The organism is Seleniivibrio woodruffii (genome assembly GCF_004339245.1).
Lineage (GTDB): Bacteria > Chrysiogenota > Deferribacteres > Deferribacterales > Geovibrionaceae > Seleniivibrio > Seleniivibrio woodruffii.
Map to the genome: position 1 here is coordinate 1 of NZ_SMGG01000006.1, position 57,671 is coordinate 57,671.

At 48.0% G+C, this 57,671-nt stretch carries 46 protein-coding genes and 1 pseudogene (1 of these 47 running past the window's edge); 12 read left to right on the top strand and 35 right to left on the bottom strand.

The genetic code is table 11. The features are described from left to right. Nucleotides 1-353: 353 nt before the first annotated feature. A complete protein-coding gene (locus tag C8D98_RS11085) occupies nt 354-1,169 on the bottom strand; it encodes a helix-turn-helix domain-containing protein (RefSeq protein WP_165871295.1) in 816 nt (271 codons plus the stop codon). 320 nt (nt 1,170-1,489) lie between these two features. On the opposite strand from C8D98_RS11085, the gene C8D98_RS11090 reads away from it, so the two are divergent. From C8D98_RS11090 to C8D98_RS11110, 5 genes are all read left to right on the top strand, one after another. Further along, nucleotides 1,490-1,930, top strand: a complete 441-nt coding sequence (locus tag C8D98_RS11090; RefSeq protein ID WP_132874226.1) for a DUF2062 domain-containing protein — start codon at nt 1,490-1,492, stop codon at nt 1,928-1,930. Then, the gene (locus tag C8D98_RS11095; RefSeq protein ID WP_132874227.1) at nt 1,930-2,814 is read left to right on the top strand and encodes a P-loop NTPase; all 885 of its coding nucleotides are present in this window, start codon (nt 1,930-1,932) and stop codon (nt 2,812-2,814) included. Before C8D98_RS11090 ends, C8D98_RS11095 begins: the two co-directional genes overlap by 1 nt. 12 nt (nt 2,815-2,826) lie before the next feature. Continuing rightward, nucleotides 2,827-4,845: a chemotaxis protein CheW gene (locus C8D98_RS11100; protein ID WP_132874228.1), complete on the top strand. Its 2,019-nt coding sequence runs from the start codon at nt 2,827-2,829 to the stop codon at nt 4,843-4,845. 516 nt (nt 4,846-5,361) lie between these two features. Continuing rightward, nucleotides 5,362-7,263, top strand: a complete 1,902-nt coding sequence (locus C8D98_RS11105) for an AMP-dependent synthetase/ligase (protein WP_132874229.1) — start codon at nt 5,362-5,364, stop codon at nt 7,261-7,263. Beyond that, nucleotides 7,250-9,016, top strand: coding sequence for a YgiQ family radical SAM protein (locus C8D98_RS11110; protein ID WP_132874230.1), 1,767 nt, complete (start codon nt 7,250-7,252; stop codon nt 9,014-9,016). The genes C8D98_RS11105 and C8D98_RS11110 overlap by 14 nt, the downstream gene beginning before the upstream one ends. On the opposite strand, the gene mazF is transcribed toward C8D98_RS11110, so the two are convergent. The 5 genes from mazF to ilvA all read right to left on the bottom strand — a co-directional run bounded on the left by mazF (nt 8,997) and on the right by ilvA (nt 14,639). Further along, nucleotides 8,997-9,338 carry an endoribonuclease MazF gene (gene mazF / locus C8D98_RS11115; protein ID WP_132874231.1) on the bottom strand — a complete coding sequence of 114 codons (342 nt, stop codon included), beginning with the start codon at nt 9,336-9,338 and terminating at the stop codon, nt 8,997-8,999. The genes C8D98_RS11110 and mazF overlap by 20 nt on opposite strands. Further along, nucleotides 9,332-9,598: a hypothetical protein gene (locus C8D98_RS11120; RefSeq protein WP_132874232.1), complete on the bottom strand. Its 267-nt coding sequence runs from the start codon at nt 9,596-9,598 to the stop codon at nt 9,332-9,334. The genes mazF and C8D98_RS11120 overlap by 7 nt, the downstream gene beginning before the upstream one ends. A gap of 111 nt (nt 9,599-9,709) precedes the next feature. Then, nucleotides 9,710-12,433, bottom strand: a complete 2,724-nt coding sequence (locus tag C8D98_RS11125; protein WP_132874233.1) for a ChaN family lipoprotein — start codon at nt 12,431-12,433, stop codon at nt 9,710-9,712. 44 nt (nt 12,434-12,477) lie between these two features. Then, on the bottom strand, nt 12,478-13,446 hold the full coding sequence (locus C8D98_RS11130; protein WP_132874234.1) for a hypothetical protein: 969 nt from the start codon (nt 13,444-13,446) through the stop codon (nt 12,478-12,480). Next, nucleotides 13,443-14,639: a threonine ammonia-lyase gene (gene ilvA, locus C8D98_RS11135; RefSeq protein WP_132874235.1), complete on the bottom strand. Its 1,197-nt coding sequence runs from the start codon at nt 14,637-14,639 to the stop codon at nt 13,443-13,445. The genes C8D98_RS11130 and ilvA overlap by 4 nt, the downstream gene beginning before the upstream one ends. A 116-nt stretch (nt 14,640-14,755) precedes the next feature. Here ilvA and C8D98_RS11140 point away from each other — a divergent pair, with 116 nt between their 5' ends. Beyond that, entirely contained in the window at nt 14,756-15,547 is a 792-nt protein-coding gene (locus C8D98_RS11140; protein ID WP_132874236.1) for a mechanosensitive ion channel family protein, read from the top strand. Between the two features lie 204 nt (nt 15,548-15,751). Here the strand turns inward: C8D98_RS11140 and C8D98_RS11145 are convergent, their stop codons facing one another. From C8D98_RS11145 to C8D98_RS11175, 7 genes are all read right to left on the bottom strand, one after another. After that, the gene (locus tag C8D98_RS11145; protein ID WP_132874237.1) at nt 15,752-16,012 is read right to left on the bottom strand and encodes a Txe/YoeB family addiction module toxin; all 261 of its coding nucleotides are present in this window, start codon (nt 16,010-16,012) and stop codon (nt 15,752-15,754) included. Beyond that, nucleotides 16,005-16,259: a type II toxin-antitoxin system Phd/YefM family antitoxin gene (locus C8D98_RS11150; RefSeq protein ID WP_132874238.1), complete on the bottom strand. Its 255-nt coding sequence runs from the start codon at nt 16,257-16,259 to the stop codon at nt 16,005-16,007. Before C8D98_RS11150 ends, C8D98_RS11145 begins: the two co-directional genes overlap by 8 nt. 223 nt (nt 16,260-16,482) lie before the next feature. Beyond that, a complete protein-coding gene (ccsB, locus tag C8D98_RS11155) occupies nt 16,483-17,559 on the bottom strand; it encodes a c-type cytochrome biogenesis protein CcsB (protein WP_132874239.1) in 1,077 nt (358 codons plus the stop codon). Nucleotides 17,560-17,570: 11 nt separating this feature from the next. Then, complete coding sequence (gene resB / locus C8D98_RS11160; protein WP_165871296.1) at nt 17,571-18,926, bottom strand: cytochrome c biogenesis protein ResB; 1,356 nt, start codon at nt 18,924-18,926, stop codon at nt 17,571-17,573. Nucleotides 18,927-19,042: 116 nt separating this feature from the next. After that, nucleotides 19,043-20,704, bottom strand: a complete 1,662-nt coding sequence (locus tag C8D98_RS11165) for an ammonia-forming cytochrome c nitrite reductase subunit c552 (RefSeq protein WP_165871297.1) — start codon at nt 20,702-20,704, stop codon at nt 19,043-19,045. Nucleotides 20,705-21,011: 307 nt separating this feature from the next. Next, nucleotides 21,012-21,371 (bottom strand): hypothetical protein, encoded by a 360-nt coding sequence (locus C8D98_RS11170; RefSeq protein WP_132874242.1) that lies wholly within the window; start codon nt 21,369-21,371, stop codon nt 21,012-21,014. A 105-nt stretch (nt 21,372-21,476) separates the two neighbouring features. Beyond that, entirely contained in the window at nt 21,477-21,830 is a 354-nt protein-coding gene (locus tag C8D98_RS11175; protein ID WP_165871298.1) for a response regulator, read from the bottom strand. Between the two features lie 128 nt (nt 21,831-21,958). On the opposite strand from C8D98_RS11175, the gene C8D98_RS11180 reads away from it, so the two are divergent. The 3 genes from C8D98_RS11180 (at nt 21,959) to C8D98_RS11190 (ending at nt 27,399) form a co-directional block, all read left to right on the top strand. Then, nucleotides 21,959-23,731: a histidine kinase dimerization/phosphoacceptor domain -containing protein gene (locus C8D98_RS11180; protein WP_132874244.1), complete on the top strand. Its 1,773-nt coding sequence runs from the start codon at nt 21,959-21,961 to the stop codon at nt 23,729-23,731. A 69-nt stretch (nt 23,732-23,800) separates the two neighbouring features. Continuing rightward, nucleotides 23,801-25,615 (top strand): KUP/HAK/KT family potassium transporter, encoded by a 1,815-nt coding sequence (locus tag C8D98_RS11185; RefSeq protein WP_132874245.1) that lies wholly within the window; start codon nt 23,801-23,803, stop codon nt 25,613-25,615. A 137-nt stretch (nt 25,616-25,752) separates the two neighbouring features. Beyond that, complete coding sequence (locus C8D98_RS11190; RefSeq protein WP_132874246.1) at nt 25,753-27,399, top strand: methyl-accepting chemotaxis protein; 1,647 nt, start codon at nt 25,753-25,755, stop codon at nt 27,397-27,399. Between the two features lie 206 nt (nt 27,400-27,605). On the opposite strand, the gene C8D98_RS11195 is transcribed toward C8D98_RS11190, so the two are convergent. Then, nucleotides 27,606-28,811, bottom strand: a complete 1,206-nt coding sequence (locus C8D98_RS11195) for an aldo/keto reductase (RefSeq protein ID WP_132874247.1) — start codon at nt 28,809-28,811, stop codon at nt 27,606-27,608. Nucleotides 28,812-28,990: 179 nt separating this feature from the next. Here C8D98_RS11195 and C8D98_RS11200 point away from each other — a divergent pair, with 179 nt between their 5' ends. Next, nucleotides 28,991-30,184 (top strand): MFS transporter, encoded by a 1,194-nt coding sequence (locus C8D98_RS11200; RefSeq protein ID WP_132874248.1) that lies wholly within the window; start codon nt 28,991-28,993, stop codon nt 30,182-30,184. On the opposite strand, the gene C8D98_RS11205 is transcribed toward C8D98_RS11200, so the two are convergent. The 21 genes from C8D98_RS11205 to C8D98_RS11305 all read right to left on the bottom strand — a co-directional run bounded on the left by C8D98_RS11205 (nt 30,185) and on the right by C8D98_RS11305 (nt 56,905). After that, the gene (locus C8D98_RS11205) at nt 30,185-30,478 is read right to left on the bottom strand and encodes a DUF2325 domain-containing protein (RefSeq protein WP_132874249.1); all 294 of its coding nucleotides are present in this window, start codon (nt 30,476-30,478) and stop codon (nt 30,185-30,187) included. Between the two features lie 323 nt (nt 30,479-30,801). Further along, complete coding sequence (locus C8D98_RS11210) at nt 30,802-31,446, bottom strand: CBS and ACT domain-containing protein (RefSeq protein WP_132874250.1); 645 nt, start codon at nt 31,444-31,446, stop codon at nt 30,802-30,804. Between the two features lie 15 nt (nt 31,447-31,461). Next, on the bottom strand, nt 31,462-32,166 hold the full coding sequence (locus C8D98_RS11215; RefSeq protein WP_132874251.1) for an ABC transporter ATP-binding protein: 705 nt from the start codon (nt 32,164-32,166) through the stop codon (nt 31,462-31,464). A gap of 1 nt (nt 32,167) precedes the next feature. Next, complete coding sequence (locus C8D98_RS11220; protein ID WP_132874252.1) at nt 32,168-32,881, bottom strand: ABC transporter ATP-binding protein; 714 nt, start codon at nt 32,879-32,881, stop codon at nt 32,168-32,170. After that, nucleotides 32,878-33,819 (bottom strand): branched-chain amino acid ABC transporter permease, encoded by a 942-nt coding sequence (locus C8D98_RS11225; RefSeq protein ID WP_132874253.1) that lies wholly within the window; start codon nt 33,817-33,819, stop codon nt 32,878-32,880. Before C8D98_RS11225 ends, C8D98_RS11220 begins: the two co-directional genes overlap by 4 nt. Beyond that, nucleotides 33,816-34,739, bottom strand: coding sequence for a branched-chain amino acid ABC transporter permease (locus tag C8D98_RS11230; RefSeq protein ID WP_132874254.1), 924 nt, complete (start codon nt 34,737-34,739; stop codon nt 33,816-33,818). The genes C8D98_RS11225 and C8D98_RS11230 overlap by 4 nt, the downstream gene beginning before the upstream one ends. Nucleotides 34,740-34,809: 70 nt before the next feature. Continuing rightward, nucleotides 34,810-35,997: an ABC transporter substrate-binding protein gene (locus tag C8D98_RS11235; protein ID WP_207891274.1), complete on the bottom strand. Its 1,188-nt coding sequence runs from the start codon at nt 35,995-35,997 to the stop codon at nt 34,810-34,812. Between the two features lie 518 nt (nt 35,998-36,515). Then, complete coding sequence (locus C8D98_RS11240; protein WP_165871299.1) at nt 36,516-37,559, bottom strand: cytochrome c3 family protein; 1,044 nt, start codon at nt 37,557-37,559, stop codon at nt 36,516-36,518. A 2-nt stretch (nt 37,560-37,561) separates the two neighbouring features. Then, nucleotides 37,562-38,131, bottom strand: a complete 570-nt coding sequence (locus tag C8D98_RS11245; protein WP_132874256.1) for a cytochrome c3 family protein — start codon at nt 38,129-38,131, stop codon at nt 37,562-37,564. Between the two features lie 21 nt (nt 38,132-38,152). Further along, the gene (locus C8D98_RS11250; protein ID WP_132874257.1) at nt 38,153-39,397 is read right to left on the bottom strand and encodes a TonB-dependent receptor; all 1,245 of its coding nucleotides are present in this window, start codon (nt 39,395-39,397) and stop codon (nt 38,153-38,155) included. Nucleotides 39,398-39,415: 18 nt separating this feature from the next. Beyond that, entirely contained in the window at nt 39,416-41,569 is a 2,154-nt protein-coding gene (locus tag C8D98_RS11255; protein ID WP_132874258.1) for a cytochrome c3 family protein, read from the bottom strand. 16 nt (nt 41,570-41,585) lie between these two features. After that, nucleotides 41,586-42,482: a cytochrome c3 family protein gene (locus C8D98_RS11260; protein WP_165871300.1), complete on the bottom strand. Its 897-nt coding sequence runs from the start codon at nt 42,480-42,482 to the stop codon at nt 41,586-41,588. A gap of 31 nt (nt 42,483-42,513) precedes the next feature. Next, nucleotides 42,514-43,383: a tetratricopeptide repeat protein gene (locus C8D98_RS11265; protein WP_132874260.1), complete on the bottom strand. Its 870-nt coding sequence runs from the start codon at nt 43,381-43,383 to the stop codon at nt 42,514-42,516. Next, nucleotides 43,380-46,505, bottom strand: coding sequence for a cytochrome c3 family protein (locus C8D98_RS11270; RefSeq protein ID WP_132874261.1), 3,126 nt, complete (start codon nt 46,503-46,505; stop codon nt 43,380-43,382). Before C8D98_RS11270 ends, C8D98_RS11265 begins: the two co-directional genes overlap by 4 nt. Beyond that, nucleotides 46,502-47,389, bottom strand: a complete 888-nt coding sequence (locus C8D98_RS11275) for an NHL repeat-containing protein (RefSeq protein WP_132874262.1) — start codon at nt 47,387-47,389, stop codon at nt 46,502-46,504. Before C8D98_RS11275 ends, C8D98_RS11270 begins: the two co-directional genes overlap by 4 nt. Then, entirely contained in the window at nt 47,379-48,239 is an 861-nt protein-coding gene (locus tag C8D98_RS11280; RefSeq protein ID WP_132874263.1) for a cytochrome C, read from the bottom strand. Before C8D98_RS11280 ends, C8D98_RS11275 begins: the two co-directional genes overlap by 11 nt. Further along, nucleotides 48,239-49,141 (bottom strand): formate dehydrogenase subunit gamma, encoded by a 903-nt coding sequence (locus C8D98_RS11285; RefSeq protein ID WP_132874264.1) that lies wholly within the window; start codon nt 49,139-49,141, stop codon nt 48,239-48,241. Before C8D98_RS11285 ends, C8D98_RS11280 begins: the two co-directional genes overlap by 1 nt. 12 nt (nt 49,142-49,153) lie before the next feature. Continuing rightward, a complete protein-coding gene (locus C8D98_RS11290) occupies nt 49,154-50,203 on the bottom strand; it encodes a cytochrome c3 family protein (protein WP_132874265.1) in 1,050 nt (349 codons plus the stop codon). 406 nt (nt 50,204-50,609) lie between these two features. Beyond that, complete coding sequence (locus C8D98_RS11295) at nt 50,610-53,120, bottom strand: multiheme c-type cytochrome (protein WP_132874266.1); 2,511 nt, start codon at nt 53,118-53,120, stop codon at nt 50,610-50,612. 576 nt (nt 53,121-53,696) lie between these two features. Next, nucleotides 53,697-55,070 carry a sigma-54-dependent transcriptional regulator gene (locus C8D98_RS11300; protein ID WP_132874267.1) on the bottom strand — a complete coding sequence of 458 codons (1,374 nt, stop codon included), beginning with the start codon at nt 55,068-55,070 and terminating at the stop codon, nt 53,697-53,699. Beyond that, nucleotides 55,067-56,905, bottom strand: coding sequence for an ATP-binding protein (locus C8D98_RS11305; RefSeq protein WP_132874268.1), 1,839 nt, complete (start codon nt 56,903-56,905; stop codon nt 55,067-55,069). The genes C8D98_RS11300 and C8D98_RS11305 overlap by 4 nt, the downstream gene beginning before the upstream one ends. Before the next feature lie 221 nt (nt 56,906-57,126). Here C8D98_RS11305 and C8D98_RS11310 point away from each other — a divergent pair, with 221 nt between their 5' ends. After that, nucleotides 57,127-57,519, top strand: a complete 393-nt coding sequence (locus C8D98_RS11310; protein WP_132874269.1) for a response regulator — start codon at nt 57,127-57,129, stop codon at nt 57,517-57,519. Further along, nucleotides 57,509-57,671, top strand: a pseudogene (locus tag C8D98_RS14010) (methyl-accepting chemotaxis protein); its annotated part runs 698 nt beyond the window's last position; the annotation flags it as partial. The gene C8D98_RS11310 and the pseudogene C8D98_RS14010, both read left to right, overlap by 11 nt.

Here is a 57,671-nt window from a genome sequence, read left to right on the forward strand (position 1 = left end):
GAACCCGCAGGGTGAAGAATCTCTGCGTTTGAGACTCTTCGGCTATGCCTCAGAGTGACGTGGCTTACCTTGTGATAGTTGCCGAATAGAGTGACGGGAGTTAACGATTGAAACAACCCTAAACATCAGGCTATCCGAGCGTGGAAGACTGCCACGGGCTATGCCCTCGCAGTGACGTGAAATTGTTTTATATTTGGTTTTTAGATGCAAGCAGGACAAGGAAGGTTATCGATTCTGAAGGGGAGTGTACACATAAGTACATGACCCGAAGAATTGAGAAACTGACGCAGTAGTGCGCCGCAGATAAAAAGCAATAACAAAAAAAAGGCCCTGTCGTTTAACAGGGCCTTTGTCTAATACTTAACCGCATGCCAGTGGATTTTATAAACCCGGCTGTCAGCGGGGATTTCTGCGTCTTTTGAGTGGATAACGGGTTCGCCCGCTCCGACTTCCGGCGCAAAAAGCACTTTGTCAGCAGAAACAAACGCTCGCATATATTTGAGCGATGTTCCGTCGAAATAGAGAACAGGTTCCCTGTCCGCCAGTTCGTTCAGATTGATCTTTTCAACGTACAGAATATCTGATTCGTTGACTTTCGGAGCGAATCTTCCGTCATTAACGGCGATCCACACCGCACCTTTTTCCTTCTCACATCTGCCGTCTTCGACATCGTTAAGGTTAAATCTGATAACGGGTGCTTCAGGCTCATACAGAACCGCTTCTGACTCTGCTGCAACAGAGGTGGCGAGGTCCATCGAATATCCCTCTTCTTCCCCGATCAGATCCGAAACTTTGCAAGTAAGACATCCTGCGAGATTTTCGATTAAATCTCTCTCAAACTCACCATACCCGAGTTCAAGCCTTGAAAGAAGCTGAACATCAAGTTTCGCGACAGCAGCCAGATCGCCTTTGGAAAATCCTCTTTTTTCTCTCATTTTTTTGATATTTTCCCCGATCTCTTTGGTGTTTTTGATATTATCACCATAAGCGAAATAATCCAGCTTCACTTCCAGAAATCTGGCAACTCTGGAGAGTGTCTCAAGATCGGGTTCCCTGCTACCGCTTAGATAGTTTGAAAGTCTGGAAGGTGAAAGGCCGACAGCGCGACAAACGTCTATCTGCTTAATTCCCTTCCTTTTAATCAGTTTTCGAATCTTATCTCCCAACATAAACGAATCATACCTCATTAATTATAACCAGTAAATCAACTAATTGAACATAAGCCTGAAAAATGCACTATACGTGCATACATATGTGTCAAAATATCGTTACCGGCTTGGTTTTTTCGTGATACAGAAACTTTGCTGCCAGAAAAACCTAATTAATTACAAAGCCAATGTTTCTAAACGCTATAATATTACTTCAACTCAAAGTGACAATACTTTTTTTGTATATAACGATTCCGAACCGTAATAATTGTGATTTTGAACATTATTCTTTCCATAATATTATATGAAGACTTTTTAAGAATTTGATGATATGAAAGCGGATGCTCGAACGGATAAGACAAAAGTTAAAAAAGATTCTGCTGCTGGACTACTCTCCGAAAAGGATTGCAATGTCCTGTGCTCTTGGGGTTTTCATCGGGTTTTCACCCTATGTCGGCCTGCACACAGGCATGGCCATGGGAACATCATTCGTTTGCGGCCTGCCGCTTTATCCGCTTCTCATCGGAGCATACATAACAAATCCGTTCACCCTTGTGCCTGTGTATACCGTCTGCTACAAGTTCGGAGTTTTTGTGACAGGCAAGCATGCATCAATGATCCCGGACTTCGACAAGATGGACTACACGAACCTGATGCATACTGCAAAGACTTTTTTTATCCCTTTTTTTGTGGGGACACATCTGCTGGGGTTGATTCTTGGCGTAATAACGTATATCCTATCCTATTACCTAGTAACAAAATATAAGAGCAGAGTCAAATAATGGCTGAAATTATAGCGGTTGCCAGCGGAAAAGGCGGCGTTGGAAAAAGTTTTTTCTCGTCCAACCTCTCAATGTCCCTTAAGACCGCAGGGAACGAAACCCTGCTGGTTGATGCGGATCTGGGCGGAGCGAACCTGCACGACTTTGTAGGGCTTAAGGTGCCCGGAAAGGGACTTTACGAATTTCTGAAAGAGAAGATAGACATCGGCTCGGTTATAGCACAAAGCCCCGCCGGTGTTGATTTCGTGGGCGGTTCCAGCGATGTTCTGGGCATGGCTCACATAACGAACTTCGAAAAGCTCAAGGTTTTAAACAGAATCAAGAAACTCGACTATAAATACATAATCCTCGATCTCGGCGCCGGAACAAGTTTCAATATGATAGATTTCTTCAACTTTGCCGATAAGAAGATTATGATAATGAACTCCGAGCCCACCAGCCTGGAGAACTCATACGGTTTCCTCAAGGTTGCTCTCTACCGCAAGATAGAGCTGCATCTGCGCAAGGACACCAAATACAGCGACATATGCAACAAGCTGCGCAGCAAGAGCATGAACTATCCGAATATCAACACTATTCTCCATGCCCTGTCCGAGGTTGACCCCGCCGGAAGCGACGAAATTAAGCGGATGGTGGACGATTATAAGATAGGCACGGTGCTTAATCTGGTGCGCACAAGAAAAGAATTGAATGTTTTTTACGGTTTTGAGAATGTTACTAAAAAATATCTCGGCATAAATATTGAAAAATTAGGATTTATGCCCTATGATATTAGCGTCAGCGAAAGTATCAAGCTGATGCGTCCTTATTATATAAACAACATGAGAAGCGACGTGGCCAAGTGCATTGATGACATCAGAAGCCACATCCTAACTAAGCTTTGAGGGAGTGCCCACATGAGTAATCTTCAGCCTGTACGAGATCTGGAATACGGAGATGTGAACCACTCTGACGATCTGGAGGTTATCCAGCTGGTCGGCCTCAAGCTCGGCGAAGAGGAATATGCCATTGATGTTCTTAAGATTCAGGAGATAATCCGGACTGTGGACATCACCTCTGTTCCCCGCACCGACTCATTTGTCCTCGGGGTAATGAACCTCAGAGGCAAGGTTATCCCAGTTATAGACCTTCGTGTCCGTTTCTCTCTGGACAAGATGGATTTTGACAAGGAAACCAGAATCATCGTTGTTAAATTTGAAACGGAGAACATCGGCTTCGTTGTTGACGAAGTGACCGAAGTTATCCGCATTAATAAGAAAATGGTTGAACCCACCCCCCCTCTCGTAGGCTCTGTGGGGCAGGAATATATTTTAGGCATATGCAAGTACGCCGACAGACTCATAATCCTTCTGGATATCGACAGCGTTATTGCCGACGGCAAGACTGTTCTGGACAGCAACCTGAAAAAATCTCTCCTCGGTCAGCCTGCGCTGCCCTCTCAGGAGAGCAACTTCAACAAGGTTGCCGCAGCTGTTGAAAAAGAATTCGAATCAAAAGAAAACTATTCACCTGCCGCCATTGAAGCTGATGAGGATATCTTTGAAGAATCCGATGAAGAAGCTCCCGCAGGCGACCTTTCAATAGACGATCTCATAGCTCTTGAGCTTAATAAGCGTGAGCAGGAGACCGACGAACTGAACAAGAAGAAAGAGGAAGGAAAAAAAAAGCCTGAAATAGTTCAGGATTCAATGGATGACATCCTTAACGATGCCCTCAACCAGTCCGAGAACTCAATGCAGTCCACAACAGGACACGTTGAACAGGATGAGCTCGACTTTCTTATTCAGCAGGAACTGACAAAACGCGAAAAAGAGACCGAAGAGCTCAATAAAAAAAAAAATCTAGCTGACATGACAGGACAGGCCTGTGAAGTCAAGCCTGCCCAGGTTCCCAGCATAGAACTTTCTGAAGACGACATCGACAAGCTTATGGAGGCCGAACTGGCCGCTCAGGAGCTTGCAGAGAAAAAATCCTCAAAAATTTCCGTAAAAGATGAAATGATCGAAGAACCCGCCGCAGAGGAAATTTCCGCTGGAGACGGGCAGTTCGACATACCCGAAGACCTCGCCGCAGAGTTCGGTCTGGACGACATCTCTCTGCCCGAAGAAGCTCAGGAAGAGGAGTTCACCCTTCCCGAACCCATCGAACAGGAAATGGGCGACGAGATAATAGGAAAGGGCATTGCCGACAAGTTCACGGAAGACGAAGAGCTTGTGGACTCGGTGGACGATCTTCTGGAACAGCTGAAAGACATCCCATCAGAACCTGTGGCAGTTGACAGTGTGCAGGCCATGAAAACCGCCGCATCACCCTTCAACGAACAGGAGTCCTTTGAAAAACTGAAAACTCTCTCCAAAAAGATCATAGACGGCGAAAAAGTTGACCTCGGAATAAGCATAAAGCAGGAAGTTTCCGAGCTTCTCCGCCTTATTCTGGACACAAAAGGCCGTGTGGACGAGATCGAACCCACACTGATAACCTCCAGAGAACAGATCCCCACTCTTGTAAAATCCCTTGAAAATGTGACCGAATCCACAGAAGAGGCCACTCTGGGACTTATGGAGGCGGCGGACGGACTGACCGGCCACTATCAGGAGTTCCTTGACGAGATAGAGGATCTGGAAGACCTTATGTACAAAAAGGATCAGGCCGCAATCCTGAAAAAGCTGGAAGCCCTTGAAAACAGCGCCGCAATGGCCGACACAATGGGCATGAACATTCTGCACTCACTGGAATTTCAGGATATCACCGAGCAGAAACTTAGAAAAGTAATAAACGCTGTGCGTGAGATAGGCGGAAGGCTGGGCGCAATTCTCGGCTTCATAAAACTGAAGCAGGAGGTCGATCCCACTACAGTGGAAGATGCTTCTCAGGACGATATCGACAAGCTTCTTGCGGAGTTCGGACTGAACTGACAGCAAGTTTAATGTGTATATAAATTGATACTGCGGGGTGTTTTCCACATCCCGCAGTTTTTGTTTGTTTTGTTTATTTTGAACTTTAGTCGGTCTGTTTTATTCAGAGACAGTACGGGGCGGCTATTTGGTTTTGTAATAGCTTTCATAAAGCGTTCCACTTTGTTGAAAACCTGTGGAAAAAAATCCCGTCTTTATCAACATTATCAGACACCGCCTTTTGCGCATAAGCACAATACCTTATTTATAAACAACTTACCCCAAACGCTTGACAAGCAAGGCTTACACCTGTCAAGCATTTTTTTCTCCACAAAATTGTGGAGAATTTGTTCAAAGAAAAATAAACACCTTCGAAAACCGATTAAAAATAAGGGGTTTAACCGCTTTGTATAAAATTTGTGCAGACTTATTCTGATAAAAAAAAATTTATGTATCTTTTTTAATACACTTACATTAAAAATATTGCATAGTGATTTGGTTTGAACTAAAATACTGTTCTTAAATGAGACAAACTTAATGGCAAATACAGATACAAGATCAGTCTTCCGCATGTTTGTTGAAGCCTGCGGAAAGTACAAAAAAAACACTGCTTTTATCTACCGTGTGGGCGGTCAGGAGCTTTCTGTTACATACAAAAAACTCCTGGAGGACGTGTTTCTTCTCTCCCGCTGCTTCAAAAGTTACGGGGTTGAAAAGGGAAGCAAGGTTCTTTTCATTTCCGACAACCGCTACGGCTGGATAGTCACAGACATGGCTCTGGCATCTCTTGGTGCCATCAGCATTCCCAGAGGAAGCGATACCCCTCCCCACGAAATGAAATACATAACAGGTCACTCAGAAGCTGACTTTGCAATTTTTGAGACAGAGACCGTCTATGAAAATGCGCAGTCGGATCTTCTGGACGAATACTATAAAAGCATCTTCCTGATAGAAGGCGAAGACAAAGACCGCCCCGAAGGCAAGGTGCACACGTATAACGAAATGCTGGCCGACAGAACCTTCACCGAAGATGAGATGAAGGAGTTCTGCGAGTCCAACCCCACAGGAATAGACGAAACTTTCACCATAATCTATACATCAGGCACAACAGGCCATCCCAAAGGGGTCATCCTGTCCAACAGGAACGTCATATATAACCTTGACATGCTCCCCGGCCTTATAGCCCTTTCCGAAAAGGACAGCTGGCTCTCAATTCTGCCCACATGGCACATTTTTGAGCGTGCGGCCGAGCTTCTGGCAATCACAAACGGATGCTGCACAGTCTATTCATCGGTGAAGACCTTTGCTATGGATCTTGAGCAGTACAGACCCACCATCGTGGCCACAGTGCCCCGTGTGTGGGAATCGCTCTATTCAAAGGTTCAGGCGGCGCTGGAAAAGCAGTCCAAGTTCAAGCTGTTCATGTTCCAGTTTCTGTCCCGTGCATCGGCATCATTCAACAGACATTCCAGATATCTTCTGGGAGTCAACCCCGAATTCGAAAAGACACCTTTAAAACAAAGACTTAAAGAGATAGGCGTATCTATTGCCAAAGTAATACTTCTCCTGCCCCTCAAGATAATTGCCATGAACAAGTTCAAAGCTGTTCAGGCAAAATTCGGCGGAAGGCTCAGACTGGCTGTCAGCGGCGGCGGAAGCCTGCCCGGCTACCTTGAGGACTGGCTGGATGCCATCGGCCTTCGAATCGTGAACGCATACGGAATGACAGAGTGCGCCCCCGCCATCGCAGGAAGGGGTCTGGACTGTCAGGTTTTCGGAACGCTAGGACGCCCCGTTAAAGGCACAAAAGTCCGCATTGTTGACGAAAGCGGCAGAGAGGTTCCCAGAGGTCAGGAGGGCGAGATTCAGGTCAAGGGTCCGCAGGTTTTCAGCGGATACTACAACCAACCCGACGAGAACGAAAAATCCTTCACGCCGGACGGCTTTTTCAAAACAGGAGATCTGGGAAAACTCACTTTCACCGGAGAACTGAAGATTACCGGCCGCATCAAGGACATCATTGTCCTTGCCAACGGCGAAAACATAGACCCTTCGAGAATCGAATCCGCCATAACCATGCTCCCCTTTGTCAAGGACGCAGTTCTGGTGGGTCAGGATCAGAAGAGCCTTGCGGCTCTTATCATTCCCGATATGGAGAAGCTCAGGGACTACATGAACAACAAACTGGAACATATCCGCACCGACTTCGACATGAACTCGAAACCCGTTGTTGATCATGTTAAGAAGGAGATAAACAAACTCCTTTCCCACAAAAAAGGCTTTAAAAACCATGAAAAACTGCACAACCTCTCATTTCTTGAGCAGGAGTTCAAACAGGGCGAGGAACTGACCAACACCCTGAAAAAGCGCAGGCATTTCATTGAAAAGCGTTACAAAGAGCTTATCTCGGGACTTTTTAAATCAAATGACAACCAGTAAAAATTTTCTCCCCGTCACCGCAGAGGAGATCTCTGCGCTGGGATGGGACAGACCTGATATTATACTTGTGTCCGGAGACACCTATCTGGACAGCCCCTACAACGGAACGGCCATCATAGGCCGCCTGCTTCAGGACGAGGGCTACCGTGTGGCTATCATAGCACAGCCTGATATGAACACTGCGGACATCGCACGTCTGGGCGAACCGAAGCTCTTCTGGGGAGTTTCCGCCGGATGCGTCGACTCAATGGTGGCAAACTACACAGCCTCCAAGAAAAAGCGCAGAACAGACGATTTCACCCCCGGCGGCGAAAACGACAGACGCCCCGACAGAGCACTGCTGGCCTACACCAACCTGATACGCAGACACTTTAAAAATACAAAACCGATAGTTCTGGGCGGCATAGAGGCCAGTCTGCGCAGAGTCACCCATTACGACTTCTGGTCGGACGGACTGCGCAAACCGATACTGTTTGATGCAAAAGCGGACTATCTTGTCTACGGAATGGGCGAAAAGACCATTCTGGAGCTTGCCGAAGCTCTTAAAAACGGTTCGGACACAACAGGAATAAGGGGGCTGTGCTACTACGCCAAAGAGATCCCCGCAGGATATGCCGAGCTGCCCTCTCACGAGGAATGCACAGAAGACAAAGACGTTTTCACCAAAATGTTCCATACATTTTATCAGAATAACGATCCCATAACGGCCAAAGGGCTGGCGCAAAGGGTTGACACAAGATACCTGATACAGAACCCGCCTTCACAGACGCCCAGCCGCATCGAGATGAACAGATACTACGAACTGCCGTACACCTACAGAGTGCACCCGTTCTACGCCGCACAGGGGCCTGTGCGTGCTCTGGACACAATCCGCAACTCGGTGACCACCCACAGAGGATGCTACGGTGAGTGCAGTTTCTGCGCAATAGCCGTACATCAGGGAATAACGATAGCAGAACGGACTGAGGCCTCTGTCCTTAAAGAAGTCCAGCGGTTCATAGATGCAGAAGGGTTCAACGGCATCATAAACGATGTTGGCGGCCCCACGGCAAACATGTTCGGCATGGAATGCCGCAAGAAAAAAGATCACGGCAGATGTGCAAACAAGCGATGCCTCTATCCGCAGAAATGCCCCCAGATGCCTTCCGATCACAGAAAGCTGAACAGCCTTCTGAACAGCATCCGGAAAACTGAAGGGATAAAGCGTGTTTTTGTGGCATCAGGAATCAGATACGACATAATAATGGACGACAAGGCATTCGGCGGTCAATATCTTGACAACATGGTCAATTTCCATGTCAGCGGTCAGATGAAGATTGCGCCGGAACACATGAAGGACAACATCCTCGGACTGATGGGCAAACCCTCGGCGGACGTGCTGAAAAAGTTCGTGGAGGATTTTTATAAGCGGAACAAGGTCAGACAGCAGTTCCTCACCTATTATCTGATTGCGGCGCATCCCGGCTGCACTGTGCAGGATATGGAGGATCTGAAAAAATTCACCTCAAAGGAACTCAAGATAAACCCGGAGCAGGTGCAGATATTCACCCCCACACCGTCAACCTATTCGTCTTTAATGTATTACACTGAAAAAAACCCTTTCACAGGGGAAAGCATTTTTGTGGAAAAAGATCCCAACAGGCGCAAAATCCAGAAGGATATCATCGCTCCGCCGGAAGAGAAAAAACCTGTGAAAACAGTACCCTATCCCTTCGCTAAAAAGAAAAAGGGCTCTAATCGCCCAAAAGGATAACCGATATGTTTCTCAGGACTGCCTCAAGCTCCTTATCATCGGCTTTAGCTATGAATGAGGCATTTCTGACTTTCCAGTCAAGGCTTTTAACCTGATCCGACAGCACCACACCATTTATACCGTCATGATTTATTGAAACTTCGAAAACATATCCTTTCACTCTGCTGGTGACAGGACACATGAGAGCCAGACCTGTCTTTCGGTTATATTCTTCTCCGGAAACAACAATTGCCGGCCTATGCCCCTTCTGTTCGTGTCCGGACTGCGGGTTAAAATCAAGCCAGACGATATCACCCTTCGCAGGCACATACCCCTTTACCATTCTTCATTCCCCGTTTTTTCGCCTGTTGAAACTTCCGAATGCAGAGTATCATCCGTAATCTTAGACAGCATATTTTTAAGGATTGAATCAGCCTCCGACACTGTGAGTTCACCCAAAGGTATCTCTTTGAAAGGAATCAGAATTATGCGGTTCTCGCTATCCACCGTTACACGGACACTGCTGACTCCGTTCAGAAGCCTGCCAAGGGTGATGCGTCCTTTGCTATCGGGTTTGAGAGTCATCTCAAATTTTTCAGCCATTCCCATAGTAATCCTCCTGACTTTATAATACCCTCAACCCGCATATAATCAAGTGGGAAACGGCATGATTCCCACCTAAAAAGAAAAAGGGGCGTTAGCCGCCCCTCTTCGTTAAAACTTTATCTTCAGAGTCTCCTCTTTGTCTTTTCGCAGAACCACTAACTCGTACTCCCTGCCCTTTTCGGCGTACAGAAGTTCCAGCTTAAGGGTTTGCAGTCCACCAACAGTAACCCTGTTGAACGACACTATAATATCATCCTTCAGAACGCCCGCCGTCTGCGCCGCCGATTTGTCGCTGACATCGGCAACTTTCAGCTTTCCGTCCTTATCGTCTATACCAACGCCCAGCATGGGCGATGCATCGTAGTCAGTCTCCTGCGGATAGAGGATGTAGTCGGCCACTCCGGGCTTATTGTCCTCGTCCTGAACAACAGCAACATAGTTCATCAGGTTTCTGCGAAACAGCCGTTCGGGGATGGAAGTCCTGTTGCGAATATGCCCGTTGCCGGCAAGGAGAACAAAAAGTCTGTCGGGGTTAGCCGTCATATATTTATATGCGCTGTCCGCCATTGTCTCATCCCACACTATCTGAGCCTCGTAGAAATTCTCAAAATCCCTGCCCATGGGGTGCATATTGAATATTTTATAAAGTCCGTCACGGTATTCGCCGCCGGTATATTCAATCGTTTCAGGTATCTGTTTAAGCTCTTCATCAGTAAGGGACTTTATTCCGCCTGATGATATTTTTTTGGTTATCTCCTGCGGTGTGTTCAGCGCAACCAGAGGAATGCGGTTCTCCTTCGCATAGCGGAAGATCGGCGCATAAAGCCTGTAGTCATACTTCCAGCGGGTATAATATTCAGTTTTCTCAAGCATTTCCCGCTCGGTTATTTTGCCTGACAGATAGTCGTCAAGTACAGGCTGAAAAGGCTTCTGTATCATCTCAAGCCCAACGGCAATCTTTTTCCCCGCTTCGTTCAGCCTGCGGATAAACTCCAGCTGGTTCTCATGGTGGGCAAAATCCGTATGGGTCTCGCCGACATAGAACACTCTCGCATAAGGGTTTTCATCTATAATGGTTTTAATGCTGATCGCCGACTGCACACGCTCCCCCTGTCTGTCGTCATAAAGTCTGAACCGCTCTCCCTGCACCGACTGATCCATGACAGGCCTCAGCCTGCCGTTTTCGCTCACCACTGAGGAGTATTTTCCGTAGTGGGTCACTCTGGGGAAGTTAGCCGCCGCCGTTTCCGCATCGTCCGCATGGATTATGTATGACATCCTGTCGCTGTGAAGCGGATGGAGAGAGGACAACACGGCAAATTCGGGTTTTATGAAAGGAGCGTTAACCCCGTAATATTTCCTGAATGCGGCGTTGTCGGCATCAAGAAAAATAATTATTTTATCGTTATACTGATAAGGATTTACAGTATCATTATAAACCTCGGCATTATCTATCATCTTTAAAACGCTTGCGTATTTTGTTTTATTTTTATCACTGACAAAAACAGCCTTGGGATATTTGCTCCACATTGCATAGAGAGCCGGATAAAGCTCTGTTCTCTCAAGGATTCGGGCTGTTTTATAGTTGGGATCTATCACCAGTTCAACGGGTCTATCTTTGGTTTTGATGCTGAAATTCACTTCTTTCGCATCGATATATTTCGTAAAAACCGTGTCTGATTTTTCTGTTTTAACAATTACTTCCAGAGGATAGTTAAGGTTTTCATACTTGTTTTTCAAAATGAACGATGTTTCATAACCATCATTGACAGCTTTGAAAGATACGTCCTTTGCATCAAAGTCCGCAATGGCGGTTTCGTTAAGCCAGCCGTCAAAATATTTGTCCAGTTTCCGGTCTGATACGTCCTCGAATACCTTTCTGACATCATTCCAGTCAGCTTTTTTGTATTTATACTTCGAGTAGAGCCTTTTCAGCCCTTTGTTGAAATCATCGCCGAGCATATCATCCAGCATGGAAAAGACCATCATCCCTTTGGAATAGCCCACAGCCTGACTTGCCCTGTCTTTGTTATAGACAAAGTCTTTCAGAGCCGTACCCTCCTCTTTCTGTCTGGCGTTCTGCATGACGTTTATTATGGCCGCCTTGCGGTATTCAATACCCTTGCCGTCCTTCTCGTCATACAGCCTGTCAGCCAGATAGGTTGTCAGTGCCTCCGCCCAGTTGCCGTCTTTGGTGTCCACAGCAACGCCCAGCCATTGGTGAAGAAGTTCGTGCCCAAGCGATGTCCGGGTAAGGAAGGGCATGGGGATTATTTTTTCGGAGATAAACGTCAGCGATACCAGCGCATGCCCCACGGGGTAGGGAACGTCTGCAACGGCAAACCTGCCGTAGGGATATTTTCCGAACATATCCGTATAGAGAGCAAGCAGTTCCTTTATGCGTGCCATGTATGCGCCGGAGTACTGCATGTTCGCCTTGCTGAAATAGAGTGCGACCTCCACTCCGTTCACAATTTCGGACTTTATCTGCCATTTGTCGGAGATGGCCAGAACCATTCCGTGATTTGCATTTTTCAGGGTGAATTTCCAGCCGTATTTGGTCTTTTCCGCCTTGTCGCTCTCGGCAAGGGCAACGTAGCCCTCAGGCAGTGTCAGTTCCAGCGTATAGCTGTCGTCCTTCGGTTCGCCGAACCAGTCGTCATAGATTATATAGGTGCCGTCTGTCCCTTTCAGAGTATAACTGAAAGGTTTACCGTCCACAGTGCCTGAGATCACAGAGTTGGCCATGTCCGCCTTCGCCTTGACCAGAGTGGCGGCACTGGCAGAAATAGCTGATGTGACAAGGATTAACAAAATCAGCAGTCTTTTCATGTTAGCCTCGGATAAAGTATTCAAATATATCGGAAAGACAGGTATCAGGCCTTATTGTTCATAAAGAGAAACCTGTAAAACCATGTGTCAGGAAGTTTTGCGCTCAGGCGTACCGCCGCCGCCACAAGAAGCACCGCAAACACCGTGCGCATCCACAGGATGCCAGATATGTGTCCCCCTATGGTCATCATGAGCAGGGTATCCTCTATCATAGAGTGACAGATGCCCATGAAAGCGAGGCTGAAAAATACGTCCCTGTGGGAGATGTTTCCGGAGCGGGCTTCATTTATTATCAGTCCGCCGCCGTATGTCAGCCCCAGAGTGAACCCCACCATAGTGAGATACGCCGCCTCTTTCCCTATCCCCATCAGCTTCATAAGGGGTTCGCATGCCGAGTTTATCAGGTTTATGACTCCGCAGATTTTCAGCAGCTTCATCATAAACACCAGAGCAAGCACAATGCATGCGATATAGAAAAGACTGCGCACCTCGCCCAGCGCCCATCCGGCAAGGGATGCGTCCTGAGCGGCAGGTTTCAGCAGTATTTCGGCGGGATGCTGAAGCCATCCGCCGGTTTTGTACACAAGATTCAGCAAAATTCCGAAGACCAAAGCCGAGCATATGCGGAAGGCGGCCATAGCCGCAAACCGTGTGCCCGCTTTTCTGGCTATTTGAACCTCAACGGGTATCGCGTGTGCCATCAGCATCATAGTGGCCAGAACGGTGGCCTGAGCCGCCGTAACCTCCACCCTGTCCGCAAGGGATGCAAACACTATAATTCCGCCGTATATATTTGTGAGGAGAGCAGAGGCCCACGCAAGCCCCATTTCACCCGGCAGACCCGTCAGCACCATAACAGGTGCCAGAACTCTGCCCAGAAGGGTCACAACCCCTATGACATCCAGAATTTTTATCAGGATCATCATAGGGATAAGTATCTTGAACAGTTCAGCAAGTATGAAGAACGACTCTTTGAAGGTTGAGACAAAGAGGTGCTTCACACTGTATATCATACTAAGCGCTCTATCTCATAAAGTGAGCTGAGACGCTCCATAATTCTGTCGATGTGCTCCTGCCCTCTGGTTTCCAGAGAAACGTTAACACGGCTCTGACTCAGAGGAACCCTCTGGTCGTTGCGGATGTGGTCTATCTGGTGGATGTTCGCCTGAAGTCTGCTTATCTCCTGTGACAGAGAGGTCAGAGCACCGGGAACGTCACGCAGAATGATTGACACGGTCATGAATCTGCCTGTGGCGGTCATGCCTCGGCTTATGATGCGGCTGATGGTGGTGACGTCTATGTTTCCGCCGGAAACCACAAGAACCGTCATCTTGTCCTTAACGTCAATCTTTCCAGCCAGAAGAGCCGCCAGAGGAGCCGCTCCGGCACCCTCCACAACCAGCTTCGCACGCTCTATGTACTCAAGCACCGCAAGGGCTATCTCCCTCTCAGACACTGTGACAAGATCGTCCACGCAGTTCTGGCAGGACTCGAATGTCAGCTTGCCAACCTGCTTAACGGCGATGCCCTCTGCAAAAGTTGCGGATGACGAAAGGCTGACCACCCTGCCCTCGGACAGACTGCTCACCATTCCCGCCGCCTCTTCTGCCTGAACACCTATTATTTTTATATCAGGGTTAAAGCCCTTAACATACTCTGCAATACCGGAAATAAGTCCGCCGCCGCCCACAGGAACGACGATCTGGTCGATGTCCGGCTTCTCTCTGAGGATCTCATAGCCGATGGTTCCCTGTCCGGCAATTACGTCATGATCATCGAAGGGATGTATGAAATGCAGACCACGCTCTTTGCCCAGCTGAACGGCATGTTTGTATGCATCCTCGAACGACTGTCCGTGGAGAACAACCTCCGCTCCGTGGCTCTGTGTACTGGACACCTTCACCATGGGCGTGAACTCCGGCATTACTATCACAGCCTTTATTCCCAGCGTTTTTGCGCTGAAAGCCACGCCCTGAGCATGGTTTCCCGCTGATGCGGCTATGATTCCGCCTCGGCATTTGTCCTGATTTTTAAGAATGCAGTTCAGTGCGCCTCTTATCTTGAAAGAGCCTGTTCTCTGGAGATTTTCCAGTTTAAAATAGATGTCCGCTCCGGTTATCTCCGAAAAATTGTTCGAATAATACAGCGGAAGCGGTTTGATGTAGCTTTTTATCCTGTCCCAGGATTCGGTTATCTCGTTTAACATACGGATATATTAGCTTTTATACAGATAAATGCAACCCCGACCTTGCAAAATAGCTGTACAATTCAGACGGATTTTAGGGTATTATCCGTTATGAGACAATGACAGGAGCATTATAAATGAGTGATATTCTACCGGATCTTACAACCTACGCATGGCAGATAATCTTTGCCATTCTGCTGGTGGTCATCGGAAGGTATGCTGCAAGGTATCTGTCCAAGTTCTGCCTGCGCCTTATGGAAAAGGGGCGGATGGACATGACGCTTTCCAAGTTCCTTTCGGGTTTGATATATTATCTGGGTATGACCGTTGTGGTCATAGCCGCACTGAACCAGCTGGGCATCGAGACAACCTCCATCGTGGCGGTTCTGGCAACTGCGGGTCTGGCCGTCGGTCTGGCCCTTAAAGATTCACTGTCCAACTTTGCCGCAGGGGTTATGATAATAATCTTCCGCCCGTTCGTAATAGGCGACACAATAGAGGCCGCAGGAACAACCGGCACGGCCGAGATCATAGGAATTTTTACAACACAGCTGAAAACAGCTGACAACAAAGCTATAATCGTGCCTAACTCCGCAATAATAAGCAACAGCATAACAAACTATTCCGCAAACGACACCAGACGGGTGGATCTGACCATCGGCGTCAGCTACGAGAGCGACATCAAAAAGGTTAAGGAAATTCTGGCTGAAATAGTTGAAAAGGACGAAAGAGTCTTGAAAGACCCCGCCCCCACTATAGCGGTTGCGGCTCTGGCCGACAACAGCGTCAACTTTGCCTACAGGCTGTGGGTGAAAACAGACGAATACTGGAACGTATATTTCGATACGCTGGAAACGGTCAAGATACGCTTTGATGAAGAGAAGATAGCTATACCCTATCCGCAGATGGATATTCATATCACAAAATAACAGAAGGGGAGCTTTGCGCCTCCCCTCGGGTTGTTGACAAAGTCTTAGTGTTATGAGATTGCCACGTCACTTCGTTCCTCGCAATGACGTAAATAACTGTCACTGCGAGCGTAGCGCGGCAGTCTCATCACGGTGGCATGCCTGAAACTTCAGTTTGTCATCAGTCTGATGGGAGCTTTGCGGCTCCCCTTTTTTACCCAACAATTAATAATGATAGCGGCAGGAAATGATAACCAATTTATCCTCTTCAACAGCATAAACAAGCCTGTTAGTATCGTCCATCCGCTTTGACCAGAAACCGGACAGATTCTCCCTGAGAGCTTCGGGCTTTCCTATTCCGCCGAAAGGCTCACGCAGAGTGTCTCTTACCAGCAGATTTATTCTTTTAAGCGTCTTTCTGTCCTGCGACTGCCACCAGACGTAATCTTCCCATGCTTCCTCGGTCCATGCGACCAGCTTAGTCATCAGTCAGTTCCCTGACTTTCGTTTCCCCCTGTCTGTACTGAGCCGCAGACTTCATCAGATGTGCGGCGTTGGCAGGAGTTTTAAGCAGGTGGAACGTCTCCATCATGCTGTTGAAGGTATCCAGCGACATTACAACTGTATCCTCAGCATCCCTGCGGGTGATTATTGCGTAGTCGGCATCCTCAACAACTGTGTCGAGAACAGATTTCAGATTGTTTCTTGCTTCGGTGAAATTAATGACTTTCATGATATCGCCCCCAACATGTTCAATATAATGTACATGTCAGGAGCGATAATTTCAATAGATATTATGAATCTCAGTCTGAGGCGTAGCCTCTTGTCTTTGCAAACCCTTTACGGGTGAAGCAATCTTCCACGCTTGCTGAGCTTTGAAGACTGCCACGCCGATTACATCGGCTCGCAGAGACGGGCATCACGGGGTGGTCAGATGCGTGGCATATGACCGCCTATTACAGCCCGCCGTAGGAATGGAGGCCTGAAATCAGCAGGTTTACTCCCACATAGGTAAATATGGTGCAGATGAATCCGGCAACCGCAACTGCGGAAGCCCTTGCGCCTGTCCACTCCTTAACGTATCTGGCGTGGAGATAGAACGCATAGATAAGCCATGTAATGAGTGCCCAGGTCTCCTTGGGATCCCATGCCCAGTAGCGTCCCCAAGCCTTGTCGGCCCAGACGGCGCCGAAGATAAGTCCTCCTACGGTGAAAATAGGGAAACCCACCGAAACCATCTTGTAGGTCAGCTCCTCCATCATCTTTCCGTTCAGCTCGAACCTGTCCATAAGGTTTGCCAGTCTGCCGCCAAGAATCCATGAAACCGCACAGAAAAGAACATAGACGGCAAAAACGCCGAATATTCCGCCTGTGCTCATCTTTTTAAACGTGTAGTAAAGGGGTTTGTATGTGCCTTCAACAGCCTTTGCCGACATAGCCGCCGCAAAGTCGCCGAAGATAAGCAGTGTAATGAATACAAACGTACCCAGTGCAACCGTCCAGAAAATGTACACTCCGTTTTTGCGTGGAAGACGCAGAGAGGCCAGATGCAGAACCGCCGCAACAAACGACAGCGAAAATGCGGAATAGGCAACGAAGCTCATTGTGGCATGCGCCAGAAGCCAGTTGCTCTTAAGTGCGGGAACAAGGGGCTGAATACCCTTCGCTGCGCCCACAGTATCAACGAACGCTACAGCCATGCCCGCAATTGCGGTCAGGAATGCGCCGAGGAATTTTGTTTTGTAGCGTCTTTCGATATAGATGTTGCCTAGTATGATGCACCATGCGAAGAACAGCAGGGACTCATAAAGGTTTGTTATCGGTATGGAATGGAAGAAACCCAGCTCGAACGAGTTGGAAAACTCCGCCCAGCGCAGGAGAAATGCCACGGTGTGGCAGACGAAGCCGGATATCACGGCCCATGACGCAACCTTGCCGATAACCTCTTTTTTCAGAATGAGGTAGGCAACGTAGACCGCCATTGTGAGCATGTATGTTATACTGGCGATTCCGAATAAAACAGAGCTATTCATATATAACCTTCTTACAGGGTTGAGTTTTTAAGTTTTTCAAGCAGTTCCGGAACGGATGATTTGAACTTGCTTCTGTCGGCACAGGCCGAAACCTCTGTTTTGCCTTCCGTTTCCGTTATGCGCACCCAGATGCGCTCGTGGCGGAAATAAAAAGCGATTACAACTCCGAGGCCGAGGATGAAGAATCCCACATAAACGATATATTCAGCAGGATCGTAGGTTACGGAAAGAACCGAATACTGTGCCCCTCTGACATCCTCAAACTGGATGCTGACGTCGTTGAAAAGTCCTGATTCGGGATATGCGTTGAACACCCATTTCGTTCCGAGTGAAACCTCGTTCTCGTCAAAAACTTCAATGAGAACTGCGGGGTTCATCATAAGGGTGTTGAAGTTAACCAGCCTTCCCTTTTCATCCTGTCCCAGAGAGGGAGCAAAATCCACAACCTCTGCCGATATCTCGGTGCCGGGAACTGTGAATTTTTTACCGAAAGAGGCGGCTATCTGTTTGACCTGACCTTTTTTTCCGGTGTTCATTATGAAAGAAAGATCCTTGTTCGCATAGAATCCGAAGTTGGTCTGGAACAGCCTGTAGCCTTTGTATGAAACGGGCGAGTTTACAAGTATCTGCGCCTGAGTTTCTTTTTTGTTGTCTATTATTGTGATATCCGAACGGTAGAGCTCCGCCTTAACGGAATCTTTGTAGTATTTTACATCGAAGTTATCCAGACGAACCGCAAAGGGAAGAGGTTTTGTCTTGCCGTCCGCAAAAACCACAACGTCGTCGCTCTGGCCTTCGATAACACCCAGATTGCCTTTGAATCCGAAGATGATCCCCGCCAGTGCGGCAATGAGGATAACCATGATCCCGAGGTGGGTTATGTAAACACCGCTTCTGCTGAAACGGCCTTTCTCTGCGGCAAGGTAAAGGGTTTTGCCGTCGGTCTCTTCAACAGTGCTGTAGTTTTTCAGAAATGAGCGAACCTTGGCTTCCGCATCGTCGTCCGCCTCGAATGTCACCGAGTTTGACGAGTTATCGAATATATTCCTGTTTACCGTGACAGGTGTCTTAAGCTGACGGTACACATGGGAAAGCCTGTAAAATGTGCATACTGTCAGGTTCAGCCCGAAGAGCACAAGCAGGGTAATGAACCACCATGACGAATAGAGGTCGGCTATTCCGGCCTTCACCAGAAAGTTATAGACCTGTTCGTGGGTCATTCCCAGTTTGTCCGAAAGCCAGAACACCGCCTTTGAGCCTGAGTCGTTCTGCTGGACAAACGTACCGATTGATGAGCCTAAAGCTATCATGATAAAAAGAAACATTGCAAGTTTAACGGAAGCGAAAAAGTCAAGTATCCTTTTCAAGGTACACCTCAGATTATAGAATGCCACAAACGGCATCCGTTTCCAATAAAATAGTATCTTATGATTAGGAGAAGAAAAACGGGGGACCTTTCAGTCCCCCGATATATGATTGTCTGTTACTTCGCAGCGGGTGCTGCGGCAGGTGCGGCTGCTGAAGCTGCTTTAGCGTCAAGAGCATCGTTGATGATCTTGATACCTTTCTGAGACTCATCCATAGATTTGGTCAGAGACTCTCTGGCCATTTCGGGGTTGTGGAAGCCGTCAGAGTTTTCAGCTGTCCAGTATTCCCAAAGGATGTGTGCTCTGAGGTGCTGATCCTGAGCCTGCTTGATAACAGCGGCGTCAAGTCCGGCTTTTTTACCTTCAACTATCTTGTCGATGAGTGAGGACAGCCAGAACTCAGCTTTTCTCATTTTGCCTTTAGTATAAGCTTTTACAGAGTCGATTGCATAAACTGCATCCTTCTCGTTCCAGCCTGTGTAGCATTTGCCTGTGAGGCAGGAAGCCTTGATGTTGTCTTTAGGAGTGACAGCATAGTGAGATGTGTACATCTTGCCGTCTTTGCCTTTCACTTTGGGAGTGTGGCAAGTGTCGCATCCTACGCCGGCTTTAGCGTGTACAGAGTTATAGTAGGACTCTGACTCGGGGTGCTGTCCTTTCCACAGGTAGCCGCCTGTGAGGGCATGTTTGAAGTCGTAGAACTTGATCTGGTTTTCATAGTGCTCATACAGGTCCAGAGCTCCCTTGAAGGGGAAGTGGTTAGTTCTGGGGTCGTCAAATGTGACGGGTTTGCCTGATTTAGAGTCTGTGCCGGGGTTGCAGTTGTACTCAACGTGGCACTGACCGCACTGAAGTCTTGTGTCATATTTTTCAAGAATAGCGATCTTTCTTGTGTAGCCTCTCATACCCATGTCGTAAACTTTGAAGTTTGTACGGTTGGGGTCTTTGTGCCACAGAGTGTCCGCTTCGGGTCTTGTGAGAGCCTGAATAAGGGCATCTCTTACGATTCTCGGTTTGGCAGAGTGAGGATCGTGGCAAGTGAAGCAGTTAAGACCGTGCTGGATCTTTTTAGTCTGGATCATCTCAACAGGCTTGCTCTTTCTGGAGAAAGGTGCGCCTACAGTGGGGTCGCCAAGGTAGGGCCAGTCAAGGATATGGTCCTGAGTTTTACACTGGAAGCAAACGGGGTTAACCGCTGTTGCAGTCTGTCTCATGAATACTTTCTGGTCGCCTGTGGAGGGCTCTTTGTCGACGATTGAATCCCAGATTTTTCCGGGTTTGTCGTTAACATATTCCCAGCCGTTTTTGGGCTGGAATCTGCCGCCGGCAGCTCTGTCGACAATGATCTGATCCAGAAGCATGAAGGGGTGGCTTCTTGTAAGAGCGTGCTCTTTTGTGAAACCGTGACCCATCATCAGTTTGTCCCAGAAGGGGTTGGGTGCTCTGTTTGTCAGCTGAGATTTTTCATCTCTGGCAGGACGGTGTTTGTTAACTTTCAGGAAGCTGTCGTGCTGGTTCTTGTGGCACTTTCCGCAGGCTTCCCATGAAGTGTCTACCATAGGACGCTTGGAAGAGTCCGCAAGGTGCTCTTTCAGTCCGGAGTGGCAGTTTACGCAGTTAACGTTTTTGTGTTTTCCGCCTGCATGCAGTTCTTTAACTACGTCATGGCACTCGTAGCACTGCTTAGCATTGACGGGTTTTTCCATTGCGGCCATAGCGGATGATGCAAACAGCATTACCATTGCTGTCATCGCAACGACCAAAATAAACTTTGTCATTCGCAACATCTTTCCTCCTTTTATTTGTCAAAACGCCAATTAGGAATATTGCTTATATGAGTTATACCTGTAATTTTGTCAGAATGGTGTTAATGATATTAATATAAAGTAAAGATTGTTAAGGCCGGTGAACCGGAATGGTATATTACTGTCAGGGGGCTGTTTTTCCTTGTGAGAAAAATAAGGCGGAGAACCTTTAAAAGCTGAGATTCTTCGGAAAAAACCATAAAAACAGGGCTTATAAGGCTTGTCCGTATTTAATCAGGATTAAATATAAAGGCGGTCGTTCAGACCGCCTTTACAGATGTCATTGTGCTATCATCAGCTCCGGAGAAACGTTTCCGTCCGGCATGATGTTAAGATAGAATCTGTTGCCGGAAACATCCTTTACAAGAGCCTGATGCATATTGCCGAAGGGCATAACTATTGTGGCTGTTTCAACAACGGCATAGCCTTTCAGGTTTTCCGACAGGAATTTTGTAAAAGCAGCCTTAGCTTCGCCCTGCGAAAGGCTGACGGGTGCGGGCATATCCTTTCTTTCCTGATGTCCGATCTCAGGACGCGGCATTTTCATCCCCTTTTCGGGTTCAAACGGCGGTTTTGTGTCAAGTGCGTAGAGCGATGCCGCCGCCAAAAGCAGCAGTGACGCAAGAATGAATTTTTTCATGTGCTCCTCCATCGTATTCGATGGTATAAGCATATTACAGAATTGAGTAAAAGTTATGTCTGAGGGGTGTTAAGTTGGGGTTTTGACAAAAACAGTACGGCAGTCTCAGGGCATTGCGCTGGAGATACTGCTCATAAGTCTTTCAAGGTTGACGGGCTTGCGGATAACATCGTTAACACACAGTTCGTCTTTGGTATATTCATAGGCGGTAAGGGCTATTATCGGGATGGCACATCCGTTCTCACGCAGACGGCGCACCATCTCCCTGCCGTCCATCACAGGCATGTTGATGTCGGTTATAATGAGATCCGGAGCACTCTCTTCCACTTTTTCAAGTCCGTCCTGTCCGTCCTTAGCCAGCAGAACTTCCTTGACACGCTTTGAAAGCATGCGTGAAAAGTACATACGGGTTATTGCTTCATCCTCAACATACAGAACTGTGATATCCTGAACATTCATAACACACACCGCACTTAGATGTTTGATACTGTAATTATTACTCATATTTACGCAAACGACAAGTGCATCTTATTAAAATAATCTTCATTGATGAAATAAAAATGCTATAATCTATTCAGGGTGCAAACATGACACAGCATAACAGCGTCAGCATGATTAAGAATTATTTTGTGATTCTGGTTTTTGCGTGGACAGCTGTTGCCGCATGGTCACTGGTCTGGACGATACGCACTGCCGAACAGAACACCACCATAACCGCTCTGGCTCAGGGGCGAATGGCTCTGGAAAAGGACAAGATGTTCCGGAAATGGAGTTCAGCCCATGGCGGTGTCTACACCGTCACAACAACAACCATCCCCAACCCTTACCTGTCGCACCTGAAAGACAGAGACATAAAACTTCCCGACGGCAGAACCCTGACACTCATTAATCCGGCATACATGATCCGGCAGATGTACGAGCTGAACAAAGACTCGAAAGCAGTCCGCACAAGACTTGTCAGCGACAGACTGCTGAATCCGGTGAACATCCCCGAAGGCTGGGAGGTGAACGCTCTGGATCAGGTTCTGAAAACAGGCAAAGAATATTATGAAACCGACAGCTACGACTCCAAATATGATTTTAAACTCATGGCTCCGTTCTTTATAGAGAAAACATGCCTCAAATGCCACGCATTTCAGGGCTACAAGGTTGGCGACATAAGGGGAGCCATAAGCGTTGTGACGGATATAACAGAAGTTAAGCGAGGTGAGAACGATATAAAAAGATCGGCCTACGTCGGTCACATCATTCTATATCTCATTGTGCTGGGGCTTCTGAGAATAGGCTATCTGAATCTGGTGCGCATGCTCACACAGGTTCATGACCACGAAAAAGCCATGAACAACGCTCTCAGCCGTACTGAATCCATCCTCCAGTCCGCCTCGGAGTGCATTTTCGGTGTGGACAGAATGGGAACAGTCACATTTATAAACAACGCTCTGGCGGAAAAACTGAAATACCCTGCGGATGAACTGGTGGGCAAAAGCCATAGCATGTTCACCCACAAAAGGGACGAGCAGGGGATGCCCGTTGAGTCCGCAGACTGCTGTATCGTTAAGTCCATCGGCTCTGGCACAAGGATCAACACCATTGAAACCTTCACCAGAAAGGACGGAGCGGATTTCTCCGGCGAAATGTTCGTATCGCCGATATTCTTAGATAATTATCCGGCGGGAGCGGTGGTCTCCTTCTTCGATATAACGGAGCGTCTCGCCAAAGATTCCGCAATTGAAAAGGCGCTGGAGGAGAAGAACGTTCTGCTCAGCGAACTGCACCACAGGGTCAAGAACAACCTTCAGATAGTTTCCGGCATCCTCTCCCTTCAGGCAGATGCTGCAGAGGAGGGACAGCAGTCAGCGCAGGATATTCTGAAGAATGCCCAGTCAAGGGTAATGTCCATGGCGCTGATGCACGACTGCCTGTATAAGTCCGACGACCTTTCCACAATCGACATGGCGGACTATTTCTCCAAACTGATAGACTATTACGCTGCAACGTTCACCCTGTCCGGCAGCATGATCCGCTTTGAAACGGATATTGACAGAATAGACCTGCCCATTTCATCGACGATCACCTGCGGACTGCTGATAAACGAGCTTGTGACCAACAGCATTAAACACGCCTTCACCGACACGGAAAACCCGGCCATCCGCATAAGCCTGAAAGAGGAGCGGGGTGATGTTGTGCTCAGGGTGAGCGACAACGGCAAAGGGCTTACCAAAGAAGATCAGGAGAAGGACGGACTGGGCATGATGCTGATACAGAGCCTCACCGAACAGCTTTACGGAAAACTGAAAATTGAAAGCCAAAATGGCCTGACCACAGAAATATCCTTCCCGAAAAGGATACAGAAATCTTAATTGACAGTACCCTGAAACAGGCGTATGTATGCGGATGTGTTCAATTTTTAACGCAGGATATATTTTTTAATGCTGAACCGGAGCGATCTCTCCAAGATATTAAAATCTCTTGGTCTCGTTTTCGGTGATATCGGCACCAGCCCAATCTACACCCTTACAGTTATTTTTCTGATTCTTGAACCCACAAAAGTAAATATAATGGGCGTTCTGTCCCTTATCTTCTGGACACTTCTGCTGCTGGTAACAGTGGGCTACACCTGGCTTACCATGAGCCTCAGCCGCCGCGGGGAAGGCGGAACCATAGTTCTGATGGAGATCCTTAACCCCATGCTGAAATCGGGCAGAAAGGTCGCTTTTTTCACCCTGATGACATATATAGGCGTTTCGCTTCTGGTGGGCGACGGCGTTATAACCCCTGCGATAAGCATTCTTTCCGCTGTGGAAGGCCTTAAGCTGATACCTGCATTTTCAGGGATATCTCAGGGCGTTCTGATCGCTATTGCAGCGGTCATTGCAATAGTCCTCTTCTCCTTCCAGAGCAAAGGAACTGAAAAAGTTGCCGTGTTCTTCGGCCCTGTCATGCTGGTGTGGTTCGGCGCACTTCTGATAACTGGTGTTGCGGCAGTTGCAGATCACCCCGAAGTTCTTCTGGCCGTAAACCCATACTACGCAATAGAATTTGTCGCAACCCACGGTGTAGTGGGCTTCTTTGTGCTTTCCGAGGTAATTCTCTGCGCCACAGGGGGCGAAGCCCTCTATGCAGATATGGGACACTTCGGCCGTGCGCCGATAATCCGTGCATGGTCAATGGTCTTCTTTGTTCTGATATTCAGCTATCTGGGTCAGGGCGCATTTCTCATGGGACACACGGAAGCAAAGAACATCCTTTTCGAAATGGTATATTCTCAGGCGGCCCTGCTTTACATCCCATTCCTGATACTCAGCCTCATGGCCACCGTTATAGCTTCGCAGGCCATGATAAGCGGCATGTTCTCTGTTATGTATCAGGCAATCACCACACGCATTCTGCCCCTTCTGAAAGTTGACTACACATCCGACGAGATGCGTTCCCAGATATACATTCAGACAGTAAACTGGTTCCTTCTGGTCTGCGTGCTCATCGCCATGTTCGTGTTCAAAAGCTCAGGGCACATGGCGGCGGCATACGGTCTTGCCGTTACAGGCTCAATGACTGTTACGGGAATAATGATAACCACCATCTTTTTCATACGCAAAAACTACTTCAAATCCGGCATTGCAGCAGTGGTCACAGTTGCCGATATTATGTTCCTCTCTTCAAACATGCTCAAGATACCCCACGGAGGCTTCTGGTCGCTTCTGATAGCTTCCATTCCCTTTCTGGTCATCATCGTATACACCAAGGGCGGCAGGAAGATGTATAAGGCCATCAAGCCGGTTCCGATTCAGGACTTTCTGGTTCAGTACAACGAACGGTATCACACCGCTTCAAAAATTGACGGAACGGGGCTGTTCTTCATCCGCGATATAAAATTCATCCCGCCGTACATTGCCAAGACAATGTTCGTTAACAACATAATATACAAAGAGAATATCTTCATATCTGTAAACATAACCGACCATCCCTTCGGCATAAAATGGCAGTTCAGAGACAGTCTGGCCGACGGGCTTCAGGTTTTCGATATCCGCATGGGATACATGGAATCCGCCGCAGATATAGACAAAATACTAACATCCGCAGGAATAGAAGAGAACGTAATATTCTACGGTGTTGAGGATATCATGACAGATAATCTCATCTGGAAATTCTATTCCCTCATAAGAAAGGTCACTCCTTCTTTCGTGCAGTTCTACCGTCTCCCGGCGGAAAAGCTCCACGGAGTTGTCACACGAATTAATCTATAATTCTAAAATCATTAACCAGATATTCATTTTTCACTCTATACGGAAAAATATCAAATTTTTGTGTTAATTCACTTCCATAATCATTTTTATGGATTTATACTCAGATAAATACAAATAACCTAAAATTCAGGTGAAATATGAACTTATTCGGCAACTTATCAATAAGAACGAAGATAAATCTCGCTCTGGGCACGCTCATGATCATGCTGCTGCTCTGCGGGATAATAGGGCATTTTGGTCTGACCAACATTAATAACTCGCAAATATCGATTTTTTCGGTCAGACTTCCCTCAATGGACTACCTTATCGAAGCGGACAGAGACCTTCACCAGCTTCTCATAGCAGAGCGTGCTCTGACAGTTACCCCTGCTGACGCTCCGGAATACAAGGACTTTCTGGACTCATACAACGAAAACCTTGAGCAGACGCTGACACGTTTCAAGAAATATGAAGATCTCAGCAAATCGGAGCATACTCAGGAGCATATCGATAAGTTCCATGCGGATTTTGCGCAGTGGAAAGCTGTTTCTCAGGAAGTCTTAAAACTCTCGGCGGAGAATACGCCCGAATCCAGAGAGGCCGCCGAGGATCTTTCATACGGCAGGGCAAACGAGCTTTTCGGAACCATGAGGGAGAACATCAACACCCTTACCGAAATTAACCTCAAAGATGCCGAAGAGGAACACAATCTCGCCAACAGCTCCTTCACAACATCGCAATACTCCTTCATAGGGGTCATCATATTCGGCATTATCATCGGTGCTGCTGTGGGGCTTAAACTCGGCTCTGTAATAACAAACAGCATCAGAGCCACCGCAGATATGCTCAGAGAGATATCCGCCGGAGAAGGCGACCTGACCAGAAAACTTCCGATAACGTCCAAAGACGAGATAGGAAATCTGGCTCAGCATTTCAACTCGTTCACAGACAAGCTGAAAGATATCATAGGCACTGTTAAGATGAACTCCGAAAGCATAGCATCCGGCAATGCGGAGCTTGCGGCAACTTCCGACAGACTGGCGCAGAACTTCCATGAGCAGACAATGCAGCTTTCGGCAGTGGCCTCGGCAACGGAGGAGATGTCAACATCCGCCTCCGAGGTTGTTCATTCGGTTCAGGATGTAACGGAGAAAGCGGAAATGGCCAACGGCTACATCAGCGACGGCCGAAATATGCTTCTGGAAGCCGTTTCCAGCGTTATGTCAATTAAGTCCGAGGTCGAAAACCTCGGTCAGACCATCAGCCAACTTTCGAACTCTTCCGAAGAGATAGGAAACATACTTAATGTTATTAACGATATAGCAGATCAGACCAACCTGCTGGCACTGAATGCCGCAATTGAGGCCGCAAGAGCCGGAGAGCACGGCAGAGGCTTTGCAGTGGTTGCGGACGAGGTTCGCAAACTGGCGGAACGCTCGCAGAAGGCCATTAAGGAGATCGAGACCATAATCGTAAACCTTCAGCAGGAGTCAAACGTGGCATCCACGAACATGCAGGAGGCCAGTAAGAAGGTTGAGGCGGGAGTGGTTGTTATACGCAATACGGAGAGCATGTTCGAGAACATAGTCAGCTCAGTGAACACAATCACACAGGCAAGCAGACACATTGAGACAGCCGTTTCCGAGCAGGTTCAGGCAATCCACAATATCAACGGAAACACTCAGATACTCTCGAACGGAGTGGAGCAGAGCAACATATCCGTTACCGAGGTTTCAAACACGGTCACCGACCTGCAAAGACAGACCGAAGACCTGTCGATGCTCGTCAGACGTTTCAGAACATAAGAAACCATAAGGGCGGTCAGCTGACCGCCCTTAGACTGATGACAAACTGAAGTTTTTGGCATGCAACCTTGATGAGACTGCCGCGCTACGCTCGCAGTGACAGCTATTTACATCATTGCGAGGAACGAAGTGACGTGGCAATCTCATAACACCTAGACTTTATCAACAACCAGAAGGCGGTCAGCTGACCGCCCTTTTTTTATATATCAGATAGTTCTTCTGGCAAAAGCTCTTGCTCCTGCAACCCTTCCCTGAAAGTCCCCTGCCTCAAGAACGTTCACCACATCCTGAAGCACATCTGGAATCGCTATTCCCTGAGGGCATTTGTCCACACACTCGCCGCAGGATACGCACTGTGAGGCAAACCCATTATTGGGCTTATCCGAGAACGCCTCTCCTGTGACCATCGCATAGCGGAACATTGCCGTGTTCAGGTCGTCAAACAGGAACCTGTTGTTATAGTATTCGAAACAGGACGGAATCTTAACCCCCACCGGGCAGGGAAGGCAATATTCGCAACCCGTACAGTTAACCTTCAACAGCTTTTTGAACGCCGCCTCGGCTCTGTCCACAAGCTCCAGTTCCTTTGCTGTAAGGGAAAGGGGATGGGCTTCGCAGGCAACGGCGATGTTCTGGTCGATGTGCGCCTCTTCGTTCATTCCGGAAAGGATCACGCCCACCTCAGGATAGTTCCATACCCATCTGAGCGCCCACTCAACGGGTGTGCGCTTAACATCAGCCTCGTCCCATACCGCCTGAACAAGGTCGGGCTGAACTGGGTTTGCAAGGCTTCCCCCACGCAGAGGTTCCATGATGATAACGCCGATATTCTTTTCTGCCAGATATTTAAGTCCGGCAAGACCCGCCTGATAGTCTCTGTCGAGATAGTTGAACTGAATCTGGGCGAAATCCCAGTCGTATGTATCCACAATGGGGTTGAACTCTTCCGGTGCGCTGTGGAAAGAAAAGCCCACACGCTTCACACGGCCATCCTTCTTTATGGTGTCTATGAACTCAAGGATGCCCAGGTCGAGCATCTTCTTCCATGTGTCCCAGCCCAGACTGTGCATAAGATAATAGTCAATGCGGTCTGTCTGCAGCCTTTCCAACTGTGCGTTAAGATATTTATCCATCTCCTCACGGCTGTTCACCATCCAGCAGGGGAGCTTTGTGGCAAGATATACCTTGTCTCTGTAGCCGTCCTGCAGTGCTCTGCCGACGAAAGGTTCGCTGGCTCCGAAGTGGTACGGCCATGCGGTGTCAACATAGTTGATCCCACGGTCTATGGCTCCCCGCACCTGTGCAAGTGCCCTTTCCTCATCTATCTGTCCGTCCTTCATAGGCAGACGCATAGCCCCGAAACCAAGAATGGAGAGCTCGTCTCCTGTTTTAGGCATTTTTCTGTAAAGCATCTCAAACCTCCGATGATCAATCAACGGTATATAGAATATGCTTTTTTTCCGATTCAACAATATTCATTTCAATGTTTTTCTTGCCTATTTCTCTATAAGCAAATTATTATTTTATGTGTTGACAAAACGCTTCGCCCAACTATACTACACCGTACAGTTTACTTTTTTATGGTGTTATCATGACAGCAAACAAGCATTTCTCAGGCTCAATAGTTCTTCTTCTGGCCGTCTCAAGCGGGCTTATAGTGGCCAACCTTTACTATGCCCAGCCGCTGGTGGCCCTCATTTCAAAAGACCTCGGCATGGCTCCCGCCGCCGCAGGGCTGCTGGTTACAATGTCGCAGATAGGCTACGGTCTGGGGCTTCTGTTCATTGTTCCCACAGGGGACATGTTCGAAAGCCGCAGACTTATAATCACTATAACTTCGGTGGGGATACTAGCTCTGCTCGGAGCGGCATTTTCATCAGACGCATCGCAGTTCATCGCCGCTTCGTTCATGATAGGCATAGGCTCGGTGGCGGTTCAGATAATCATCCCCTACGCCGCCCATATCGCCCCGCAGGAGATTCAGGGGCGTGTCGTAGGCTATGTTATGAGCGGGCTTCTGCTCGGCGTAATGCTGGCCAGACCCTTTGCCAGTATCGTTACGGAGCTTTTTTCATGGCATGCCATATTTATCGTTTCAGCAATATCGCTTACAGTGCTCATGGCAGTGCTCTATAAACTGATGCCTAAGCGCATGCCTCAGCCAAATATGAGCTACGGCAGGCTTCTTGCGTCGATGGGCAGGATGTTCATTGAAATTCCGGCCTTAAGACGCAGATCGGTCTATCAGGGGTGCCTTTTCGCATCTTTCAGCCTCTTCTGGACAGTAGTCCCCATGTATTTCTCAGGCACAGCCTATAACATGTCGCAGGCTCATATAGCTCTTTTCGGTCTGGTGGGTGCGGCGGGTGTTGTTGCGGCTCCCATAGCCGGCAGAATAGCCGATAAAGGGGTGACGAAGTTCAAGTCATCTGCGGCGATACTCACAGCGATGGCGGCCATTGCCCTTCCTCAGATGGCAGGACGCAGCGGAACCCTTGAGCTTGCTCTGCTCGTTGTATGTGCGGTGATGCTGGATTTCGGAGCGATTGCAAATCAGGTTATGGGACAGAGGGTGATTTTCTCTCTGGGCGCAGAGTTCAGAAGCCGCCTGAACGGAGTTTATATGGCAACTTTCTTCGGAGGCGGAGCGGCAGGCTCGGCCATAGGCGGATACGTTTACGCCGCCTACGGGTTTTCAGCGGCACTCTGGACAGGACTCGCTCTGCCCGCAATAGCACTGGTCTATCTTATAACTGAACCCAAAGGACTTTATTCTAAAAAATAATTATCTTCCGGCGGCGGTCATAACGTCTCTAACCACGCCGGAAACCGATTCGGGACTGGTCTTGTCGGTCACAACAAAGTCGATGCCCCTCTTCCTGCATATTTTGCGGGCGGCATTGAGCATGTTGTGGCTGGACATTCCGGTGAGAAACACAACGCAGTCAGTGCATTTTATGTTGTCTTCAAAAGATTTTGTAACCTCGTTAAAGACCTTCGCTTTGCATCCCAGACGGGCGCAAACATCCACATAGTCATTCTCTCTTCTTTTCAGTCCGCCCAGTATGCAAAGTTTCATATGCCACCTCTTCAGGTTTGATATTACTTATGATACTCAGCTGTTTTTATTTATCAAGTAAAAATATAGATTTTATAGATAATTTATTTACTTCTGTCGCCATTACCAGAGCAACGAAGCAACCGCATTAAGATTCGCAGTGACGTTGGGCTGGATACAAAAAGGCTCTGCCGGAGCAGAGCCTTTGAAGTGTTATTCATATTTGGTGGTTAGAACCAAGCAGTTCAAGGCGGAGGGTGAAAAATATGCGCAGTGTACGTTTAAGTACATGAGCAATATTTTTTGACCGACAACGAAGAAATGCGAAGTGTTATAACCGCCAACTACCCGCGAAACTGGATTTCTGCGTCGGGATACTTTTCAAGTACCGCCTTACACATAGCCTCTCCGTCACCCTCTCCTCTGGAGCGGATAACGACCTTTCTCATGCCTTCGCTGGCAACGTGGCCACTGAGGATGCTTTCGATTCCGAACTTGTGGTCACGGATGACGTTTGCGGCCTCTTTTATAGAGCCGGATCTGTCAACGAGTACGAAAGTTATCCTGTAGCCTTTTTTGTTGCCGCCTGTGATATCCACAAGAGCCTTGAAGATGTCCTTATCTGAGATGATGCCCACCAGTCTTCCGTCTTCCACAACAGGCAGACATCCTATGCCTTCCACAAGCATCAGGTTTGCGGCCTCTTCAATGGGAAGAGAGGGTTCGCATACGATGGGGTCATGCTTTATGAGCTCTTTAACATTTGTGCTGTCAAGCAGATAGTTAAGCTCAAAAACATCCAGAGTGGTGCTCTTTGAGGGCAGATACTCTTTCAGAGCTCTGTCGGATATCAGCCCCACTACTTTGCCGTGATCCATAACAGGAACATGCTTGATGTTCATGGCGTGCATCAGCTTTACAGCGGTTGAGATGCCGTCTTTTATATCAACTGTGTGGACCGTGTGTGTCATCCAGTCTTTAACGTACATTTTTCCCTCCGAAACTTATACGCCGAGATATGCGGCTTTTACGTGTTCGTCGTTTGCAAGGTCGGAAGCTATTCCGCTCATGACTATCTTTCCGTTTTCCAGAACGTATGCCCTGTCTGCAATGGAGAGGGTCTGTTTAACATTCTGCTCAACGATGAGAACCGTCATACCTTCGGAGCGAACCTGCTCGATGACTCTGAAAACCTCTTTAACAAGGATGGGAGCGAGACCCAGCGAGGGTTCGTCCAGCATCATGAGTTTAGGCAGAGACATGAGCCCCCTGCCGATGGCAAGCATCTGCTGCTCACCGCCGGATAGTGTGCCCGAAAGCTGTCTGCGGCGTTCCGCCAGTCTGGGGAACAGGTCAAAAATCTTGTCTTTGTTAGCCTTTCTTTGTTTTTTCGCATCTCCCCTCAGAGAACCGATGTCGAGGTTCTCCTCAACTGTCATTTCAGGGAACAGTCTGCGCGCCTCGGGAACATGCACAAGTCCGAGTTCAATAAGGCTGTAGTTATGCAGCTTGTTGATTGCCTGACCATCGAATACGATATTTCCGGCCTTCGGGGCCACAAGCCCTGAAATGGTGCGGAGAATGGTTGACTTGCCCGCACCGTTTGCACCGATGAGAGCCACAACCTCGCCCTTGCCGACGTTGAAGGAAACGTCATGAATTACCTGCAGGTCGCCGTAAAATACGTCAATATTCTTAATTTCAAGCATCTTACGCCTCTCCCAGATATGCTTCGATAACCTGCTGATTGTGTCTAATCTCGTCAGGTGTTCCTTCAGCAATCTTCTGTCCGTATGTAAGCACCACGATTCTGTCTGAAATAGACATGATAACCTTCATATGGTGCTCGATGATCATTACGGTGATACCGCTTTTCTTAATATTTCTGATGATTTCGATGGACTTGTCCAGCTCCGCAGGGTTAAGCCCAGCAAAGGATTCGTCCAGCAGAAGCAGTTTGGGCTTGGTCGCAAGAGCCCTTGCGATCTCAAGTCTCTTACGCTTGCCCAGAGGAAGCCCCTTTGAAAGGACTTCTCTGTCCTCATAGAGGTCGGTGAACTTCAGAACCTCTTCGGCAATCTTCTCTGCTTCGGCCTTGCTCTTCGCACGCAGGAAAGCGGACGCAAGAACGTTGTCGAAAACACTCAGCCTGCGCAGGGGGCGGACTATCTGGAAAGTTCTCGCCATTCCCGCAAGGCATATTTCGTGGGGTTTCTTTCCGCCTATCTGTGCTCCTTCGAAGACTATCTCTCCTTTGGAGGGCTTATAGAAACCGTTTATCACGTTGAAAAGCGTGGTCTTGCCGGCACCGTTGGGGCCGATGATGGCGAGGATCTCGCCTTCATTCACATTAAAGCTTACACCCGAAACAGCCGCAAGTCCTCCGAAATATTTGGAAACGTCTTTAACTTCAAGCAGGCTCATGCTTTCACCCTCCCGATACCGAAGAATCTTTTGATCTTGCTGAGGTCGCCCACGATACCGTTAGGCAGGAAGATGATGATGAAGATGAGCAGCAGACCGAAGATAGCCATGTGAAGTGCGCCGAGGCTTTCGACGGAACGAACCATCTCCTGAAGCAGAACCATGATAACTGCGCCCACAAAAGGCCCCCACTGTGTCGCAACTCCGCCCACCATAACGATCATAATGGTAATGATGGATATGTCGTGCAGTGCGAAAACGATGTGCGGGTCGATGTAGCCCATGTAGTTCATGTAAAATGCGCCTGCGATTCCGGTAACGATACCGCTGACCACCAGCGCAATGGTTTTGTAAAGTGTTGTGTTGATACCCATTGATTCTGCTGCGTCCTGATCTTCACGGATGGCCACGAAGAAATAGCCGAGCTTTGAACCGACAAGATATCTCATAAGGATGAACGTACCTACTGCGATTGCCAGAATTATGTAGTAGTAGGGCTCTTTGCTGACCCAGAGTCTTTTCTGGAGCATAATACCCTGTGTACCGTTTGTGAGCCACGCCATGTTTTCGGAGGCGACCCTGAAAACCTCACCGGATGCCAGAGTGGCAAGGGCGAAGAAAGGACCTCTGAGGCGCAGAACTATAAGCCCGATGAGGAATGCGAAAACACCCACCACCAGAACGCTTAAAGGCAGACCATACCAGGAGGATATAGCCCCCTTGCTGTAAAGGATGCCCGCAGTATATGCGCCTATGCCGAAGAAGGCGGCATGACCGAACGAAACCTGTCCGCAATAGCCTGAGAGCAGGTTCCATGACATACCTATTGTTGCCCACATCAGAAGAAGGATCAGGATGTGCATAACATAGGTGCTGAAGCCCACAAGGGGCAGAACCAGAAGTACCGCCAGAGTTATGAAAGGATAGTATTTTTTCATTTCCCTAACCTCTTACGTTTAAGTATGGAGGCGATACCGCCGGGGAGGAACACAAGGGCTGCAACGAAGATAACGAATCTGCCCACAGGTGCCCAGCCCATGCCCACATATGTTGAGGTGAGCGATTCGAAAACACCGAGAATGAGACCGCCGACAATGGCGCCGATGATCGAACCCAGACCTCCGAGGATGGTTATTACGAAGGCAATCAGAGTGAACTGACCGCCCAGTGCCGGATAAAGATAGTAAAGAGGGATGAACAGACAGCCGGCCGCACCGACGATCGCCGCTCCCAGACCAAAGCTGAGTGCACGCACTCTGTTCACATTTATACCCATAAGGATGGCCGCATCGCTGTCCTGCGATGTAGCTCGGATCTGTTTACCCATATCTGTCCTGCTGAGGAAGAACCACAGCGCCAGAGTGATTGCGACGGCAAAGAAGAACGAAACCGCCCAAAGCAGCGATACTGATAACTCAATGGGGCTGTTTGCCCAGAAGTCAGAGAGATACCATGTTGTTGATGCGTAGTCCACAGGTGTGGAACGGTAGTCGGATTTGAAAAACACTGTCGCAAGGCTCACCAGAACCATGCCTATCCCCACGGTCAGAATAACCTGATTTTCAGGTAATATAGACTCTACCTTGATAACGGGTGTTACAAGATATTTCTGAATCAAAATGCCTATGACGAACAGAACGGGGGAAGCAATAAATACCGCCACATAAGGGTCTACGCCCATCAGGGTGAACATCCAGTATGCGATGTACATAGCGACCATCATAAGCTCGCCGTGAGCAAGGTTGATGATCTTCATAACGCCCATGATAAGCGTCATGCCGAGTCCTATCAGCGCATAGAGTCCGCCCAGAAGAAGCCCCGAAACTATCGTTTGAAGTAAAACCTCAAGTTGAACCACTTAAAAGCTCCTTGGTTTAGTTGGATAATATCTCCCCCTGCCGTCAGCAGGGGGAGAAACGGATATGCTGTTATTTTCTCTCTCTCCACTTAGGCATGGGGTAGAGGAATTTTGCGCTTGCCATACTCTTGGGCCAGATTGTTTCGTGCTGACCTTTGATAACCTGCAGAGCGAGTGTGGGGATGAAGTTCTGGTTCTGATAGCCGTTCTTGTCAACAAACTGAACGGGACCGAAAGCAGTCTGCATCTTGGTGGCTTTCATAGCGGCTCTGATGTCCTCGGGAGACCATGTTTTGGCTCTCTCAAGCGCATCTTTTGCTACGAAAAGAGCAGCGTATGCTGCCGCACCGTGATATGAAGGATAGTCGCCGAACTGTTTTTTGTATTTCTCGGCATACTGTTTTGCGCCTGCATATTTAACCTGAGGGCTCCACAGTGTGGAAGTTACAACATAGTCGGATGCATCCTTTGCATTATCGATAAACTCGGGGATAGCGAAACCGGCCGCACCGCCTGCAAACAGGTTGGCGTCAAGTCTCAGTTCTTTGATCTGTCTCATGAGAAGTGATGCGTCCATAACATAGGAAACCATGTAAAGAACGTCGGGTCTCAGAGATTTAACTTTTGAAAGAATGGGTTTGAAGTCAACAGCTCCGCTCTCATACTTCTCTTTAAGGAGAACTTTAATGCCGGATGCTTCTGCATGCTTCGCCATTTCCTCTGCGCCTGATGAACCGAAGTCGGAGCTTTCATAAAGGATTGCGATGGTCTTGGGTTTAACGACCTCTTTCATGAAGCCCAGAACGCCGTCAGCATAGTAGGCGTTGGGGGAGTTGAGTCTGAAAACATATTTGTAGTTTGCCTGAGTGATATCATCGTTTCCGGAAACAACCACAAGATAGGGTGTTTTTCTCTCTTCACTCACTGCCGCAACAGCTTTTGCGCATGCGGAAGTGTATTCGCCGATGATGATAGGCTGTTTCTGAACGTCGATGAGCTTTTCGACGATGCCTCTTGCGATATCAGGCTTTGCGCCGGAATCTTCAAACTTGAGTACAAGTTTATTTCCTTTGACTCCGCCCGCCGCATTGATCTCCGCAGCGGCGATCTCATAGGAACGCTTCTGAATCTCGCCAAACTTAGCCTGCTTGCCTGTCAGAGGCAGCGGGATGGTAAGGTTGAGATCTGCGGCGTGTGCAAGCACTGCGCCGAAAGCGAAAAACATGGAAAACAGAGCAGATGTAATCGCTTTTTTCATAATTATTAACCTCCATATAATCGTCCCCGATTATTATAAGAAATTATATAACAAGATTATAACGAATGCATTAAATTTCTTTTTTAACAAACCCCTGTTTTATTGCTTTTTTTGATATTTCTAACATTTTTTAATTTTATATTAAAACTTTATCTCTATGATTACATAACACTGTTTAAATATATTGAAAATCAACATAGACCTACCCTATCGCTGAATAAAAAATACACGTATTCACAATAACATTGACACATACTATTTGTTATATTGATAATAATATGGATATTTAAAATATATATTTAAGAGAAAATACATCATCATTCTGATATCAAATAATAAAACAAACATACTGATGCATTCTATTTTATGATCAATACAGTTTAAAATTAAAACAATCTGATTCTTTTTCAGGAATAACTTACAGGCAGACAAATGAGCATAAACTTAAAACAGACCGCAAAAAAAGGGGAGACCCTTTCCGGAGTCTCCCCTGCATGATATCTGAGATTATTTTTCTGTCAGAACAGACCGTTCTTGTCCGTTCCGGAGCCCGAACCGTGGTAATGGCAGTCGGTGCAGTTGGATGAATAGGTGCTGGTATGCACAACTTCCTTAAGACCGTTGCCGGCATCTGCACCTGCGGGGTTGGTGTGGCAAACTGCGCAGAGTTCGGAGAAGTTGTTCTCCGTAACCTTCACAGCAGCGTTTTTGGCGTCACTGTCTGCCAGTGCGGCCGTTTTGCCTGACTCGGTTATCAGATAGGGGTTATCTGACGAGTGAACCTGATGGCAGCTGAGACAGGGCAGTTCCATGTTGTTGGAATATGTGCCTCTGAAAACTCCGAAGCTCTGTCCGATACCTACTTTAGCACCGTGGATGTCTGCTGTTGACTTCATCTCGCTCTCTGTGCTTCCAAGCCCTTTGAAGGTTGCAAAAAGGTTCGTGACCTCTGTTTCAAACTTCAGTGCGGGCGGCATCACTCCGAAAGCCCCGTTACCGTCATGGCAGTTGAGACAGACTGAGTTGATGTCAGTATACGCCGAGCTTCCTGCGGTGAAATCCACCGTAGGGTCTATAGTACCGTTCATATCCGACCATGCGTGGCAGACAACGCAGTCTGAGTTGCCTATTTCGCCGTCGCCGTTAAAGTCATGGACGTTGGCTCCGTGGAACATATCAGCGGAATCTTTCCCTACCACAGCCTCGTCCTTATGGCATGTGAGACACTGATATGTGTCGGCTGTTATGCCCTGAATGCCGTTTGTTCCGTGGCAGTAGAGGCATGCACCGATGTCCGTCTCGCTGACAGTGTCGAAACTGTCGGCAAGTTTAGTGTTATATGCGTGGATATCCTTAAGTTTCTTGATGTTATGGCAGAGGTAGCACTTGTCGTTGCCCCATGCAGAGCCGCCGTTGTGGTTCTTGGGCACTGTGAGCTGGGGAGCGTTACCCTTCATATCCCTGATGGGCGAATCTCCGTCGCCGGAGCTACCGCAGGCGGTGAGCAAAGCCAGAGATGCCAGAATGAATACTGCTATGATGTATCTGGAATATGCTTTCATTTTCAACCCTTCCTGTGACATGTGATACAGAAGTCCACCCTGTGGCATTTGTCGCATGAGCCGGGGTCAATGGTGGCCTCCAGTGAATGCTTCAGCTTGAAAGAGCGGGAGTGTCTGTAGTTTTCAAGTGAGTTCTGCTTGCTGTGGCAGCTCTCGCAGTACCACTGTTTATGGCATGTTTCGCATGTTTTGCTGTCCAGTTTGGCAGGAACAGAGTGCAGAGTGTTCCAGTTGTTAACGTGGTCTGCGGGTTTCAGAACCTTCATGTTCTCATGGCATGTGGAACAGTTCTGAGGAGCGGAAGCAACCTTTGTAGGCACGTCACGGTGACATGAGTGACACTTGCCGTCGATCTTCAGATCCGCCGCAATTTTGAGCTGTCCGCCGCTTTTTATCATCGTTTCGATGGAGGGCAGTTTATGACAGAAGAAACAGTCCCTTTTCTGTTGAAAAAGGATGTCCACATGAGCCTCGTGATTGAATTTTGTCACGGGGGACTGATAGTAGAACTGCGAGCATCCGTAGATGACGGGAACGATCAGCAATATGAGCCATGATAACTTTCTAATCATTATGTCCTCTTCTCTTATGCCTTAGAAGCTGTATGCCGCTTTCACGCCATATCTGTTTTCGGGCAGATATCTTGTTTTCTGGTTCTTCTCTGCATAAACGCTGAGCTTAAGGTCTTTCCATATTTCATACTCCGCATCTGCATACACGGAATAAATGTTGTCCTCAGTTGCGTAGTTCTCCAGCCTCAGGTATTCGCTTTCGAATCCGAATTTAAAATCCCTTGTGAGGTTCCAGTCCAGCGCAAGGCTTGCGCCCTTTGCGTTGGAGGTTACGCTGTCGTAGTAGTAGCCTTCGACATTCGCTGTCACGCCTTTTGTCTTGAACCAGTCAAAATCAGCTCCCAGCTTATATATCTGGCCGTCGACAACGTCGCCGCTTGACTGCTCTATTTTTGTGTTAACAACGCTGACATAGGGGGATACGTTCTCGGTGACCGCATACTGTACCGTAAGAGCCAGCTTCTCCTCTTTTCCTGTTGAAAAGTTGCTGATGATAAGGATGTCCTGATAGTTTGAACCGTCGTTGACATTGTATCTTGTGGCTTCTCCGGTTACTCTCAGTGCGCCCTTATTAAGGAACACTCTGACAGAACCTCTGTAGAAGTTGCTCTCTTCCATGTCATATTCTCCGTTGGCGTCAACACCTATGCCGTCTTTGCCGCCCAGTGAGAATACTCTTCCGAGTCCAAGTCCTGCAAACTCCTGATAGGTCATTTCGCTGTCGTACTCTTTAGAGTAGGAAACGTAACCTGTTGTGTCTTTGACACCGTTAAGGAATATGCGTCCGCCGTAAAGCTTGTCGCCTGTTTTGCGGAATTTTTCGTTGATGTGTCTGCCGTCAGCATCGAAATACTGGGGCTTACCGCCAAAAGCGGTGACACCGAATTTATAGTCTGTGCGGACAGTGGCTATAGCACCGTCCAGAGTGAGAAATCTGTTGCCGATGTACGAAAAGCGTCCGGCCTTGACCTCTACCGCATTCTGAAAGCTGGTGTAGTCCAGATATGCTGAATAGATGTCCGACTGGCTGTCGCTCTCCTCTTCCGAATCTTTGGCAAACCTGCCGTAGAAACTGAAGCCGAAGTAGGGATCGTAAAGTTTTGCGTTGTCTATGCTCAGATAGTTTTCCCACAGCCTTTCGGTATCCTCGCCTTTGTCTTTGGATATCTCGTAGGATGTGGAGATGAACCCGTCCACATTGAACCCATACGCGGCCGCCGCCGAGCAGAGCATTACAGCAATTAAAATAAATCTGCTAATTTTCACCGGCTTTCTCCCGTTCTATCAGTTTGCCGCCAGATCGGCGAGCGAAAGATTTACAAGTTTAACGACGTATCCGGGGTTGTGGAAACCGCCGCTTCTGTCGTTCAGTATGAAGTTGTAGTTATACGCCGCACGGTTCAGAGCGTTTGTCTGCGCTGTGGTAGTTCCCGTGTAGGAAGCTTTGATGGCCGCATCGGCTGCTTCTCCGGCTTTTGCGTTGATTGCCGCTTTAAGTTCGGCGATCTTAGCTTTTGCCGCTGCAACAGTACCAGCCGTAACATCGTAAGTGCCGTTGCTGTATGCAGGTGCGTTTGTAGTGTGGCAGCCTGTGGTACATCCGGCTATCCTTGCAGCTGTATCGTCTGTCATATCAAGGCTGTGTGTTGTGCCGCCTTGGGTCTTCATATGGCATGTGCTGCATCCGGTGGCGGAGTGTGACGATGCCGTAGTGCCCAGATTCTGTCCGTATTCATATCCGCCCACACCGCTGATAAGCTCTGCCTGGGAGTTGTGGGGGATAGCACCCACTGTGGGAAGCTCTCCGTCGGCATTGTGGCAGTAGTAGCAAAGTTTGCTGTCACCTGCGGCAACAACAGTGCTCTTGGTGGGAAGAGTGTAGCTTCCGCTTATTCTCAGCTGAGAGTTCTGGCCTGATTCACCGTGGGGGTCGTGGCAGACCGAACAGCCGATGCCCGATATCCTGTCTGTGTTGGCAGGTGTTATATTCTTGCTGAATATTCTTCCCATCATGCCTTCGCCTGTGTGGCATTTGAAGCATGCCGCATTTTTGGCAACGTTTCCGCCTGAAAGCTTATGCGCATTGTCGTGTCCGTCTGAATATCCGAAAACGTGTCCGCTCACTGTGCCGTAGTCATGGCATGAGAGACAGACGTTTGATGTTATAGCTGTATTCTTATAGTGCTTTTCAAAGAAATTTGCACTGCTGCCGTCGTTGGGTCCGTGGCAGGCTTCGCAGGAAACGCTTTTAAGGTGATCGCCGCCTGTGGAGGCCATTGTGCTCCAGTTGGTTATCTTGTCGTCATAACCTTTCGCATCGCTGAACTCATCAGATCCGTTGCCGTTTCTGTCTGCAAACAGGAAGCCTGTTGCATGGCACTGGAAGCATCTGGAATCAGTTGATGCAGCCACAGCCGCAAATGAGTTGCCGTGTGCGCTTGCCGCCCAGGGAGTCGTGATTGCTCTGAGAACATTGCGTCCGTATTTATCAGTAATTCCTGAACCGGCAAATGTGCCGTCATGACAAACAACGCAGGATGCCGAGTTGGTCGCCGTGTTATATGAATAGTTAAGTGCGTAGAGTGTCACGCTCTCGGTTTTGGTGCTGTTTACGCCCACCAGAGAGAGTGAAACTGTGTATTTGCCTGCGACATCAGGAACGAATGTTGCATTTGTACCGTTGAGTGTAATAGCCGCAAGAGAGCCTGCGGGCTTTGATGTAAGCGTCCAGTTGAAAGATGTTACAGTATCGCCGAAAGTTACTGTGTCTATGAACAGCCTTACCTTCTCTCCGGGCTGAACACGATCGATCCCCCTTACGGAATCGGGAAGTGATTTTGCAGAAGGATCCACAAGGAATGAGCTTGCGGCGGCGGCAGCTCTGTAGCTGACAGCCTCAAACTTGATTATCCCTGTGAGAGATGATTCCGACTGTTCTTTTTTAAGACCCACGAAGAAACTTGCAGGTACGCTCCCCACAGCGGTAACATCACTGCCCGAACCATGGCTGGATGTAAGTTTTGTCACCGAACTGCCTGAAAGAATGCATACGGCTGTGTCTGCTGCCGATCCGCCCTCGTTGGCGAGAATAGTGCTGCTGTAGGGCAGTGTAACCGTCAGTGCGTAAACCGCATCGGCCTTGTCAGCCACACTCACCGTATAGACGGGAGAGAGGGACACATAGCCGTCAACAGAGTACTCTGCGTCAGATTTTTCTATATAAACAGTTTTGCCTGCCAGTCCTGCCGCTGTTCCGCTGAGAGCGAAACCGGCCATCTCTCCGCTTCCGGTATAGGCAACTTTGCCGTCGGAACCGACAGTAGTGGTAACGATTATTCTGGTATCGTCATCAACGGAAGATTTTGTGCTTCCGCCGCCCAGACATGCTGTCAGAGCAAAAAGCGATACGGCAACAAGCAAAAATTTAATCAATCTCATATAATCCTCTCACTGCCTACTCTGCGGACATTCCTTCCAGAGCATCAAGCAGGTCCTTTGCTTCTTCAGGTTCATGACACTTCGCACACAGAGCCTCACGTCCGCCCTCAACAGACAGCAGTTTGTCGTTGTCCGAATAGTGGGGGCTGTGGCAGTCTGCGCACTCGATATCCTTGTTCAGTTTCTCGACCCTCACTCCCTTCACAGGGTGGGCTTTCATATAGCCCTTGGTGTGGAAGTTGTCCTCAGGGTTTCCGGAATCGTGACACTCGTTGCAGAGGTCGTCGATGGGTTTTCTGAGGTGCGTTCTGTTGGTCGACTTATGGGGTGAATGACATATGGTGCAGTATCCCTCGATAACGGGTGAGTGAACCATAGGCATTGAGTCTATTTTCTCTTTCATCTGAGTGTGACACTTCAGACAGGTCTCCGCAAAAGGCTCGTGGGGAATGAATCCCTGCGCCTGGTCGTGGCACTCGAAACATTTAGCCTCTTTAACAGGTTTGTGAACCCATGCGCCGAGGAACTTGTCGCTGTGACAGTTAACACAGTCGCTCAGGTTGTCAAACTTATGGCAGTTAAGGCATATATCCTTATTTGTACTCTTGTGGAAACCGTTAAGTCCCTCTGTCCAGTCCGCAACCTTTGCCGCAGTGTCGATCCTGTTTATCACAAACGACTTTTTCTCGTCCCCCTGTGATATGTTGATCTTGTTCTCTCCGTCCTCAAGGCGCAGAATGGTCATAAGCATGTAATAGTCGTGTCCGGCGGTGTCCTTTGCTCTGATGAGCTTCTTCTCGGTGACTGCGCCGTTTATCTCAATTTTTACGGGCGTGTTGTTAGCAAGTCTGCCTATAACGTGTATATTGCTGACAGCTTTCATATTCTGAGACATGGGGAAGATGATCTGCATCTCGGCCCTGGCCTCAGTTGCAAAAACAAGACTACTCAGAGTCAATATTGTAATTATCAGGCAGTTTAATCGCGTCCGCATTCTTTTTGTCTCCATCCGCTTCATACAGCATTTTCAAATAATAATTTAATCTGTTCTCAGACTTATATTTTCCTTTCAGTGCGCTCAGGATCTCGATGGCTTTTTTGTTGTCTCCGCCGAGATAGTATGCCAGTCCTGTGTAGAACCTGCACTCTGTCTCTTTGCAGGCCGAAAGAACCTCAAGAGCTTTGTCGGGTGATTTCAGTCTGAGATACGTCTGCCCCAGAAGGAGCTTACCTTTATCGTCAAGTTTGTCCGCCGGAATTCCCTCCAGCTCTTTCAGAGCCGCATTCGTCTCTCCCTTTTTGGCAAGAAGGAGGACAAAATTCATTCTGGGGACTATTTTCTTATACAGTTCGGCACTTTCAGCAGCCTGCAGACGTTCTGCAAGCTGCTTACTGTCGGCTTTCCCTGATATGTAATCCAGATAAATTTCGATTTTCGTATTGAAGCTGCTCTCGCTCTCTATTGCTCCAACAAGCTTGTTCTGCTTGTAAAACTCCATATATGGCAAATGTTTGTCTGTTTTGCCCTTGTAGATGGCGTTTTCGTTGTGCCCTTTAAAGCTCTCCGCAACCTCTTCAGTCGTCTTTTCAGTGCTTTCCGCAGCAATGCATGTCACCGCAGGGTGAGCTCCGCACTCTTTCAGAAAGTCAGCAAGCAGGCTGACATTGAAACGGTTTTTTCCGTCAAAATACAATACTGCTCTGTTGCCGGTCACGGGCTTTGCGGTCGGGAAAACAGGTTTCAGCTCATCCGCAGCCTGTGCAGAAACCGCAAACAGTACGCCCGTCAGTATACCTGCTATTTTAGTTCTCACTTTGCGCCCTCAATTTTTTCAAGGTTCCTTTGTATTTCAAACAGGTTCTTAAGAACCTCAGCCTCAAGCATCTTTCTGTTCAGCTGGCTTCTGCCGTCACGGAACGTCTTATCGTGGTATTTATCGAACAGGTCTTTTGCCTGTGTCTCACCGTGACATACCGCACAGAACTTGTCTTTCACTCCCGATTTAAGGAAGCTGTTCGTGGGATCGCCCTCAACGTTGTACGCTGCGGTCATTGAACCGCCTGCCTTCCATACGTGGGGGTTGTGACAGCTCTGGCATGTGATGGAGCCTTCAGCGGATACCAGTCCCTTATCGTTGAAGAGGTTCTCTTTGAACTTCTCCCTGTAGGGGAATATCTTGAAGATTCTGTCGTGTGCCGTCTCAACGGGTATCTTTTTATAGCCTACGCCGTCTGTTTTGTGGCAGTCGCTGCACATTTCAAAGGCGAAAGGCTCTTTTCCGTTGGGTTTGTATGCCCACATCAGCCTGTTTTCCTTGTGGAAGTTGTGGGGTGTGTGGCATGCATAGCAAACGTTTGCCGCCGCCTTCTTCTTGTCGTTCTCGTTCAGGTAATCCAGCTTGGCAAGGTTGTGTTTGGTCATGTCCACCAGCTTCTGGTCTTCGTGACATGCGAAACATATGTTCTTCTCGCCCATGTCTCTCAGCATTCCCTTTTCGGGGCCGTGGGGTTCATGGCAAGTCGCACAGACTATGTTTCCGTCCTGCAGATAAATATCCATGTTCTTCTTAGGCTTCACATTCATCTTGTGGCTGGATGTGATAGCCGTTTTGGAAGCGATGCCGGAATCTGAATGACAGCTTGCGCATATCTTCTCAAAGTCTTTGCCCATGGATTTATCGAACAGGTAATATCCGCCGTTGCCGTGAACCTCGTGGCATGCGCCGCAAGTGTCGTTGGCAGCCTTAAGTTTATTAACCTTCTCTGTGTTCTTCTCAAACTTGTTTACGTTATGAGGGGACTTGTCGAAGGACTGTTTGTCCTCGTGACAGCCCGCACAGAAACCGCCTTTGCTCATGAGCTTCTTATCGAGGAAGCTGTTCTGAACCGTACCCTCTGCGCCTTTTTTCGGGCCGTTGGAGTGGACAGTGTGACAGGTTGAGCAATAGATATAGTAATTGCCGTCCTTGTCTTTTGTCAGGTTCTTCTCATACTTCTGATATTTATCAATTTTGCCTGTTTTGTGTCCGCCGCTCACAGTCTTCTTGTCCGCATGGCCTTTGGGGTTGTGGCATGCGATGCAGTTGTCGTCTTTGGTCTTGTATGCATACTCCACGGTCATCATGTTGACGGGTGTTTTTGCATTGTGGACGCTGTGGCATGAGGCGCAGACAGCCTCTTTATCGGTTTTGCGCATGTCGTGGTCTGTGCCTGCGATCTCTTTCTGAGTCTGGTGGCATGCTGAGCAGAATGAATCCTGATCTGCAAATCCGCCCCTCATGAAATCCTTAACAGTGCCTTTTTTGGACTGTTTGTGGGGATCGTGGCAGCTTACGCATGTGAAAGTTCCGTCTTTAGTGAGTTTGAAGTCGCCTGTCATCTGCATTTTGGTCTTCATGTTGACAGGGTGAGAGTGCTCGCCGATGAGCTTTTTCTCGCCGCTTCCGCCCACTTTGTGGCAGTCAAGACAGCCATCGTTGACAGCAACTGTCAGCAGTCTTTCGCTGTCGCTGTTGTGTACCTTGTGACAGGACATACAGCTCTTTTCGTTCTTCTTGTCGCCGTGAGATGTCTTGGCGATCATCTCTTTCTCTTTATGGCATGTGATGCAGAGTGTTCCGTTCTCAACGCCGATTCTCAGCGCATTGGGGTTCTTGCCGTGAATATCGTGGCATGTGGAGCAGTTCACATCGGTTTTGCTCTGGTCGGAACCCATCGTGGTGAAGAATCTGACTATTTTGGCGAACAGAGGAAGTTTTTCATTCTTCTGCATATCCTTTTTCAGACCTTTGCCCACTGGGTGGTTGAACTTCTTGGTATCTATTATCTTCTTCGCACCGACAGCACCTTCGGTGTGGCAGCTTACGCATCCTTTGGTAAGGAGGTCGCCTTCGCCTGCGAATCCCGCAGACCAGCCGTGGGGTGCGTGGCAGCTTCCGCATGTTCCGGCCTGCTGAGCAGATTTGCCGTCTTTAGTGCGGAATCCTTTGGCAGTAAGCATGTCGTGCTTGCCGCCTGCGATCTCTTTCTTGTTGTTGTGGCAGGTGTAGCAGAGTTTATTATCGGAGTTTTCCGTAACAAGCAGTCCGTCAGCCTTTGCCTTGTGGGTGGAGTGACACGTTGAGCAGATTACTTTGCTGTCCTTGGTGTATATTCCGCCGCTCTTTATCATCTCAAGCATATCGCTCTGTTTGGTGTGCTTTATGTTCACGGGGTGAGTGAGCATACCTTTGATGTACTCGCCGGATTTGGCATCCACCACGCCTTCGTGGCATACGCCGCATATCTTGGAGTCCGTCAGAGATTCGATAAGCAGTTTGGTCTCTTTAGGTGAGTGAGGGGTATGGCAGCTTTCGCAGACGACCTGTCCTTTGCTGCCCAGCTTTCCATAGCGGGATCTGACCTCTTTGGCCATGTTCTCATATCCGCTCTGGGGAGCTTTCAGGGGGTGGCTTATGTTGCCGTCCTTTCCTATCTCCTTGTGGCAGGCTACGCAAAGTTCAGAGTTGTTGTTCTCCATACGCAGGAAAACGCTCTTGTCTATCTTGTCGTTCTTGGGGTCGCCTGTTGAGTGTGCGGAGTGGCAGGTGCGGCAGGCTATCTTGCCCTTTTCAAGGGGCAGGTTGCCTGGAATTTTCATATGTTCGGGTATCTTGTCGGTGAGTTTGTGCATCTCGCCTGACCAGACCCTGATCCTGCTGTCGGCAACGGAGCCGTTGTGGCAGCTGAAACACATCTTGTCGCTGGCCACCACTTTTTCCTTCTGGTAGTCAACGACCTCTGTCCCTTTCAGATCATAAAGGAACTGAGGCATCCATTCATAGTGGCAGAATGCGCACTCTTTGGATGAATCGGGGTTGCTTTTTGTCACGTCAGCTGCGAAGGCCGCAGGTGCGGACAGAACTATAAGTGTGAGCAGGAGAAGAAGCTTTCTCATTTTCCACCCCTCAGCTCATAAACAGTGACAGACTTTGCAAATGCATCCACCACCGCCAGATATCTTCCGTTGATCCTCATGTGGGTTATTGAGTCGAACTTCAGCTTTCTGCCGTTCTTGTCTTTCAGAACGCCTGCAAACTTTCCGTCCTCGTCAAAATACTGGATGACGCCTGTGAAGCCGTCACCGACAAAAAGGGTAGTGCCGCCGAGAACCGCAACACCAGTGGGTCTGTAGAACTCTCCGGCACCGATTCCCCATTTGCCTATATTCTCATAAAACTTGAAATCTTTAGTGATCTTCTGGACACGGGTGCCCAGAGCTTCGGAAACATAGAGAACGCCTCTTTTGTCCGTAGCCAGCGCAAATGGATACCAGAACTCAAGTTTTCCGTTTCCGAAACCGCCCACGGTCTGTTCGACCGCTTTGGTTCCCAGATGTGTCTTTAAAACACGGTGGTTGTCGTTGTCCACCGTATAGACATATCCTCCGGACACCAGAGCATCGGTGGGGTCATATTTCCCTTTTATGCCTGCGGGCAGTCCGAACGTACTGAACTTATCCAGACCTGCTGTCAGCATGTCCAGTGAGTTTTCTGTGCTGTTGCAGTAAAGGAAGTAGTTACCGTTCTTAACAAGACAGTTCCCGCCTTTAAGGAAAGACTTCTGAACTGATTTGACGGCTCTTCCGTTCCTGTAAACCGTATATGTTCCGCCGAATGCGTCATATACGCCTGTGCTGGCATCGCTTTCCACAACCACATCTCCGGGTGCAGCATTGTCTTTCAGCTGCACTTTATAGAGAAGTGATGCTGTCACCTGGGCAGCATCACTTATTGCGGCAATACTAAAAAGCAGAATTACGGCAAAGATCTTAATTTTCACTCTCTTGTCCCTCTGCAGGTTTCAGGAAGTTGGGGATGAAGAACTCTTTGTATTTGTCCACCATACCGACAACTTCGTTGCCTACGAGCTGGTTAGCTCTTCTTTCAGGATAGCCGATCTTCGCAAAAGGCAGGTATGCCTTATAGGAGTCGGAAGTGTGGCAATCCTCACAGTTAACAGTGTCCTTAAGCTCGGTCATGGGTCTGTGGATAACTTTCAGAGATGCGCTCTTTGCTGAGGGCACCATGTTGTTAACCTGAGCCTTGAACTCGCCTACGTATTTTTTCATCTGCTCATTGTCATAGAATCTCTCGCCGGAGTTCTTAAGAGGCATGAGCTTATAGGGCGTGTCTTTCAGATAGCTTGAAAGGTCTATCTTGTCCTTCTCTTTTCCTGTGGCTTTTTCATACCATACAAACTTGGTGTCGGCTTTGCTTTCCGCCTTTATGTGGCAAGTTTCGCATGCCATGAAGTATGCGTGCATATTCAGGAAAGCCCTGACCTCTTTCTTTTTGTCGTGGGGAACGTCGCCATGGCAGGAGACGCAGAGGTTCTGCTTGTCCTCAATGGCCGTTCTCTTGGTTTCGTGGAAATCATAAAGCTTGTGGCTGCTGTTTATGTCCTTAGACCCGCTGCCATGTCCGTCGGTGTCGTTGACACCCTTTATCATCTCCTGATACAGCTTGTCCTCTTTGCTCATTCCGACTGTGGTCTCCTCGTGGGAGGCTTTGTGCCAGATGTGCATTACGAGTATCTGAATTATATATCCGCAGTATACAAGAATAAGTATACCCAGCAGACAGTAGATTATCCTTTTAGGTCCAACCTTAACGTGGTGGTGCTCAGACATTACTTATCCCCCTTTTCGCTCTTTTCATTTTCCTGAAGGAAAGAAATCTGACCTCTGATAATTTCGAGCTTCTCAGCATCTTCCAGTTTCTGCGCTTCTTTCTGTGCATCGATGTCGAGCAGATATGAGGAGTCTTTCTCAACTATTTTGTTGATACGGGCCCACTCAACATAATACTCGTGTTTCATCAGGTCTTCGGGAAGATAGCCTGTTATGAACAGCGGCGACACAGGGAACTTGTCGTAGTTTATATGTGCGTTGTACATGTGCCATATAAAGATAACGCTCACCGCCAGCATCGCTTCGTCAGAGTGTGCGATGTAGCTGATGTTGATCGCCCAGCCGGGAAGGAATGAAGCAGCCCAAACAGGGAACCACAGGAAAAGTCCGGTGATGCCGAGAACGGGAATACCCCAAAACACCGCCCAGTAGTCAAACTTCTCTCTCCAGTGGAATCTTTCGTGTTTGGGTCTGTCATCGGAGATGAACAGCGCAAACTTGACGAAATCCGCTATGTCCTTTCCGTCTTTCGCACGGGGACACATGGGAGAATAGTAAACAAAGAGACCCAGCTCTTTCCATGAGAAAGTTCCGGTTCTTCTTGCGGGGCCGGCATAGTATTGCCAGATGTTTTTAAACAGGTAATACCAGTGATAGAAGAACAGACCGCACATTGTAACGCCTGCTATTCTGTGCAGAATTCTTGTAACAGGGAGACCGCCGAAGAAATCTATAACGGGTTTAGCCCAGTCATAGTAGTGGAATTTCAGCGGGAAGCCCGTAAGGGTCAGCATAAGGAAAGTTGTCATGAGGATATAGTGCTGAGCCTTCTGGTTTCCTGTTATTTTCAGGTAATGTCTCTTACCGTCTTTAATTTTTATAAGGGGCAGTTTTCTCATCATGTCGGTACCCTCTTAGTCCTTTTTTTTGCGTCTGAAGCTCAGGTTCGGGAACATCTCTCTGATAAGTTCCAGAATCATGAGACCAAGCAGCGGGTAGAATGCACCGATTGTAAGAATGGTGAAGCCAAGCGCCACATAAAACTCTATGGGGTAGATATCTTTGTCGATAACAGAGTGCATCCTGATCATGCCGAACTCCTTAGTGGGGTTGACGTGACAGTTTGAATCCTGGCAAGCAAGATATCTGTTTGATTCATACGTTGCGCTGTCAGGGCTTCTCCAACTGCGTATCTTGTGAGCGGATTCGCCTTTCTTAACGTGACAGTCGATACAGCTGGGAGCGTTGGGCATTCCAAACTCAACAGCCTTTCCGTGGAATGTGTCGAGATAGGTTGCGGCAGCATTTTTCATTTTATGCTTCGTTGCCATCTCTTCTTTGGAGTGACATTTACTGCAGGTCTTTACAACGTCCTCAGAGGGAGCAAGGTTTTTGATCCTGTGGGTGACGTGTTCAAAGAAATAACGGTAGTCGACGTTGTTTGCGTGACATACGGCACATTTCTGAAGGATCCTCTCCTTGTGTCTTGCCTCGTCAACCGACTCAACATCGCCTATCTGAAAGCGGTATTGGGGGTTTTTGTGGCAGTTTGTACAGGTGGGGAAATCATCCACTATCTTGGCTCTGACATAGGGGTTGTCAGGGTTGTGGATACTCTGTTTGAGGTCATCAAAGATCTTTTTGTGTGAAAAAGGTTTTTCCGAGCCTGCATTTGTGACGTGACACTCGGTTGAGCAGTCAACAGGCTTCATCTCTTTGTGAGGTATCTCTTTGATATCGACGTGACAGCCGGTACATTTCACTTTTGTGTGAACTGTATGGTTGTAGTTCTCCGAATCAACATAGAATACTCTCAGGTATCCCTCGTTGTTCACGCGGGTCAGGCCGGGGTACTTGTGGCACATCATACAGTTTTCACCATCGGTGACAACTGAAGCCCTGGCCGTTCCGCAGGTCATAAAGAGACTGAAGACCATGACGGCAATAAAACAGTATATTCTCATCATCAGCTCCAAATAAATGATTGAGTTAGCCTATATTACGGCTATTTTCATAGACTAGAATAGGTTCCGGTTATTGTCAACATAAGATGCACCCGTGTTTACCCTAATTTGTAAATTTTATTAAGATGCAATTATTCGAATATTCATAAATAGATAGGCCATCTCATAACAAGAGATAAGTCGGTGTGATTTCAGACTATTTGGCTGTTATTTTAAAGTGGCTGTTAAATAAGTGTTTATCATTTTTCAGCATCTGAAACGTTTTTATTTATAAATGATGCGGTTGCATTTTATACTTTCAGACAGCATATGATCAGACCAAAATTCACGGAATAAAAAAAACCCCGCCGAAGCGGGGTTTTTTAGAAGGCGGAGCGAACCCCGCCAAAATTGTTACCTAGAATGATTACTGAGCAAGCTGCAGTATTTCGTTCTTAGTAGATTTGTTAGTTTTGTAACCGAATGTTGTAGCGTGAGCTCTGATTGCAGCTGCATCGCTGATGTTACCTTTGTGACAGCTTGTACAAGCAGCCGCATTGGGTCCGATTACTGTGTCATCTGCATGAGATGCAAGGTTTGCGCCCTGCTCAACAGTTACAGCAACAGCTTTAGTCTGGTCAGCAACATTGAATGTTCCTGCGGGGTGACAAGCTGTACAGCTGGTGATCGCACGGGGATAATGTACCTGAACGTCCTGCCACATGGAAGCTGTTCCGCCTACGCCGAAGTTAGCAGGCTGAGCAGATTCGCCGCGGAATGAGTAGATACCTCTTGTACGGTAAACCATATAAGCTGTGTCTGTGTCAGTTGCAGAGTGAATGTTGTGAAGCATTACTTTCAGGTCATAAGACTCTTCAGTTTTGCCGTCAGCAGTTACATTGTAACCCTGAGCTGCAAGAGTAGTTCTCGGTGACTTGTCAGTTGCGTTAGCATTGTGACATGTTACGCAAAGCTCAATGTTGTTGATTCTGTTGTGTCCGTGTCCGAGGAAGTCAGTGTGACAGTTCAGACAGAGGTTGATATCAACAGCGGAACGACGTGCAGTAGCTGCAGAGTTGTCTCTGTTGAAGTTTTTAGTAACAGAGTCAACGATTGCAAGGTAACCTGTGCCGCCGGACCAAACAACGGGTACACCCTGAATTGCAACGATACCTTTAGTGGCTGTTACAGTTGCGGGAATTGTGAATGTTGTTTCAAATACATCAGTAGTTCCAACTTCTGAAGTGTTACCGGATCCTACTGCAACGTTCAGAGTAGGCTGACCACCCTGAGAAGTGATACCCTGGTTAGTAAGGTCATCACCGGTGTAGAAACCGATCACCATAGATGTTGCATATGACTGGAAAGCTCTGGCAGCATCTGCTGATGAAGGAGAAGTACCTACGAATACAGCGTCGTTTGCAGCTGTTGTTCTTTTCAGAACATCGTAGTTTGTTGAAGTGTTAGTGTTGTACGCTCTCCAAGTAACTTTTCCTGTGTTGCCAGTGATTGTAACAGACTGGATTTCGTAAGCGATGTTTTTGCCAAGAGAAACTTCCATGTTATGGAGGTTGCCAGCGTGGATGTCTTCAAGTGAAGTAGGAGCAATTGCGCCTGCAGCACCAGTGTGGCAAGTTACGCATACATTGTCGTTAGCGGCTACAGTGTATGAAGAGTGGATTGACTTAAGTGTGTCATTCATAGGGATAGTTTCCCAAGGAGTGCTACCATGGCAAGTTACGCAAAGTGACAGTCTGAATTTAGAGTTGTCGGTTGCGTTTGCAAGCTGGTCAGCAGTTGTGTGGCAAACTGAGCACTCAGACATGTTGCTGGGGAAACCGATATTGAATCCGTCTTCATCAGGATAACCTTTAAGAGCATTACCATCTGTATCTTTTCCGCTTTCATACATAGCAGAAGCGTGAACGCCATGCACACGACCAACAAGAGAAGATCTTGAGTTGGACACATATGCGGGCTGGTTAGTGCCATCATAAGATGCACCACCAATGTGGCAAGTTACGCAGTCATCTGCATCTGCTCTGAGAACGTTGTTGTGATGATAGTTGAACTCGTTATCACCGTGACATTTGATACAGCTGGGAGCAGAACCCTTGTCACTAACATAGTTTCTGGGGTTGTTAGAGCTGTTAACATCATAGTCAACGCCTGCAACAAGCAGTCTCTGAACGTTGAAACCATCTTTCAGGTTACCTCTGTAGATGTCAGAAGCAGCATTTGCTCCGTCAGCATCTGAAGAAGTTGCACCGATCATAAGTGTTTCAGCAAGATAAGGTGTCAGGTTAGCATCAGCAGCAATAGTCACAGTGTAGTTGTTACCTGAATCCAGTACAGCAACGCGGTTGCTGAAGTTAGCTGCTGTAGCAGGTGCAATGTTTACCCATCTGTCATAGTTTGCAAGGGTATTATCATCCTGATAACGGTTGATAGTGAATGAAACAAAATCAGCCGCAGGGTTAAAAGCAGCACCAGTTGAAGTTATAGTGATATCAACAGTAAGAGAGTTATCTCCGTTAACTACCACATCAGTGATGTTTGCACTCCAAGCTGTTTTGAAGTTACGCACTTCACGAACCACCGGAGCGGAATCGTTAGCTCCCTGATGGCCTTTAACGAGATAATCACCGCCGTGAGCGGGGTCGTTAGTTTTGCCGTCAGCGTGGCAAGTTGCGCAAGATTCAACAGCAGTGATTTTGCCAGTTGAAGCAAGTTCAGCTTCAAGAGCTGCGATTGCATCTTCGTACTGAGCAATAGTGATAGCACCGCTTTCAAGCTGTGCCTTAAGCTCGGCAATGATAGCCGCCGTGTCTGCATCAGCACCATTGGCGCCGTCAGAGCCGTCTGAGCCGCCGCAACCTACCAGCATGAACGAGCAGGTGAGGGCGAGCATCAAAAGAAATAAAATTCTTCTCGACATAAATTTAGCCTCCTTTTGCTTATGTCAAATATCCGCCTGTTTCCGTCAGCACTGTGGCTTGTCTAATAACGTGCTGCCATGAAACAGGTTTTTTGCTTAATCAACTATAAAACTATCTTTCAACTATACATATTCTCCGAAATTATTCTTCAAGCTGAAAACCCGTGAAACGTGAACAATGCTGTGGCTTGTTTTTAACACATTGCCCGTACACGGTTTTTCTCATTTATATATACACTAAATTTACACAATCATTACTTTTTTTACAGAGTATACCAAATAAAATTCAGTTGTCAAATATAACTTAACCACAACATATTGGCATATGCCCGTAAATTCCGTGCATTCTATCTCTAAATTATGACACAGATACACTATTAAACATTAAATTTAATACTTATCAGGCACTAGCGGCGGAGATTTACTATATATAGAATTAATACAATATTCATATAGACATCTTCCTGTGCCGTGAATATTCATTCATACTAAACTTTAGGTATTTACCAGAAGTTAAATATGCATTTATTTATATATTCTGCACACAAAAAAACCACTCATACGCCTGTATTTTTTTCAGCTTCCTTTCAGTCTTTTGTGGAGAGCCTGTCTTGTGATGCCCAGAAGTCTCGCCGCACAGCTCACGTTTCCTTCGGACTCCTTAACTGCGGCATCCACCACATACTGCTCTATCTCTTTCAGGGTCGGAAAAGTTCCGCTGTAGGTAAACACCTTTCTGTTCACATCCGCAGCCGATATCCCGTGGCGGTACAGAAAGCCCTCCGCCTCACGTTCTCCGGGTCTTTTCCCGCCGAACACCATAGCCATGTCTGAGACAACCGCCTGCAGCTGACGCACATTACCCGGAAAATCATAGCTTTCCAGCATCCTGATGAACGCTGTCGGGATAGGCTCGCCCTTAAGCCCCACCTCTTCCAGTGCCTTTTCATAAAACACGGGAGCAAGGAGCCCGATATCGCCTCTTCTCTCCCTGAGCGGGGGAATATCGACTCTGTGGGTTGTCAGCCTGTAGAAAAGATCCTGTCTGAACCTGCCCTGCCTGACGCTCTCCTCAAGATCGGCATTTGTCGCCGCAACTATGCGCACGCCGGAACGGACAAACTTGTCCGAACCCAGCGGTGAATATATTTTTTCCTGAAGCAGGCGAAGCAGTTTTACCTGCGCACTGTCGGTGAGATCGCCTATTTCGTCTAAAAAAAGCGTTCCGCCCTCTGCCAGAGCCACCATACCCTGACGCTGCTTTTCGGCTCCTGTGAAAGCACCCTTAACGTGACCGAACAGGGTATCCGTGAACATGGTGTCGTCCAGTCCGGCAACGTTCACGGGGACAAAATCCCCTTTTCTTCCGCTGCATTTATGAACCGCACCTGCAAAAAGCTCTTTGCCCACCCCGGTCTCCCCTGTTATGAGAACCGGAAAGCTGCTTTTAGATATGGATTCTATATATCGGAAAAGCTCCTTCATTCTGCCGTCGGAGGTAACTATGCCGCAGAAATCGACAATCTCTCCGCTTTCAGCCGCCTTTTTCGCACTGCGCAGAGCATTTATCTCCGTCTGCATCTGAAATGCGTTCAGTGCCGAATGGTATGCCGCTGCAAATCTCTCCTTGTCCAGCGGCTTTACGAGAAAGTTCAGCGCACCCTTATGGATGCATCTGACCGCTGTATCCACATCTGCGTTCCCGGTGATTATTATGACCGGAGTCTCCGGATGCTTAGCCTTCACCAGTTCAAGGATATCCTCTCCTGTGTAGTAGGGCATCTGTAGGTCAAGGAAGACAGCCATGGGCGTGACGGAATCCAGAGCGGCAACGAACTCTCTCGGGTCATTCATGATAATATAGTCACTGATGCCGCTGCGTTTCAGAAAAATGGCATAGGCATCGGTTATTGTTTTGTCGTCATCTATTATATATATAGGGGATGTCATGCATCACCTGCGGGAACCAATATCCTGACCGTGGTTCCTGCATTTCTTTCAGATGTGACCTCCAGTCTGCCCTTGTGATCCTGAACTATGGAATACACAATTGCAAGCCCCAGTCCCGTGCCCCCTTCGGCCTGTTTGGTGGTGAAGAAGGGTTCTGTGATGCGCTGAATGTCCTCTTCCCTGATCCCCACTCCGCTGTCGGCTATCTCTGTAACAACAAAACCTTCCTGCGTGAAACACCGCACTGACACGGGCAGATGTCTGCCTACAGTGGCCTCAAGAGCATTCATTATAATGTTCATAAAAACCTGTTCCAGCTTCTGGCCGTTGCCGTTAACTGCGGGAAGCTCCTCGGCTATCTCCACCGAAAAGTGATCTGTGGTCTTGTTTATTTTATGTGTAAGAATATGGATTGCGGACTTAAGGGGCTCCGCAATTGAGAGCGGTTTGTGAGCTGCCGAAGTCTCCTGTCTTACGAAACTTTTGAGATCGTGAACAATGTCCCTGATCCTCTCCGACCCCTTGTGAACACCTTCCAGAAGCTGAACTATGTCGCATTTTGCCTCTTCATAAGGGGTGTTGCCCACCATCAGCTCCCTGCCCGGCTCGGAAAATGAATCGAGAAGGGATATCATATCGTTCAGATAATCCCTTATTATTGAGGTGTTGAACATAATAAAATTGTTCGGATTGTTCAGCTCATGGGCAACCCCTGAAACGAGAGTTCCCAGAGCGGCCATTTTGTTGGTCTGGATCATACGGATCTTAAGTTCTTTCTCTATATTCTCAAGACGCACCTTTTCGGATACGTCCTCGATATCAAGCAGTATAAAGGCATTTTCTCCCTCGGAAATGATGTTGCCCCTGAAATCGGCGATAAACTCACGCCCCGCCCGGCTGACCTGTGTCACCCTTGACAGCTCGAAATATGAGTGCTCGGCCGAAAGCTCCGTCAGCCTGTCCATGACCTCCTGTCCGGTGAGAAACGACAGCGGAAGTCCTTCGGCCTGCGCGGCCATTCCGTAAAGCTTTTGCAGAGCCTCGTTGCAGTCCTTGATCATCAGACTGTTTCTGGAGGTGATCACAGCGGGAATGAACTTCTTCCGGAAAACGCTGGTGAACTTCTCCTCAGCTATATACAGCTCGTTTCTGAATATTTCGGTCTGGGTTATGTCGGTGAGGGTGACTATGCTCCCTTCCATGAAGCGGCTGACACCCATCACGGCAGTTTTTCTGTCCGAACCGTTGTCCAGACAGATCACGGAAGACCCCATGCTGTGGTCATATCCGCCGAGAACGTCCCTTATGTTGACCCCTGCCGCACATTCCTTCATTCCGGTAATGGTACAGAAGGTTCTGTTCACCATGGTTATATTGTAGTCTTTGTCCACAACGGCAATGCCGTCGGAAGTGTTCTCAAGGACGTTTTCAATAAGCTCGGTCTTTTCGAATGCGCTCTTTTCAAGTTCAATCCGTGTGAAAGAGAGTGAAACAGTCGCCAGAAGAGATTGGGATGTGAACGGTTTTATGATGTAGCCGTATGGCGATGTTGTCATGGATCTGCTTATTGTGGCGGAATCGGAATAGCTTGTGATGTAAACCACAGGATATTTCCTTGTCCTGTGCAGTTCAGAAACCAGCTCAATGCCGTCCACAGAGGATTTCAGACTGATATCCATAAGGATCAGGTCGGGCGTGTCCCTCGCAAGGATGGAATGAACCTCTTCGTCGTCAACCGCAAGGCCGATAACCGTATAACCGCTCCGCTCCAGTCTGGTAGCGATATCCAGACCGATAATGGCTTCGTCTTCAACGACCAGTATCTTTTTTGACATAACATCACCAATAAAAAGAACACGATTTATGTATAATTTTTCAGTACAAAAATCGTATTGTCAACTTTATTTTACAAACCATTTGTCTTTATTATTCGCAATTTAGCCATAAATGAAAAAACATGTCAACTTAGATTAACATGCCGGACTGTAAACAAAAGTGACAATCTCTTTCTCACCATAGACTTAGCATCTGGCACAAACATTGCGTATATTTCACCATGAGAAAAAGAGTACTTCTGATAGACGATGAAGAATATTTCAGATCCAGCGTCAAGATCGCCCTTAAGCGGGAAGGGATACAGGTCACAGACGAACAGGACGGAACGGACGGAATGCGGAACATAATGCTCAGCATGTCGACAGGTGACCTGTATGACCTGATAATCCTGGACATAATGATGCCGGGGCTCACAGGCATTGATATTCTGGAGTTCATTCTTCAGAACGAACTGGATATTCCGGTGATAGTCGTCACCGGATACATGGACTACGACCTCCGGTTCTTCTGCTCAAATATCAAAAGGATCAAGGTTATGGAAAAACCCTTCAGCCACGACATGCTGGTGAGCGAGGTTCTTTCCATGCTCAGCGGAGGCGCAAATGAACGCTAAGGTCGTGCTTTTTCTGATTGGTGCCGCAATAACGGGTGTCAGCTTCACGGAGTCAATGCTAATAAGACCCGCCCTCACCCTGTTTCTGCTCATAGGGGCATATTTTGCGGTGTCGTCGGTTATCCGCTCGGTAAGAGCCGATGCGGAAAAAC

What these genes read in the sequence shown, in the direction of transcription:
- C8D98_RS11090 (WP_132874226.1), top strand. Translation starts at nt 1,490, where the DNA reads ATGCTCGAACGGATAAGACAAAAGTTAAAAAAGATTCTGCTGCTGGAC.
- C8D98_RS11255 (WP_132874258.1), bottom strand. Translation starts at nt 41,569, where the DNA reads ATGAGATTGATTAAATTTTTGCTTGTTGCCGTATCGCTTTTTGCTCTG.
- C8D98_RS11280 (WP_132874263.1), bottom strand. Translation starts at nt 48,239, where the DNA reads ATGTCTGAGCACCACCACGTTAAGGTTGGACCTAAAAGGATAATCTAC.
- C8D98_RS11305 (WP_132874268.1), bottom strand. Translation starts at nt 56,905, where the DNA reads ATGTCAAAAAAGATACTGGTCGTTGAAGACGAAGCCATTATCGGTCTG.
- C8D98_RS11175 (WP_165871298.1), bottom strand. Translation starts at nt 21,830, where the DNA reads ATGAATGTTCAGGATATCACAGTTCTGTATGTTGAGGATGAAGCAATA.
- C8D98_RS11095 (WP_132874227.1), top strand. Translation starts at nt 1,930, where the DNA reads ATGGCTGAAATTATAGCGGTTGCCAGCGGAAAAGGCGGCGTTGGAAAA.
- C8D98_RS11310 (WP_132874269.1), top strand. Translation starts at nt 57,127, where the DNA reads ATGAGAAAAAGAGTACTTCTGATAGACGATGAAGAATATTTCAGATCC.
- C8D98_RS11245 (WP_132874256.1), bottom strand. Translation starts at nt 38,131, where the DNA reads ATGATTAGAAAGTTATCATGGCTCATATTGCTGATCGTTCCCGTCATC.
- C8D98_RS11185 (WP_132874245.1), top strand. Translation starts at nt 23,801, where the DNA reads ATGCTGAACCGGAGCGATCTCTCCAAGATATTAAAATCTCTTGGTCTC.
- C8D98_RS11130 (WP_132874234.1), bottom strand. Translation starts at nt 13,446, where the DNA reads ATGATATACAGTGTGAAGCACCTCTTTGTCTCAACCTTCAAAGAGTCG.
- C8D98_RS11295 (WP_132874266.1), bottom strand. Translation starts at nt 53,120, where the DNA reads ATGTCGAGAAGAATTTTATTTCTTTTGATGCTCGCCCTCACCTGCTCG.
- C8D98_RS11225 (WP_132874253.1), bottom strand. Translation starts at nt 33,819, where the DNA reads ATGAAAAAATACTATCCTTTCATAACTCTGGCGGTACTTCTGGTTCTG.
- C8D98_RS11240 (WP_165871299.1), bottom strand. Translation starts at nt 37,559, where the DNA reads ATGAAAGCATATTCCAGATACATCATAGCAGTATTCATTCTGGCATCT.
- C8D98_RS11190 (WP_132874246.1), top strand. Translation starts at nt 25,753, where the DNA reads ATGAACTTATTCGGCAACTTATCAATAAGAACGAAGATAAATCTCGCT.
- mazF (WP_132874231.1), bottom strand. Translation starts at nt 9,338, where the DNA reads ATGGTAAAGGGGTATGTGCCTGCGAAGGGTGATATCGTCTGGCTTGAT.
- C8D98_RS11170 (WP_132874242.1), bottom strand. Translation starts at nt 21,371, where the DNA reads ATGAAAAAATTCATTCTTGCGTCACTGCTGCTTTTGGCGGCGGCATCG.
- C8D98_RS11195 (WP_132874247.1), bottom strand. Translation starts at nt 28,811, where the DNA reads ATGCTTTACAGAAAAATGCCTAAAACAGGAGACGAGCTCTCCATTCTT.
- C8D98_RS11110 (WP_132874230.1), top strand. Translation starts at nt 7,250, where the DNA reads ATGACAACCAGTAAAAATTTTCTCCCCGTCACCGCAGAGGAGATCTCT.
- ilvA (WP_132874235.1), bottom strand. Translation starts at nt 14,639, where the DNA reads ATGTTAAACGAGATAACCGAATCCTGGGACAGGATAAAAAGCTACATC.
- C8D98_RS11200 (WP_132874248.1), top strand. Translation starts at nt 28,991, where the DNA reads ATGACAGCAAACAAGCATTTCTCAGGCTCAATAGTTCTTCTTCTGGCC.
- C8D98_RS11145 (WP_132874237.1), bottom strand. Translation starts at nt 16,012, where the DNA reads ATGACTAAGCTGGTCGCATGGACCGAGGAAGCATGGGAAGATTACGTC.
- C8D98_RS11125 (WP_132874233.1), bottom strand. Translation starts at nt 12,433, where the DNA reads ATGAAAAGACTGCTGATTTTGTTAATCCTTGTCACATCAGCTATTTCT.
- C8D98_RS11260 (WP_165871300.1), bottom strand. Translation starts at nt 42,482, where the DNA reads ATGCAGATCATCTTCCCCATGTCTCAGAATATGAAAGCTGTCAGCAAT.
- C8D98_RS11285 (WP_132874264.1), bottom strand. Translation starts at nt 49,141, where the DNA reads ATGATGAGAAAACTGCCCCTTATAAAAATTAAAGACGGTAAGAGACAT.
- C8D98_RS11165 (WP_165871297.1), bottom strand. Translation starts at nt 20,704, where the DNA reads ATGACAAAGTTTATTTTGGTCGTTGCGATGACAGCAATGGTAATGCTG.
- C8D98_RS11140 (WP_132874236.1), top strand. Translation starts at nt 14,756, where the DNA reads ATGAGTGATATTCTACCGGATCTTACAACCTACGCATGGCAGATAATC.
- C8D98_RS11120 (WP_132874232.1), bottom strand. Translation starts at nt 9,598, where the DNA reads ATGGCTGAAAAATTTGAGATGACTCTCAAACCCGATAGCAAAGGACGC.
- C8D98_RS11085 (WP_165871295.1), bottom strand. Translation starts at nt 1,169, where the DNA reads ATGTTGGGAGATAAGATTCGAAAACTGATTAAAAGGAAGGGAATTAAG.
- C8D98_RS11150 (WP_132874238.1), bottom strand. Translation starts at nt 16,259, where the DNA reads ATGAAAGTCATTAATTTCACCGAAGCAAGAAACAATCTGAAATCTGTT.
- C8D98_RS11290 (WP_132874265.1), bottom strand. Translation starts at nt 50,203, where the DNA reads ATGAGAATATACTGTTTTATTGCCGTCATGGTCTTCAGTCTCTTTATG.
- C8D98_RS11270 (WP_132874261.1), bottom strand. Translation starts at nt 46,505, where the DNA reads ATGAGAAAGCTTCTTCTCCTGCTCACACTTATAGTTCTGTCCGCACCT.
- C8D98_RS11205 (WP_132874249.1), bottom strand. Translation starts at nt 30,478, where the DNA reads ATGAAACTTTGCATACTGGGCGGACTGAAAAGAAGAGAGAATGACTAT.
- C8D98_RS11215 (WP_132874251.1), bottom strand. Translation starts at nt 32,166, where the DNA reads ATGCTTGAAATTAAGAATATTGACGTATTTTACGGCGACCTGCAGGTA.
- C8D98_RS11220 (WP_132874252.1), bottom strand. Translation starts at nt 32,881, where the DNA reads ATGAGCCTGCTTGAAGTTAAAGACGTTTCCAAATATTTCGGAGGACTT.
- C8D98_RS11105 (WP_132874229.1), top strand. Translation starts at nt 5,362, where the DNA reads ATGGCAAATACAGATACAAGATCAGTCTTCCGCATGTTTGTTGAAGCC.
- C8D98_RS11210 (WP_132874250.1), bottom strand. Translation starts at nt 31,446, where the DNA reads ATGTACGTTAAAGACTGGATGACACACACGGTCCACACAGTTGATATA.
- C8D98_RS11100 (WP_132874228.1), top strand. Translation starts at nt 2,827, where the DNA reads ATGAGTAATCTTCAGCCTGTACGAGATCTGGAATACGGAGATGTGAAC.
- C8D98_RS11300 (WP_132874267.1), bottom strand. Translation starts at nt 55,070, where the DNA reads ATGACATCCCCTATATATATAATAGATGACGACAAAACAATAACCGAT.
- ccsB (WP_132874239.1), bottom strand. Translation starts at nt 17,559, where the DNA reads ATGAATAGCTCTGTTTTATTCGGAATCGCCAGTATAACATACATGCTC.
- C8D98_RS11235 (WP_207891274.1), bottom strand. Translation starts at nt 35,997, where the DNA reads ATGAAAAAAGCGATTACATCTGCTCTGTTTTCCATGTTTTTCGCTTTC.
- C8D98_RS11180 (WP_132874244.1), top strand. Translation starts at nt 21,959, where the DNA reads ATGACACAGCATAACAGCGTCAGCATGATTAAGAATTATTTTGTGATT.